Source organism: Bacillus sp. E214 (assembly GCF_008087365.1).
Taxonomy (GTDB): domain Bacteria; phylum Bacillota; class Bacilli; order Bacillales; family Pradoshiaceae; genus Pradoshia.
The window spans coordinates 1-48,644 of record NZ_VENN01000011.1 but is presented as its reverse complement, the minus strand read 5'-3'; the positions used below and the strand labels follow the sequence as shown (position 1 = coordinate 48,644).

General features: G+C 39.2%; 40 protein-coding genes, 1 rRNA gene and 1 riboswitch. Of the genes, 4 read left to right on the top strand and 37 right to left on the bottom strand.

The annotated features are described in order from the left end of the window. Positions 1-347: 347 nt before the first annotated feature. Genes FHY47_RS18640 through FHY47_RS18630 form a run of 3 tightly spaced genes read right to left on the bottom strand, consistent with a single transcriptional unit; the run spans position 348 to position 2,243 of the window. Positions 348-1,079 (bottom strand): ABC transporter permease, encoded by a 732-nt coding sequence (locus FHY47_RS18640; protein ID WP_066108426.1) that lies wholly within the window; start codon positions 1,077-1,079, stop codon positions 348-350. Then, a complete protein-coding gene (locus FHY47_RS18635) occupies positions 1,079-1,810 on the bottom strand; it encodes an ABC transporter ATP-binding protein (RefSeq protein WP_066108428.1) in 732 nt (243 codons plus the stop codon). The genes FHY47_RS18640 and FHY47_RS18635 overlap by 1 nt, the downstream gene beginning before the upstream one ends. 4 nt (positions 1,811-1,814) lie before the next feature. Further along, entirely contained in the window at positions 1,815-2,243 is a 429-nt protein-coding gene (locus tag FHY47_RS18630) for a helix-turn-helix transcriptional regulator (RefSeq protein ID WP_066108432.1), read from the bottom strand. 1,044 nt (positions 2,244-3,287) lie between these two features. On the opposite strand from FHY47_RS18630, the gene FHY47_RS19470 reads away from it, so the two are divergent. From FHY47_RS19470 to FHY47_RS18620, 3 genes are read left to right on the top strand one after another with little or no spacing between them, the layout of a single operon-like run. Then, the gene (locus tag FHY47_RS19470; RefSeq protein ID WP_316246013.1) at positions 3,288-3,491 is read left to right on the top strand and encodes a sigma factor; all 204 of its coding nucleotides are present in this window, start codon (positions 3,288-3,290) and stop codon (positions 3,489-3,491) included. Further along, complete coding sequence (locus FHY47_RS18625; RefSeq protein WP_316246014.1) at positions 3,449-3,814, top strand: sigma-70 family RNA polymerase sigma factor; 366 nt, start codon at positions 3,449-3,451, stop codon at positions 3,812-3,814. The genes FHY47_RS19470 and FHY47_RS18625 overlap by 43 nt, the downstream gene beginning before the upstream one ends. Then, positions 3,792-4,787, top strand: coding sequence for a DUF4179 domain-containing protein (locus tag FHY47_RS18620; RefSeq protein WP_140462138.1), 996 nt, complete (start codon positions 3,792-3,794; stop codon positions 4,785-4,787). Before FHY47_RS18625 ends, FHY47_RS18620 begins: the two co-directional genes overlap by 23 nt. Before the next feature lie 276 nt (positions 4,788-5,063). Here FHY47_RS18620 and FHY47_RS18615 read toward each other — a convergent pair whose 3' ends face one another. The 4 genes from FHY47_RS18615 to FHY47_RS18600 all read right to left on the bottom strand — a co-directional run bounded on the left by FHY47_RS18615 (position 5,064) and on the right by FHY47_RS18600 (position 8,604). Beyond that, a complete protein-coding gene (locus tag FHY47_RS18615) occupies positions 5,064-5,717 on the bottom strand; it encodes a TetR/AcrR family transcriptional regulator (RefSeq protein ID WP_148631372.1) in 654 nt (217 codons plus the stop codon). A gap of 40 nt (positions 5,718-5,757) precedes the next feature. Beyond that, a complete protein-coding gene (locus FHY47_RS18610; protein ID WP_148631370.1) occupies positions 5,758-6,822 on the bottom strand; it encodes an ABC transporter permease in 1,065 nt (354 codons plus the stop codon). Then, positions 6,819-7,550, bottom strand: coding sequence for an ABC transporter ATP-binding protein (locus FHY47_RS18605; protein WP_066108437.1), 732 nt, complete (start codon positions 7,548-7,550; stop codon positions 6,819-6,821). The genes FHY47_RS18610 and FHY47_RS18605 overlap by 4 nt, the downstream gene beginning before the upstream one ends. 214 nt (positions 7,551-7,764) lie before the next feature. After that, positions 7,765-8,604 carry a tyrosine-type recombinase/integrase gene (locus FHY47_RS18600; RefSeq protein ID WP_148631368.1) on the bottom strand — a complete coding sequence of 280 codons (840 nt, stop codon included), beginning with the start codon at positions 8,602-8,604 and terminating at the stop codon, positions 7,765-7,767. Between the two features lie 881 nt (positions 8,605-9,485). On the opposite strand from FHY47_RS18600, the gene FHY47_RS18595 reads away from it, so the two are divergent. Further along, a complete protein-coding gene (locus FHY47_RS18595) occupies positions 9,486-10,172 on the top strand; it encodes a hypothetical protein (protein WP_066108446.1) in 687 nt (228 codons plus the stop codon). A 74-nt stretch (positions 10,173-10,246) separates the two neighbouring features. Here FHY47_RS18595 and rlmD read toward each other — a convergent pair whose 3' ends face one another. The 30 genes from rlmD to rrf all read right to left on the bottom strand — a co-directional run bounded on the left by rlmD (position 10,247) and on the right by rrf (position 48,637). After that, complete coding sequence (gene rlmD / locus FHY47_RS18590) at positions 10,247-11,623, bottom strand: 23S rRNA (uracil(1939)-C(5))-methyltransferase RlmD (RefSeq protein WP_066108449.1); 1,377 nt, start codon at positions 11,621-11,623, stop codon at positions 10,247-10,249. Positions 11,624-11,863: 240 nt separating this feature from the next. Further along, entirely contained in the window at positions 11,864-12,844 is a 981-nt protein-coding gene (locus FHY47_RS18585; protein WP_139892753.1) for a diacylglycerol kinase, read from the bottom strand. Between the two features lie 97 nt (positions 12,845-12,941). Next, positions 12,942-15,104 carry a GDYXXLXY domain-containing protein gene (locus tag FHY47_RS18580; RefSeq protein WP_140462132.1) on the bottom strand — a complete coding sequence of 721 codons (2,163 nt, stop codon included), beginning with the start codon at positions 15,102-15,104 and terminating at the stop codon, positions 12,942-12,944. A 230-nt stretch (positions 15,105-15,334) separates the two neighbouring features. Beyond that, positions 15,335-16,765 (bottom strand): Asp-tRNA(Asn)/Glu-tRNA(Gln) amidotransferase subunit GatB, encoded by a 1,431-nt coding sequence (gene gatB, locus FHY47_RS18575; RefSeq protein WP_148631364.1) that lies wholly within the window; start codon positions 16,763-16,765, stop codon positions 15,335-15,337. A 1-nt stretch (position 16,766) separates the two neighbouring features. Further along, on the bottom strand, positions 16,767-18,236 hold the full coding sequence (gene gatA, locus FHY47_RS18570) for an Asp-tRNA(Asn)/Glu-tRNA(Gln) amidotransferase subunit GatA (RefSeq protein ID WP_066108465.1): 1,470 nt from the start codon (positions 18,234-18,236) through the stop codon (positions 16,767-16,769). Between the two features lie 16 nt (positions 18,237-18,252). Then, complete coding sequence (gene gatC / locus FHY47_RS18565; RefSeq protein WP_066108467.1) at positions 18,253-18,543, bottom strand: Asp-tRNA(Asn)/Glu-tRNA(Gln) amidotransferase subunit GatC; 291 nt, start codon at positions 18,541-18,543, stop codon at positions 18,253-18,255. A gap of 434 nt (positions 18,544-18,977) precedes the next feature. After that, positions 18,978-20,255 (bottom strand): isocitrate lyase, encoded by a 1,278-nt coding sequence (gene aceA / locus FHY47_RS18560; protein WP_139892755.1) that lies wholly within the window; start codon positions 20,253-20,255, stop codon positions 18,978-18,980. A 42-nt stretch (positions 20,256-20,297) separates the two neighbouring features. After that, positions 20,298-21,887: a malate synthase A gene (aceB, locus tag FHY47_RS18555; protein WP_066108474.1), complete on the bottom strand. Its 1,590-nt coding sequence runs from the start codon at positions 21,885-21,887 to the stop codon at positions 20,298-20,300. Positions 21,888-22,485: 598 nt separating this feature from the next. Continuing rightward, positions 22,486-24,033 carry an L-glutamate gamma-semialdehyde dehydrogenase gene (gene pruA / locus FHY47_RS18550; protein WP_066108479.1) on the bottom strand — a complete coding sequence of 516 codons (1,548 nt, stop codon included), beginning with the start codon at positions 24,031-24,033 and terminating at the stop codon, positions 22,486-22,488. A gap of 154 nt (positions 24,034-24,187) precedes the next feature. Further along, entirely contained in the window at positions 24,188-25,366 is a 1,179-nt protein-coding gene (locus tag FHY47_RS18545) for a CamS family sex pheromone protein (RefSeq protein ID WP_066108482.1), read from the bottom strand. A gap of 10 nt (positions 25,367-25,376) precedes the next feature. Next, a complete protein-coding gene (gene ligA / locus FHY47_RS18540) occupies positions 25,377-27,392 on the bottom strand; it encodes an NAD-dependent DNA ligase LigA (protein ID WP_066108485.1) in 2,016 nt (671 codons plus the stop codon). 37 nt (positions 27,393-27,429) lie between these two features. After that, positions 27,430-29,703, bottom strand: a complete 2,274-nt coding sequence (pcrA, locus tag FHY47_RS18535; RefSeq protein ID WP_148631362.1) for a DNA helicase PcrA — start codon at positions 29,701-29,703, stop codon at positions 27,430-27,432. Positions 29,704-29,767: 64 nt separating this feature from the next. Next, on the bottom strand, positions 29,768-30,460 hold the full coding sequence (gene pcrB, locus FHY47_RS18530) for a heptaprenylglyceryl phosphate synthase (protein WP_066108493.1): 693 nt from the start codon (positions 30,458-30,460) through the stop codon (positions 29,768-29,770). A 239-nt stretch (positions 30,461-30,699) separates the two neighbouring features. Further along, positions 30,700-30,999 carry a YerC/YecD family TrpR-related protein gene (locus FHY47_RS18525; protein WP_066108496.1) on the bottom strand — a complete coding sequence of 100 codons (300 nt, stop codon included), beginning with the start codon at positions 30,997-30,999 and terminating at the stop codon, positions 30,700-30,702. Between the two features lie 15 nt (positions 31,000-31,014). Then, entirely contained in the window at positions 31,015-32,046 is a 1,032-nt protein-coding gene (locus FHY47_RS18520) for a DUF3048 domain-containing protein (protein WP_148631360.1), read from the bottom strand. A 70-nt stretch (positions 32,047-32,116) separates the two neighbouring features. Then, positions 32,117-33,862 carry an adenine deaminase C-terminal domain-containing protein gene (locus FHY47_RS18515; protein ID WP_066108501.1) on the bottom strand — a complete coding sequence of 582 codons (1,746 nt, stop codon included), beginning with the start codon at positions 33,860-33,862 and terminating at the stop codon, positions 32,117-32,119. A gap of 851 nt (positions 33,863-34,713) precedes the next feature. Continuing rightward, the gene (gene purD / locus FHY47_RS18510; RefSeq protein ID WP_139892772.1) at positions 34,714-35,985 is read right to left on the bottom strand and encodes a phosphoribosylamine--glycine ligase; all 1,272 of its coding nucleotides are present in this window, start codon (positions 35,983-35,985) and stop codon (positions 34,714-34,716) included. Positions 35,986-36,004: 19 nt separating this feature from the next. Continuing rightward, positions 36,005-37,537, bottom strand: a complete 1,533-nt coding sequence (purH, locus tag FHY47_RS18505) for a bifunctional phosphoribosylaminoimidazolecarboxamide formyltransferase/IMP cyclohydrolase (protein ID WP_066108505.1) — start codon at positions 37,535-37,537, stop codon at positions 36,005-36,007. Then, positions 37,534-38,115 carry a phosphoribosylglycinamide formyltransferase gene (gene purN, locus FHY47_RS18500; protein ID WP_066108508.1) on the bottom strand — a complete coding sequence of 194 codons (582 nt, stop codon included), beginning with the start codon at positions 38,113-38,115 and terminating at the stop codon, positions 37,534-37,536. Before purN ends, purH begins: the two co-directional genes overlap by 4 nt. A gap of 68 nt (positions 38,116-38,183) precedes the next feature. Then, complete coding sequence (gene purM, locus FHY47_RS18495) at positions 38,184-39,209, bottom strand: phosphoribosylformylglycinamidine cyclo-ligase (protein WP_148631358.1); 1,026 nt, start codon at positions 39,207-39,209, stop codon at positions 38,184-38,186. A gap of 42 nt (positions 39,210-39,251) precedes the next feature. Next, positions 39,252-40,670, bottom strand: a complete 1,419-nt coding sequence (purF, locus tag FHY47_RS18490; RefSeq protein WP_139892760.1) for an amidophosphoribosyltransferase — start codon at positions 40,668-40,670, stop codon at positions 39,252-39,254. Then, entirely contained in the window at positions 40,646-42,880 is a 2,235-nt protein-coding gene (purL, locus tag FHY47_RS18485) for a phosphoribosylformylglycinamidine synthase subunit PurL (protein ID WP_140462127.1), read from the bottom strand. The genes purF and purL overlap by 25 nt, the downstream gene beginning before the upstream one ends. Further along, positions 42,864-43,547, bottom strand: a complete 684-nt coding sequence (purQ, locus tag FHY47_RS18480; RefSeq protein WP_066108516.1) for a phosphoribosylformylglycinamidine synthase subunit PurQ — start codon at positions 43,545-43,547, stop codon at positions 42,864-42,866. Before purQ ends, purL begins: the two co-directional genes overlap by 17 nt. Continuing rightward, a complete protein-coding gene (gene purS, locus FHY47_RS18475) occupies positions 43,544-43,798 on the bottom strand; it encodes a phosphoribosylformylglycinamidine synthase subunit PurS (RefSeq protein ID WP_066108519.1) in 255 nt (84 codons plus the stop codon). Before purS ends, purQ begins: the two co-directional genes overlap by 4 nt. Beyond that, entirely contained in the window at positions 43,791-44,516 is a 726-nt protein-coding gene (gene purC, locus FHY47_RS18470) for a phosphoribosylaminoimidazolesuccinocarboxamide synthase (protein ID WP_306821563.1), read from the bottom strand. Before purC ends, purS begins: the two co-directional genes overlap by 8 nt. 100 nt (positions 44,517-44,616) lie before the next feature. After that, positions 44,617-45,909 carry an adenylosuccinate lyase gene (gene purB / locus FHY47_RS18465; RefSeq protein ID WP_066108525.1) on the bottom strand — a complete coding sequence of 431 codons (1,293 nt, stop codon included), beginning with the start codon at positions 45,907-45,909 and terminating at the stop codon, positions 44,617-44,619. Continuing rightward, a complete protein-coding gene (purK, locus tag FHY47_RS18460) occupies positions 45,909-47,084 on the bottom strand; it encodes a 5-(carboxyamino)imidazole ribonucleotide synthase (RefSeq protein WP_148631355.1) in 1,176 nt (391 codons plus the stop codon). The genes purB and purK overlap by 1 nt, the downstream gene beginning before the upstream one ends. Then, the gene (gene purE, locus FHY47_RS18455; protein WP_066108529.1) at positions 47,071-47,562 is read right to left on the bottom strand and encodes a 5-(carboxyamino)imidazole ribonucleotide mutase; all 492 of its coding nucleotides are present in this window, start codon (positions 47,560-47,562) and stop codon (positions 47,071-47,073) included. Before purE ends, purK begins: the two co-directional genes overlap by 14 nt. Before the next feature lie 124 nt (positions 47,563-47,686). Beyond that, positions 47,687-47,790, bottom strand: a riboswitch (purine riboswitch). 92 nt (positions 47,791-47,882) lie between these two features. Next, a complete protein-coding gene (locus tag FHY47_RS18450) occupies positions 47,883-48,083 on the bottom strand; it encodes an NETI motif-containing protein (RefSeq protein ID WP_066108532.1) in 201 nt (66 codons plus the stop codon). A 437-nt stretch (positions 48,084-48,520) separates the two neighbouring features. After that, positions 48,521-48,637 (bottom strand): 5S ribosomal RNA (gene rrf, locus FHY47_RS18445). Between the last annotated feature and the right edge of the window lie 7 nt (positions 48,638-48,644).

Sequence of the window (48,644 nt, the reverse complement as noted above, 5' to 3'; positions counted from 1 at the left end):
TTTTCACATATCTTCAAGGAACTTCCATATCAATAAAGGAAGTTTATTTGTCATGCCTTAATTTCAGTATAACATGCTTAAATTATAAGATTGAGTGAAATGTTTGACAAACTATTAGCTGGTTTAGTTCAATAAGGAAAAGAGAAGCAATCTTATTCAACAATTGCGCCTTTTAATTGAATAACAATCAGCTTTTAAGCTCATTTTCTAATTTGTCTAAGAAAGTATTTTTTTATTTTCAGCAACGTAACGGAGGCTAGCGCTTTCTATTTCAATAATCAACTTTAACAGAGCTATTAATTTTAATAAAAAAACCTACGTTTAAGTAACGTAAGTTTGATTAACTATTAATTTTGCTGAATTTTATATTTGAAAATAAAAATCGAAAGACTAAAAAGGACAGCTGCATAAACTACCACAACATATAAATGGGGAAACATTGCGCTAAAGTCTTCTGCCACAATTGCTCGAACTAAATCAACAGCGTGGACGAATGGCAGGGCATAAGCGACTTTTTCAAAAGCTCCTCCAACTAACGATAAATCTAACCATGCGCCAGATAAAAATGCTGTTAAGTTAGTTAATAAAGCTCCGCATAAGCCTACTGCTGCCTTTTCGTTAAATAAGGAGCCACATAACAGTCCGATTCCTATGAAAATAGTAGATGTAATGAGTAAGGCAATAAATGCAAATACATGGTTGAAAGATAGCTCCAAACCTAAAAAGTAAGCGGTTATAAAACAAGTAATACTTTGAAGCACAGCAAATATCCCTAAAGGAAGCGTATATCCAATAATAAAATCACTTGCTTTCATAGGAGTAGTTAGCAATCTTATTAAATAAGAAGTAGAACGGTCTTTTCCTAACGTTTGTGCTGCAAAGAAAGCAATGAAAGAAAGGCTAAATACTGCGATGCCAGGTGTCAAATGTTCAATATTAAAAAGTGCTTCTGGAACATTGCGATTAATCGCAGTTAAAATCATAAGTAAAATGATTGGAAAGACTATACCAAAAAATAATGAAATCGGGTCACGTACAATTTCTTTCGTACAACGTCCAGCAAATGCCAATGCCCTCATTATAATTCGCCTCCTGTTACGAAATGCACAAATGCATCCTCAAAGTTTTCTTTACTTGCTGTTGTAAGGAGCTCGTCTACTGTACCTAGTGCCTTTATTTCGCCATCCCTCATAATACAAATGCGATCACACAATGCTTCCGCTTCTTCTAAATAGTGCGTCGTAAGTACAATTGTAGTCGTCTCTCTCAGTTTATTAATCATTGCCCATAGTTCCTGGCGGCTAATAATATCTAACCCTAATGTAGGTTCATCTAAAAATAAAATTTTTGGATCTGCAATGAGAGCCATTGCAATACTTAACTTTCGTTGCCAACCACCGGATAATTTTTTACCACGTTGATGTTCGTAAGGCTGTAGTGAAAACTGGCTAATTAAAGCCTCCGTTTTTTCAATGGACTCATCCTTCGAAAAGCCGTGAATGCGTGCCATTAATAATAAATTTTCGCGCACAGATAAATTTGGTGCAATGGACGTTTCCTGAGGTGAGACAGCGAGTAATCCCCGAATACTTGGCAACTCTTTACTAAGCGAATGCCCAAGTACAAGCGCATCTCCTGAAGTCGGTTTGGCAAGGCCACTTAACATATTGATAACTGTCGTTTTACCAGCACCATTTACTCCAAGGAGTCCGAATAGTTCACCTTGGTTAATCGTAAGTGTCATCGGAGAAACGGCAACTTTTTCTTTAAAGCGTTTTGATAAACCTTGAAGTTCAATTGCAGCACTCATTAATTTATTCCTCCTCTTTTTGATGATTTTTCACCATATTTAAAAACTGTTTAATCATTTTTTCAGGTGCTAACGCCAACCCACGATCCTCATCCCCTATAATAACGACTGAATCACCTGGGGTAATTTGAAAAATTTCACGGGCTTTTTTGGGAATTACAATTTGACCACGTTCCCCTACTGTTGCTGTCCCAAAAAAATGCTGGCCTTTGGGTGGAATATCTATACCCATTTCTTCTGGGTTATGGTTTACTAACGCATCTAAGGTTACTCCGAAGAAATTGGCAATATTCATACTATGGTGTAAATCTGGTGTCGATTCGCCTTTTTCCCATTTTGCAATTACTTGACGTGAAACATTTAATTCTTGGGCTAATTGCTCCTGAGTTAGATTATGACGTTTTCTCATCGAGCATAAATTCATATTAATCATACTTTTCATCCTCTCATATGTAATTATAAATACTATTTTAGTAGTAAATCTACCAACGGAGTATAACATTAATGTTATTATTCGTAGCAAAATGTAAAATGAAAATAGATGTGAATGATAAACCCCACATTCTAACAAACCGTAAAATTTTTAAGACTTTAGCTCTGTTAAAATTGAATGTTAAGAAAAAGAGGGATAGCCTCCTTTACGGCTATCTACAATTATTTAATAAGAAAATTAAATCTACTACTAATTACCACTTAAAATCTTCTCTCATTTTTCAACGTTGAAATTTAACATATCCTAATTAAAATATCTACCTGAGATGCTGACTAAACAGCATCTCAGGTAGATATTTTATAATTCCGTACTTACTTACGATACGGTCTTACCTGATGTAATGCTATACAAGTAAATATTTACTTGACAATATGGACCGATTGTTGAACATAAGTTTAATATCGATCTTCAACTAACCTGCCCCTTTAGCAGCATAGAAAAAGACTCAATCGACCAATTATATAAATTGATTGAGCCAATGAAATTAAACAAGTCATTAATCCTTTTCTTTGTTTAATGACTTGTTTAATTTTCTTATTTCTTTTGTTTGATCAATAATATTGTTATTCAAAACTCTTAAGGCATTATATATCGCAAAAATCCCAGCGAACAATAAACAAAACATCAATAAATCCAAATTCCACACCTTCTTAAATCAATGATATTTCAATGGTAATGTAAGTGGTTAAATATGTAAATAACAATGAGCATTTAAAGCTAACCTGCCCCGATACTTCTATAAGAAGTTCAACAGAAAAGAGCACCAATCCTCCTTGATCAATGCCCCTGTTAGTTTAAGTGTATTTATTAACAATAATTCAATAGAGAAACTCTCTAATCACTAAAAAACCACCTATAATTTGATATTTCATTTCCCAATCAATTTCATACTCCTAACATCTAAACCGATAAAATAGTATATTTTAAAAAAATGAAACCTTTTAACATATATCCACCTCTAATGAGTGAAAGGAGGGAAAAAAGTTGGATGAGTTGATTTTAATCAGAAAAGCGATTCAGGGTGATTCAGAAGCATTTGAACAATTGCTAATTGTACATAGCGATCGCTTATATAGAACAGCATATCTGTATGTTGGAAATCGAGATGATGCTCTAGATGTCATACAAGAGACAGCTTATAAGGCATTCTCCTCCATAAAGCAATTAAGGCACAAGAATTTTTCTTAACTTGGATAACAAGAATTCTCATTCACTGTGCGTATGATGTTCAAAAGAAAAGGCAAAATGTAGTTGCTTTAGCAGAACAATTCACCTTACCGAGAGAAAAAATTGATGAAAAGATAGACCTTACTGAAGCGATAGGGAAATTACCAGAAAAATATCGGACGAGTATTATCCTTTTCTATTATAACGATATGAGTTTGAAGGAAATTTCCAAAACCTTAGACACACCTGAGAATACCATTAAAACATATTTGAGCCGTGGAAAAAAACTGTTACGAAAGTTATTAGGAGGGGATTATTTTGATGGACAAAAACACATTCTCTAACAAAGTTAACGAAGTCGATGTACCAAAAGAAGATGTTTTACAATCAATAAAAATGGGGATTAGTCGATCGGTAGAAGAACAACGACCTAAGAAAAGGAAAAAATCTATTTTAAAGACTTGGCTTATGACAACTGCTGCTGCGGTAACCCTAATGTCTTCTAGCTTCATCGTCCCTTCTTTTTCAAGAGTGTTGGCGGATGCACCAATAATCGGAGGTTTGTATGCAACCTTTAACGATATGGTTGGGAGGAACTTAGAAAAGCAAAATCTAGTGAAGGAGCTCAATCAGACCTTTACAAGCAATGGTGTGGATGTTGCGTTAACAAGTGCATACTATGACGGATATCTAATTGGAATTACGTTTGATGTGAAAGGGAATCTCCAGGAGAAAGATGGATATTATTATGCATTATATGAATTGTTTAATGGCGACCCATTGGCGGATGAGACAAAGGAACTGACTACTTTGACAAAAACGAGAGATGGATATACTGGACATATCCGAATTGTTTATCCATATAAGGACCTGCCTAAGAATGATACCATTCCCATTTCCTTTGAAGAAATAGGGATGAACAAAGGCAATTGGCAATTTGATGTACCTGTGCAACAAAACCCAGTCGAGGAATACGTGTTTGAAAACAAAGAAAGCACGAATCCAGAGGGCGATGTGGTATTTAAAGTGGATTCTGTTATAACTGGTAAAGCTTCTACTGCCATCATTTATAGCGTAACTTATCCAAAGGGGAAATTAGATTCCTCTTTTGCAATGCTGAATGTTGACAGTAATGCTAAATTAACAGAGGAAGGAACAAGTGATGGGAAAATCGATCAACTAACAAATGGAGATGAGACAACTATTGTTAGAAAATTAGTTATTCCTAAATTGCTGCGAAATACAACTTTAACTGTTTGGCCATCATATGCTGAAACACATTCACCTGTAGAACCAATAATAATAGATATCCCTTAAACAAAAGGCGTGCATAGAATAATCTATCGCACGCTTCCTCATTTTCTTCTTTAACTAAACTGCCCCGTTTGTTCAATAAGAAATTCAACACAAAAAGGCATTAATCCTTCTTCTTGGATCAACGCCCCTGTTAGTTTAAGTACAAACATTCACAATGTTTATTATGTGAATTGGCATAATTCCATCATTTTTCTGTATAAAAAGGAAAGGCAGCTAAAATATAGCTGCCTTTAAATGAAAAGAGAGGTTATCCATAATCTTCAAAGAAAAATCCCTCTATTGAGGAGATTGTCCAAGACCATTCAGTATAAAAAATATGGCTTCCTCAATTTCATTTTCGCTAACCGAATGTTTATTTAACAATGCAAAATTAGAAATAAATAATCCACCTATTACAGTGCCTAGCATTTTTAAAATTATTTCATTCGGTATATCTCTAATTTCGCCCCGTTGTTTAAACGCTTCAATCACTTTTATTAAGTGATTGGATCCAACTTCTAAAACAAAGGGAAGGAATTCGTTTCTAAGTTCCTCTTTATAAAATATTTCCTTAATGAACACCTGAAATATTTCTCTATTTTCCGCAAGAAAAGCACTACGATTTGTTAAAAGAACTCTTAAGAATTCCTCAAAAGAACGCTTATCATTCATTAATTCCCCAATGAGTTCATCTGCCATCGTAGGAAAAAAATCTTTTAGAAAAGGAACCATTATAGATAACAATAAATTTTCCTTTGTTCCATAATGTTTGAAAATTGTTCCTTCTGCTACGCCTGCTTTTTTAGCTATTTCAGATGTTGATGTATTTGAATATCCTTTTTCCGCAAAAGAGGTGCTAGCAACCTCAATAATTTTCTTTTGCTTAACCGTTTGTTTATTGGATTTTTCAAGTATTTTAGCCATTTCATCCAGTAGATTATTATTAACCATTTAAATCACCATCTTTGCGTAAAGCTGTATCGCTTCCGTATTATAGCTTACGATACTTTTTCAAAGCAAACAAATTTAAAACGATAAATACTGCTGCAAAAGACAATAGAATATATAGATTACTACTAATTTCAGATAAACTTAAGCCCTCGTACATTACTCCTTTTAATGCATCTGCTGCATAATACAACGGCATAAAGTTTGCGAATACTTGTAGCCAATCCGCCATTCCCTCAATGGAGAAAATACCTGAGAAGAATATTTGTGGCACAATAATAATTGGTATGAACTGAATCATCTGAAACTCGGAACTTGCGAAAGAAGATAATAATATTCCAAGTGACAAGGCTACAAGGGCGATGATGACATTGATTAACATAACAGTCCAAATGGAACCAACTAAAACCATATCTAATACATTTATCGCAAACAAAACGATTATAACTGTCTGTATCAATGCCAGTAAACCATAGCCAACAAGGTATCCTGCGACAATCTCTCCTCTTTTAATAGGGGTTGCTAATAGTCGTTCCAACGTGCCAGTTGTTCTTTCGTTTAATAAGCCTATGCCAGAGATTAAGAAGACGAAGAAGAAGACAAAGAACCCGACTAAAATAGGACTAAAGGTATCAAAAAGCTCTGTTTCACTGCTGCCATAAACATAATTTGTGTTCAAGGAATCTTGTGAGAGCAATTCACTCTGTATTGCGTTAGTCCCCATCAATTTTAATTGCTTTGCTTGAGTATCAATTTGCTTTACTTTCATTTCTAAGCTTTTTGCTATTGTCGGATCATCATTCAGTAAAGTTAAGGTTGTTTGATCGCCTTCCACTTGTAAAAAACCATCTAAATCTTTATCAAGTATCATATCCTTAACATTAGAAACTTTGTTATATTCTTTTACTACAATATCTGCGTCTTCTAATTTTTCGATGATTTGCTGATTCCCATTAGCAACTCCTAAAACAGGATCAACGGTATTTCCATTAAAGACTAGGTTCATTAGTGTTAATACTAATAATGGAGCAACAAAGAGAAGAGCCAATGTACGCTTATCTCTAAGTATTTGCAATAAAATCCTCTTAATAAGTGCTACTGTTCTCATTGTACTTTCCTCCCAGCATCCAAAAATACCTCATCTAAACTATTGACATTATATTGTTCTTTCAATTGGCGAGGTGTGCCAGATGCTATGAATGAACCATCTCTAACCATTGCGATATAATCACATTTTTCGGCTTCATCCATTACGTGAGTCGTTACAATAATCGTTTTGCCTTCCTCGTTTTTCAATCTTAACAGCTCATTCCAAATACTTAATCTTAATTCAGGATCTATTCCCACAGTAGGTTCGTCTAATATCAAAACTTGGGGATCCTGAATTAAAGCGATTGCAAGAGATAATCGACGTTTCATACCACCTGAGTACGCTGACACTCTTTTATTAAGATCTGCGGTCAAGTTAACTAATTGTGCTGCATAGGCAATCCGTTTCTGTTTTTCAGTTTTGTTTAATTTAAAGAGCGATGCGAAAAACATAAGATTTTCTTTACCAGTAAGTGCTTCATATAAGGCATCTGATTGTGCCATATAGCCAATTTTTTGCAAGATGTTTAAATTAGGCATTTTTTCACCTAATAAATGGACGTAACCTTCATCAGGAAAATCCATTCCAACAATCAACTTTATCAAGGTTGTTTTTCCTGCTCCTGAAGGCCCTATAAAACCATAGATACTACCTTGTTTAATATCTAAGTTGATATCTTTTAATACCACTTTTTTGCCGAAACTTTTCGTTACTGCTTGTATTTGAATAGTATTAGTTTCATTCATTATGTAATCCTCCTTTCAAAAGTGAGCGTTTACTCACTTAGGTTGATTATAATTCCAAGTTAACTGGTTTTCAATAAAAAAAAGTGAGTAATTACTCACTTTTTTAAAGGGTTTATATATTATATTTCTTATGCAACTAACCTGCCCTTTAGCTCTATAAGAGGTTCAACATAAAAAGGCATTAATCCTTCTTGGATCAATGCCCTTGATCGTATCAGAAAAACTTTTTATATAACTCCCTTCGCAATGCCCCACTTAAATAAGCGTAAATTTTAGTCGTTTCGCTCTTTTCGTGTCCCATCAAATTTTGAATGACTTCTAAAGGTGCCCCATTATTCAATAAAGTAGTGGCATAACTATGTCTCAACTGATGGGGGTGAATACTTTTATTGATGCCAGATCTTTTCGATATCTGTTTTATGATATATCTCATTTGAGCTATGCTCATACGATGAGGAGCACGTACGGTTACAAATAAAGCTTCTTGATCATCTGTTCTCTCATCCAGGTACCTCTTCAACCAGATATCACACCTAGTATTAAAGTAAACTTCTCTTTCTTTATTTCCCTTACCTAAGACAATTACGGACTGGTTAGAAAAATTAATAGATTGTCGATTCAAATTAACGGCTTCCCCAATTCGACAACCGGTTGAATACATAAACTCGAACAATGCATTTTCTAATGTTGTATCACAAGCTTCTCTTAAATGCTCAATTTCTACTTCAGTTAAAAACTTTGGTATGCGGACATCTAGTTTCTGTTCCTTAATTTTCGCGGCTGGATTACCATTCAGGACATTTACATCTTGAGCCCATCTAAACAACGACTTTATAAAACGTATCCTATGACTCAGGCTAGCAGCCTTTAATTGATCAGCAACATTCCCAAGATAAAGCTTTAATGAATCGGTGGTTATTTCATCAAGGGATCGATCACCGAGATTCCGGATTAACAAGTTTAATTGGACATTATAGGCTTTTAAAGTCTGAAATGAATATCCTTGGATCTGTTTATCAGCTTTATATAAATCCCACGCTTCAGATAGTATCATCCTATTACTCTCCTAATCTATTTTTATCAGTATAGACAAATAGAAAGGAAGTAATACTCCAATTTTATTAAATGATTTCTTATGAAACTTTTTTATAAAAGATAAGATTTATAAGGTTTTATTTAAAAACCACGAGGGCAATTCTATTACTTAACTCCACAGGTACTACAAATTTTTGTAGAAAAATTACTTGTAAATCTAGTGAGGAAATTAGGATTAAGTATCACTTCGTAATTCCTTTGTAAGAAACGAAAAAAGGCAGTGCCCCCTATTTAGAGGGCTTACTGCCTTATTTTAAAATAAGTTGCGAGACACACTCTACGTGTGTGGAATGTATGTGGCAACACAATGGGATGTTGGTGGGTTTATGTTCAACAGCTTCTCTCTGCAGACATTAATAGTTAAAAATTAAATTACAGAGATCTGCACTTATAGTTGAGTAAGGAAAGGTACAATAACAATCGTTACAGAAGAATTTAAATATAATTAACGAAATATATTAAATATAAAAATATTTTTGTCTATTTATTCACATAAGCTTGAAATTATATTATTCTAATATAGTAAAGGTGATTAGGTTTTTTCTTTTGTTGTTCTCAATACTTCCTACTATCACTTTAATAAAGTTACTAGCTCTTCTTTTGTTCAAACATATCCATTTAATCAGAATGGCCATTAGCAGGAACCTTACAAGTAATATATAGAAATCCCTACAGTTTGAATCTACTACTTAAGTAGATAGGAAATATTTCCTTTTTTTATTCTAGCTTTCATTTCTTTTTTTCATTGTTATTTATTTTCTTCCCTTTAAGAATAAATATTTCACAACAAAATAACACCGCTCACTATAATTTAAAAACATCTATGAAAGGAAGAACATCGTGCCTAAAGTTAAATTATTTATTATTGGAGCAGCTTCTACAGCAATTCTTGTAGGATTATTTTTAGTGTTTTTCGGAGACTCTGAAGCAAAAGAAACGATTATAGCCCCACTAGGGAAAGACATCTATAAAATTACTGAATTAGAGGTTGGAGCTATACAAGATATCGTTAAAGAGACTTACATAGCAGGTAACCCAGTGACAACTACTATTAAACCTGTTGATAAACAAGGGAACTTTTTCTATAACGAGGTTATGGGAATGCAAAAGGTAGTTGAATTGAAATATAAGGCCATAGTTAGATGGGGGTATAAAGGTGAGTTTGATGAAAAAACAGTAGAATACAATGAGAAAGAGAAGATACTAACAATTAAAGAGCCTCAACTAACTGCATTTTACGCAAAAGAATTAGTTGAATCTGATGAAAATTTAGGCTGGGTACAATCCATACTCTCTCCGACTTCCTATGATGAAGCAAAAATATATGATGAACAAGCTAACACAGTTATCGAGCAGACAATTAGAGATAATATTCAAACAGGTAGAGAAAAAGTGCAAGGTCATTTAAAAGACGAAATAAACAAATTAATTGAAAATGAAACAATCAAAGTTCCTATCAGAGATATCAAGTTCGAAGAATCGGAAGAAGAGCTAGATTTAGTTAACAAAGAACTAGAAGATCTTTAAATCATTAACAAGAATCTGGATAAAAAACTGAATGAAAATAAGGATAATAAGGCAGTGCCCTGTGGGGCACTGCCTTATTTCAATACTAATTTTGCTACACACTCCACGTGCATCGTTTGCGGGAACATATCCACAGGCTGCACTTCCACCGTTTGATATCCATGCTCCTCCAAATACATTAAGTCACGTGCCAATGTTGCTGGGTTGCAGGAAACATAGACGACTTTTTTCGGCTTCATTTCTGCGATGGTGTTTAAGAGATTTTCGTCACAGCCTTTACGTGGTGGATCGACAACTAATACGTCTGCTGTGATTCCTTCTTCATACCAGGCCGGGATGACGGTTTCAGCACTGCCTACCGAAAAGTCGACATTGGTGATGCCGTTTAGTTCTGCGTTCTTTTTGGCGTCTTCGATTGCTTCTGGGACGATTTCGACTCCATATACCTTTTTGGCTTTTTGTGCTAAAAATAAGGAAATTGTACCGATTCCGCAATAAGCATCAATAACCGTTTCGTTACCTGATAGATTCGCATACTCCAGCGTCTTATCATAGAGAACCTTCGTCTGAGTAGGATTCACTTGATAGAAGGAACGCGGAGAGATGGCAAATTTAACATCACCGATATAATCATAGATCACTTCTGCTCCCCATAATACTGTTGTTTTCGACCCAAGAATAACATTTGTCTTCAAGGAATTCACATTCTGAATAATGGATTTAACCCCAGGAACTGCATCAATAATCTCTTTGATGATTTCTCTCGCATGCGGGAGCTCAGGTGTTCTTGTTACAAGGACAACCATAATTTCACCAGTCACTTGTCCATGACGTACCATAATATGACGAAGCAATCCTTTATGATTCCGTTCATCATAGGCACGGACACGGTACTTTTCGCAAATATTCTTCACTGTGCGGATCGTATCGTCGTTTTCTGAAACCTGAATCAGACATTCATCCATATTAATAATTTCATGTGAACGTTTAGCATAAAAGCCGGCAACTAAGCCGCCTTCCATTTCTCCAACAGGTACTTGGGCTTTATTACGATAGTTCCATGGCTGTTCCATACCAAGTACTGGATGGACCGGTACATCAGGCAGTTTTCCGATTCTCGCCATAATTTCCCGAACCATTTTTTCCTTTGCTTTCAGCTGGCCTTCATAGGATAAATGCTGAAGCTGGCAGCCTCCGCACTGACGATAAATTGGACAGGGAGGCTCTACTCGATCAGGACTTTCTTCCAATAGCTCCATCAAGCGGCCAAAGGCATAGCCTTTATTAATTTTGGTCACTTTAATACGGGCTTTTTCTCCCGGTAAACCAAACGGAACAAAAATAGGATACCCTTCCACTTTTGCAACTCCGGAGCCTTCATGAGTCAGATCTTCAAATACAACATCTATATAATCATTTTTTTGAATTGGCGCTTTTTTCTTTTCAGTCATTCTTTGCTAACCTCGATTTTTTATTGAGTACTCATGATTGTATCATAAAACAGGACAGACAGATAACCCATGGATTTTACCATAAAGTGAAACTTTGCTCAAACGGGTTTTCATTCATCTCCCATTGAGGAGTAATTGACTACTCAGGTTCTGCTGGCGCTTATCTTCCAATTTAACTTCTGCTTACGTTTAATATAGAGGTGTCTATGCTAGTTTGAACGGGATAAAAAAACCAACCTCTTAAAGAAGTTGGTCTAAATCTGGCTTCTCAAATACGGCATCGTCTGAAACAAGTATATGCCGATCTGTTATTTTCTGCTTTTCGTGTACGCTTTCCGGCACGAATACATCCAAATGACGATAGAGGTTAACAAATTCAGCAGGTGCCAAACCGCCAAACTCTCCATCTAAATTTAACTGCAGCTTTTCGGATGAATGTACTTTAATGCGGTTCGCCTTCACATATATCACAGACGGATCATGAATATGCTCTCCTCGTAAAGCCAACGCTGCGATCCGTACAAAATCTGGCAGGTTAATTTTCTTTAGAATTAAAAGCGTAAACATACCATCATTGAGGGAAGCATCTGGTGCTAAGCGTTCAAAACCAGCAACTGAGTTCGTGTTAGCAACAAGGAAAAGCATTGCATCACCTTCAAACAGTTTACCGTCATATTCTATTGACACCGGAGTCGCCTTAAGAGACGGAAGCAACATTTCCAACCCTTTCATATAATAGGCCAGCTGTCCCAGTCTGGTTTTCAGCTTGCTTGGCACTTCATATGAAAGCTCGGTTAAGCGGCCACCAGCTGCTATATTGATGAAATAACGATTATCCATTTTTCCAATATCAATTGGAATCGTAAGCCCTTCTGCAATAGTTTCAGCAGCTTCAAGTATCGATTTCGTTGATATACGTAAAGCGCGAGCAAAATCATTTGTGGTACCTACTGGGATAATTCCCAATTTAGGTCGGTATTCCTGTTCGGCCAATCCATTTACCACTTCATATATCGTTCCATCTCCACCCGCTGCAATAACCACGTCATAGCGCCTTTCCACAGCAATTTGTGCCGCTCTTGTCGCGTCGCCCGCTCCAGTAGTTGCATGACAGGAAGCTTCATATCCAGCCTTCTCTAAAATTTCCAAAACCTCAGGTAACTGTCTTTTAAATGCTTCTTTCCCGGAGGTAGGATTGTATATTATCCTTGCCTTTTTCATAATCAATCATCATCCTATATTACAAATTCGGAGTTAATATATCTGTCAAAAAAAATACCTCTACTATTATACATCCGTGATAAAACAATTGCTAATTTTACTTATCTTCGGGCAGATTTGATGATACACTGATCAAAATGGCATCCCCATTACTGCCGACTTTTATATTTGCATATTTAGCATTCTGTTCTACTTCTATCCCCGTGCCTTCTTCAATGAAAAAATTCTCAATGCCATAGGTAATCGTATTTCCATTTGCTTTTCCTGTAACAATCACTTGATGGTCATCTGTTCTTTCTTTTTTAGCTTCTTCTATAGTATCATATATCCCTTTCATTTGATAAATCCCTTTTGAATTCTTTTCCACAAGCACATATACACGATCATAACGTTCATCGGAATCTATCTGGCTAATATTATAGGATAATTGAACATAATCCCCCTGTATAATAGAACGCGGGTCAACCGGCTCTACTTTTAAGATAATATCTGTCCCATTCCGTAAGATCGTTTCCTTCTGAAAAATAATCACGATCAGGATGATTAGCTGAACGAATACAATTGGTACCCATTTACGCACACTCCTTAGGACAAATTCGAATCGCCCCGTGCTATTGTTTCTTTCTGTTTTCTTATCCAGATAAATTGCTATAAAGAAGAATATTGCTCCTACAATCGCAAAGGTAATCGACTTATGGAGCAGTGTCCAAAATAAATCATAGTATTTATAAGCGAGGTATCCGATCAGATAAAGAATAGCGGCATACTCTAACCAGTGATTTCTTTTATGTACAACACGGTATGTAAAATAAACCAGGAAGAAAAGATAACTGAAATTGTAAAGGTAGTAAAGCACACTGTTTTCCGAGAAAAATGTAAGAATGAGCCAAAGTGTCAGAATCGCAACCAGGTTCCATCCTTTTGTATATGGATTTTTTAGCCAAAAGTAAAGTCCAAAGGCTAATGCAATCAGTAGTATGACGACCAACTCACCTGATATTCCTGAGAATAATTCATAGAGCAGAAGTACCACTGCATAAATCGTCCCACCTAAACCCAATGGGTATATGATTCTCTCTCTTTCACGCCAGGTTGTATAGCCAATCAGGAGTAAATAGATGATTAGAACAACGCTTGAGTGATACCACAGAATCGAAGATGAAATAAGCCAGCCCGTCAACATCACTGTGTATCGAAGAATGGATTGCTCCCTGCCAATATGACTGCCAATTGGAACGAGAATGACCATACTCACCATTAACCATGCGATATCCTCACCTAATCCAATCAAATAAAGCATACCGATTAAAGAGGAGGATAAAAGTAAAACTGCCAGGAAAACAAAGACTAGCTTAATAAGTGTTGGGAGAAAGTTATTTTCATCATTTGTTTTGGAAGCAGTGAATTTAGCCAGCCATTTAGAGCCCAAAATAATGAGGGTGATTGCAATAAGTAACCCAACAAAATATGCTAAGAATCCATTTATCCATGATGAAACCATGATAAACTGCGCTATGAGATTAATTGAAATTCCTAAAGAAACAATGACAATAACTACTTTATTCTGTCTGTTATTCATATAGTCATAGAAAATCCAGCCCGAAATGAGGGCAACTGCCAGATAGACAAAGATCCCGATATAAGAAAAAGCATGCTCCTCATTAAATAAATAGATAGATGTCCACCGGATAGTCAGTTCAATAGATAATAACTGAATCCAGGCGCTTGATAAATAAGAAATAAGCCTTGGTCCTCTTTTTGAGAAGCCATACAGACAAGCAATGTTTAACATAATGACTCCCAGAAGAATTAATGTGTGCTCTGTATTACTTCTATCAATCCAGCTATTTAAAGGAAAGAAATACGTGTATACCGTTATATTCAAAAGTATGTAGGATTGAACAAAAAATATCGGATATTGGGTAAACACAGCTAACAGGACAGAGGGAATCAGCCACACTAAAAATAATGTATAGCTATCAGCGTGTGAATTATATACCTGCCCCAAAAGTGCTACCACTACTCCAAATGCGATTGATCCTCCCCAGAATATCCAGGCTCCTACGTCCTGCTGATGCTGCTTCCATTTTGAAAAGCCATAGCTTACTCCGTAAAATAAAAGCATTAAAATTACGATTAATGCTATTTTCACATAGCGGTCCATTCCTCCCCAGTTGGCCGCAAAAAAATAAATGATCGCGCTCAACCCAAAGAGCAGCCCAATCAGGTAACTTGTTTTCGTCATCTTTTCATACTTCAATCCTTTCACCCCTTTTCTCTATCATGTATATTCTTTCTACTCATCAAAAAAACCTCCACCTTACCAAAGTTGTTAACACCTAAATAACTGACTAATCTGAAAATATGTATATATCTACCATATCAAACTTTCCGACAGAGAGGAACCTAAAAAAAGCCGACAAAGACTGTTGGCTTTCCAGTGATACTTAAAAAGCCTCCCATACATATAGGGAGGCTGTCAGTTACCATTTATCTTTTTTGAAGCTCTTCCATGATCAATTTATTGACCATTTGCGGATTGGCTTGCCCTTTTGTTGCTTTCATCATTTGTCCAACAAGGAATCCAACCGCTTTTTGCTTACCATTTTTAAAGTCCTCAATGGATTGAGGATTCTTATCCAATATTTCTGTGACGATTGTACGTAAGGCTCCCTCATCAGAAATCTGTACAAGACCTTTTTCCTTTACAATCGTTTCAGGATTTCCACCATGCTCCACTAATTCTTTAAATACAGTTTTAGCAATTTTCGAAGAGATTGTACCATCCGTAATCAATTTGATTAAGCCAGCTAATCCTTCTGGAGTAAGAGCCGTGTCATGCAGTTCTTTTTGAGACGTTTTTAAGTAAGCTGAAAGCTCACCCATAATCCAGTTGGAAGCCTGCTTAGGTTCAGCACCGGCAGCCGTTGTTGCTTCAAAGAAATCGGCTGTTTCCCTTGTAACAGTTAGCACACCCGCATCATATGCCGGCAGTCCGAAATCTTCTGTATAACGCTTGATCCTTGCATCCGGCAATTCAGGAATTTCCGCACGCACACGGCTTTTCCATTCATCATCGATATATAATTCAACTAAATCTGGTTCAGGGAAATAACGATAATCATCAGAGCCCTCTTTAACACGCATCAAAAGGGTAGCACCTGTCGCTTCATCAAACCTGCGAGTTTCCTGCTGGATTTCTCCGCCTTCATTCAGTACTTCCGCTTGTCTTTGTTGTTCAAACTCAAGTCCTTTACGAACAAAGTTGAAGGAGTTTAAGTTCTTCAATTCCGTCTTCGTACCAAACTCTTCCTGACCATATGGGCGTAAGGAAATATTCGCATCACAGCGTAAGCTTCCTTCTTCCATCTTACAATCAGACACACCTGTGTATTGAATTATCGTTTTTAGTTTATCAAGGTAAGCATACGCCTCCTCAGGTGTACGAATATCCGGCTCAGAAACAATCTCGATAAGCGGTGTTCCCTGTCTGTTATAATCACACAAAGAATAGCCATCAGCAGTGTGTGTCAATTTCCCGGCATCTTCTTCTAAATGAAGACGAGTAATTCCGATTTTTTTCTTCTCACCATTTACCTCAATTTCAATCCAACCATTTTCACCAATCGGTTTATCAAACTGTGAAATTTGATAAGCTTTCGGATTATCCGGATAGAAATAGTTTTTACGATCAAATTTTGTATCAGTCGCCACTTCACAGTTCAGTGCCATTGCTGCTTTCATAGCATATTCAACTGCTTTTTTATTCAACACCGGTAAAACACCTGGATATCCTAAGTCGATAACGGATGTATTCGTATTAGGCTCCGCTCCAAATTGGTTCGGAGAGGAGGAGAATATTTTTGATTCGGTTTTTAATTCAACATGGACCTCAAGCCCAATGACTGTTTCGTATTTCAAATTACTCCACCTCCTGTAGAGACGGTTTTTGTTTATGAAAATCTGTTGCCTGTTCATAGGCATGGGCAACTTTATAAACCGTACTTTCGTCAAAATGCTTCCCAATAATTTGTAAACCAAGCGGTAAGCCTTTACTAAATCCATTAGGAACGGAAATTCCCGGCACTCCAGCAAGATTGACAGGGATAGTTAAAATATCATTCATATACATCGTCATCGGATCATTTGTGTTTTCACCCAATTTAAATGCAGGTGTCGGTGTAGTTGGTCCTACAATGACATCATACTGATCAAATACGTTTTCAAAATCCCGTTTAATTAATGTACGTACTTTTTGTGCTTTCTTGTAGTATGCATCATAGTAACCGGAGCTTAATGCAAAGGTACCAAGCATAATCCGTCTTTTTACTTCATCCCCAAAGCCCTCGGCTCTCGATTGTTTATACATTTCAAGCAAGTTCTGTGGGTTTTCCGTTCTATGTCCATAACGAACACCGTCAAAACGAGAAAGGTTTGCAGATGCTTCAGAAGAAGACAATAAATAATACGTTGATAGAGCATATTTAGAATGCGGCAGAGATACCTCTTCATATGTTGCTCCCAATTTCTCCAGAACTGCCAATGAATCGAGGACTGACTGACGTACTTCCTCAGTCACGCCTTCGCCAAGATATTCTTTCGGAACAGCAATCCTAAGCCCCTTTACATCACCAGTTAATGCCCTTGTAAAATCTGGCACCTCAATATGCGCTGAAGTTCCGTCCATTGGATCCAGTCCGGCTATGGCATTTAATAAATAAGCATTATCCTCTACATTACGTGTAATCGGCCCAATTTGGTCCAATGAAGAAGCAAATGCTACTAAACCATAACGGGATACACGTCCGTATGTCGGCTTCATCCCTACAACCCCACAGAAGGAAGCCGGTTGACGGATAGAACCGCCTGTATCTGACCCCAGGCTAAATGGGACTTCACCAGCCGCAACCGCAGCCGCTGATCCACCTGAAGAACCTCCAGGCACACGTTCTAAATCCCATGGATTAGCTGTTTTTTTGTAACCTGAATTTTCTGTGGAAGAACCCATCGCGAATTCATCCATGTTCAACTTACCAATTGTGATGGTTTGCTCTTGTTTTAACTTTTCCACAACTGTTGCGTCATAAATCGGGTTAAAATTGTCCAATATTTTGCTGGCACAGGTCGTGCGAAGATTCTTAGTTACAATATTATCTTTAATTCCAATTGGCATTCCAAATAAAGGACCGCCGATTTCTCCGGAAACTAGCTGTTCATCCAGTTTTTCAGCTTCTTTGTATGCATTTTCCTCATTTAATGTTAGAAATGCATTTACATTGTCTTCAACTTTTTTTATTTTAGAAAAGGATTCTGAAACTAGATCTGTTACTGATAATTCCTTTTTACGAAGCGACTCATGCAAGTCCGCTATTTTACGATCAAATAAAGACATGATTTTCCCTCCCTGACTACTCCATTATTCCCGGTACACGTATTTGTCCATCTTGATGGTCAGGAGCATTTTTCAGTACTTCTTCCCTAGGCAATCCTTTAGATGCCTTGTCTTCTCTCAAGACATTCTTCATATGTAAAACATGTGTAGTAGGTTCGATATTTTCAGTATCTAACTCATTCAATTGTTCAGCAAACGTAATAATTGAATCCAACTGTTTTTGTAACCTTTCAGTTTCTTCTTCTGTAATAGCTAATCTTGACAAATTAGCAACATGATTTACTTCTTCTTTTGAAATGCGAGTCATTTCATACACCTCCATTTTGCTACGTGCTCCAAATACAATTATTATGATAATACCAAACTTTCGCGCGTTAAAGCAATCGGAATTAACCACAGAAACTAGCTTATAGACAATTAAATAAAGAAAGATGGAATTATTCCCCTGATCACCGAATTATTGCCCGGGAAAAGTTTGTCGTGATTTGAAAAATCCATTAATCTCAATTGTTGATAAAATACGACATACTACACCTTTTTATAAATCAATCTTCCTTCTTTGACCAGTCACTTATACATTTCTTTCAAAGACCCGATAGATAACTCAACCTTTTTCCACCTATGACCTGTTTTTTGTCAGCAGAATAGCTCGAAAATACTTCGGTTATTCAAATAGTTTGGAGATTCATTTTCCAAATATAAAAAAAGGAATCTGAATAAGTTTCAGATTCCTTTTGTATATTAGGCTTCTTGGAATTGCTCTTCTTCCGTAGAACCTTTTAGGGCCGTTGTAGAAGAAGTTCCTCCAGTAATAACCTGTGCTACTTCATCAAAATAGCCAGTTCCTACTTCACGTTGGTGTCTTGTTGCTGTGTAGCCGTATTGTTCGCTTGCAAATTCATTCTGTTGCAGCTCAGAATAGGCAGCCATTCCGCGCTCTTTGTATCCTCTTGCTAATTCAAACATGCTATGATTCAGGGCATGGAATCCGGCAAGTGTAACGAATTGGAATTTGTAGCCCATTTTCGCGATTTCCTTTTGGAAGTTTGCAATGGTATCATCATCCAATTTTTTCTTCCAGTTGAAGGATGGTGAACAGTTATAGGCTAATATTTTATTTGGATATTTTTCATGGATGGCATCGGCAAATTTCTTCGCATCCTCAAGATTAGGCTCAGATGTTTCACACCAGATTAAATCTGCGTATGGTGCATAAGAAAGTCCCCTTGCAATTGCTTGATCAATGCCTGCCTTCGTACGATAGAATCCTTCAGGAGTTCTTTCACCTGTGATAAATTCCTTATCAGTAGGATCAATATCACTTGTGATTAAGTCAGCTGCATCCGCATCCGTGCGGGCAATCAGAATAGTTGGGACACCCATTACGTCTGCAGCAAGACGAGCTGCAATTAGGTTTCTCACTGCTGTTTGCGTTGGAAGAAGTACTTTACCGCCCAAATGGCCGCATTTCTTTTCAGAAGATAGCTGATCTTCAAAGTGAACACCTGCTGCACCTGCTTCAATCATGCCTTTCATCAGTTCAAAACAATTCAACTGACCGCCAAAGCCTGCTTCAGCATCAGCAACAATCGGTTGGAACCAATCGATATCTTCTTTACCTTCTGAGTAGTGGATTTGATCCGCACGTTGAAGCGCCTGGTTTATACGTTTTACGACAGCCGGTACGCTATTGGCTGGGTATAAAGATTGGTCAGGATACATATTTCCGGAAAGGTTCGCATCTGCAGCAACTTGCCATCCGCTTAAGTAAATCGCTTTTAATCCTGCTTTTACCTGTTGGACAGCCTGATTACCTGTTAATGCACCTAGCGCATTAATATAATCCTCTGTTTTAAGGTAATTCCAAAGCTTTTCGGAACCTCTTCTTGCTAAAGTGTGTTCAATTTGCATGGAACCACGCAGTTTTAATACATCTTCTGCTGTATAAGAACGTTCAATTCCTTCCCATCTTTCATCTTTCCACTCAGCCTCTATTTGTTTAATCAGTTCTTCTCTCATCTTTTGTACTTCCTCCTTTTATATGAAACCTAATGATTTGTTTTATAGAATTTCGTAGGCAGGTAAAGTCAAGAAGTCATAATACTCATCACTGATAATCAATTTATCAAAAAGCTCTGCTGCTTCGGTGAAACGCCCATTCTCAAAACGTTCTTCACCAAGATCCTGTTTAATCTTTTGCAGCTCTTCTTCTTTTAATGTTTTGTACATCTCCATATCAATCTTGCGTCCATCATCCAATACACCTTTAGGATGACGTAACCATTGCCACACTTGAGCTCGGGAGATTTCAGCAGTAGCTGCATCCTCCATCAGATTATTAATCGGTGCTGCACCTCTTCCATTAAGCCAGGATTCTATATATTGAATTCCAACATTAATATTAGTCCGAACACCTTGCTCTGTGATGGAGCCCTCTGGCACCTCGAGGAGATCAGTTGCTGTAACCTGAACATCGTCACGCTTTTTATCGATTTGATTCGGCTTCGGCATATAGTGGTCAAATACTTCCTTTGCCACTGGTACAAGAGCAGGATGGGCGACCCATGTTCCATCATGGCCATTTTTCGCTTCGCGTTCCTTATCAGCCTTTACCTTGGCAAAGGCCTCTTCATTTGCTTTTTCATCATTTTTAACCGGGATTTGTGCAGCCATGCCGCCAATAGCTGGTGCATTCCGTTTATGGCAGGTTTTAATGGCCAACTGGGAATAGGCAGACATGAATGGCACAGCCATTGTGACAACAGATCGATCCGGTAGAATGATAGAATCATGGTTTCTGAATTTCTTCAGATAGCTGAAAATATAATCCCATCTTCCACAGTTTAAACCGGCTGAATGATCCTTCAATTCATACAGAATTTCATCCATTTCAAATGCTGCAAGGATGGTTTCAATGAGGACAGTTGCTTTAATGGAACCTTGTGGAATACCTAGGTGATTTTGTGCATAAACGAAGACGTCATTCCATAAGCGTGCTTCCAGATGACTCTCTATTTTAGGCAAGTAAAAGTAGGGACCGCTTCCATTTTCGAGTAAGGTCTTTGCATTATGGAAGAAGTAAAGTCCAAAGTCAAAAAGTCCACCGGAGATCGGCTGTCCTTCCAACGTGACATTTTTTTCTTCCAAATGAAAACCTCTTGGTCGAATGATGGGAACAGCAGTTTCTTCATTTAATTTATATTTTTTACCGTTTGGATTTTCAAAAGTAATTGTACGGTTTACAGCATCGCGGAGATTAATATGGCCTTCAATATTGTTTTTCCATGTTGGGGAGTTGGCGTCTTCAAAATCAGCCATAAAGCATTTAGCGCCTGAATTTAAAGCATTAATCACCATTTTCCGATCTACAGGTCCTGTAATTTCAACTCTTCTATCCTGCAGGTCCTGTGGTAAAGGTGCAATTGTCCAATCACCTTCACGAACACTTTTTGTCTCCGGCAAAAAGTCTGGAAGTTTACCATTATCAATTTCTTCTTGGCGCTTGGTACGCTGCTCAAGCAATTCCTTTCGCCTTGATCCAAAGTGCCTTTCCAGATTCTCAATGAATTCAAGAGCTTCCGGAGTCAATATCTCATCAAAACCATTCTCCATTTTTCCAAGAATATTGATTCCATTCGTTTGTACTGCCATGTAAGACATTCACTTCCTTTACCTGTATGTTTTGTTATAAAACAGAAAAATTATTATATTTTGTATTATATAACAGTTTGTGGTTTTTGCAAACTATTTTGCAGTAAAATTTTGCATATTTTATAAAATAGGGTAAAACATCTCACAAACTAAGGAGAAATGTAATATTTAGAGATTACAGGTATAGTATGAATTTCATAGACAATAACCATTTTGATATTCTTAACTTTATCTTGAACACAAGACGACTGATTGATAATCTCGCTCAATCAAAGTAACAATCGCTAAAAAACTATGATTATCACTCATTAGGATCTATTTCCGCTCAATAAAAACCTATTCGCTCATAAATTTCTGTTTCCGCTCAATTCCTACCAAAATCCGCCCAATAAAGTGCTCTTTCGCTCATTTCTCCATTAAAAGTCTTAGTTTTCTTACCCAAGAAACTCAAAAGCTTATTATTTTTGATAGTTTGCTTAAAAAATTTGATTTCCCCCTCAATCAAATTTTTTATGTTAATAGACTCTTATTCCTCCTGTTAATAAAAAAGATCCCCACCGAAAACAATCGGAGAGGAGCTTTAATATAGCCATATATATTAATAGGTTTCAGATGTAGTTTTAGCTTGCATATGCAATGTTAAGTAGTCAGGACCGCCTGCTTTTGAATCCGTACCGGACATATTGAAGCCGCCAAATGGTTGGTAGCCGACTATCGCACCTGTACAGCCTCTATTAAAGTATAGGTTTCCAACATGGAAATCTTCACGGGCTTTTTCTTGGTGTGCACGATTTCTAGTAATTACAGCGCCTGTCAATCCGTAATCTGTATTATTAGCTATTTCAATTGCTTCATCAAAGTTACGGGCTTTGCTGAATGCTACAACAGGACCGAAGATTTCTTCTTTCATAATTCGAGCATCAGGTGCCAAATCGGCTATAATGGTCGGTTGAACAAAGAATCCTTTGGAATCATCCGATTCTCCGCCTGTCATGAGGCGACCCTCATTTTTGCCAATCTCAATGTACTCGGTTATTTTCTTGAATGCAGAAGCATCCACGACTGGTCCCATAAATGTAGCAGAATCGGTCGGATCTCCTACAGTCAATTCTTTTGTCAATTCAATCGCTCTGTCCAGTACTCTATCATACACATCTTCTACAATAACAGCTCTTGAACAAGCAGAGCATTTTTGTCCGGCAAATCCAAACGCTGACGCAACGATTGACTTGGCAGCCAATTCAAGATCAGCATCTGAATCTACGACAATTGTATCTTTACCGCCCATTTCAGCGATAACACGCTTCAGCCAAATTTGGCCTTCTTGTACCTTAGAAGCTCTCTCGTAAATCCTGGTTCCAACTTCACGGGAACCTGTGAAGCTGACAAAACGAGTTTGCGGATGATCAACAAGATAGTCTCCCACTTCACTTCCATTTCCAGGTACAAAGTTAATAACGCCTGCAGGAAGACCGGCCTCTTCCATAACCTCTACGAACTTAGCAGCCACGACCGGTGTTGTGGAAGCTGGTTTTAGCAATACTGTATTACCCGTAACAACAGCTGCTACGCATGTACCGGCCATAATCGCAAATGGGAAGTTCCATGGGGAAATAATAATTCCCACTCCCAGTGGTATGTAGTCATATCTATTATATTCATTAGGACGGCTTTGTACCGGCTGCCCATTCTTTAATTTCAACATTTGTCTAGCATAGTACTCAAGGAAATCAATTGCTTCAGCTGTATCCGCATCCGCTTCAACCCATGGTTTTCCCGCTTCTCTTACCATAATGGCAGAAAATTCATGCTTTCTGCGGCGAATAATGGCAGCTGCTTTAAATAAAACATCTGCACGCACTTCAGGTTTCGTTTTACTCCAAGTCTTGTAAGCTTTTAGTGCCTCCTGCATTGCCTTTTCTGCTAAATCTTTATTTGCCTTGGAAACGCGGCCTACTACTACTTTTTTATCTGATGGGCTAATGGAAACAATTTTATCATCTGTAGATACTCTTTCTCCACCGATAATCAAATCATAGTCCTTGCCAAGATAGCTATCTACTAATCCCAAAGCATCCTCAAACGCTTTTTTGTTTTCGCTTACAGAAAAATCAGTAAGTGGTTCGTGCTTATATGCTTGTACCATTTGATTCCCTCCCTATATTTCTGTAGTAACCCCTTTTTATTCTACTCTATTGGAAGCTTGTAAGTCATCTAATATAGTTTATATTCAAAATCTTCACAAGAAACTAACTACATATCTATATCCACAAAAAAGCTACCACAATGGGTAGCTCTGTTTATTCATTATATATATACACATCTGGTTCTTTGGAATTTGCCTTTTTCACAATGAGTGATTCCTGTCCATTGGAAGATGCAATTTTTGTCTCCACCGATAAATATTCAGGGAAACTCGATTTCACCAATCCAGCCACATATTGTGTAAATCCAATAACCTCTGTTTTTCCGTAAAACTGCATATCTATGGAGATGGTCAGCTTTTGCAATTCTTTATTCACATAAAAGGCTTTTCCAATTACTCCATTAAAATTAGGGAAGTATTCTTCAACATCCTGCTTAAAATTAGCAAAGGTCGTTGCATCATCACGGAAATCCTTTGTTGCTTTATTGGATGGGAACAAATAATACTCTTCTTGTACGTTTGTCCATTTGGAAATCTTATTACTTTTCTCTCCTACTTTTGTATAAGAAATAAAATTCCCAGGCACAACCGCATCCTTGCTTCCTTGTTCAAATAAAGCAACCATAATCGGAACGGTTTCTCCGCCTTCCATTGTTCTAATTCGTTTCACAACTTCAGCTGCAATTTTTTGACCTTCTTCAAGCAGTTTATCTTCTTCAATTTTTATTTCGTACGTTTCCCCATACTTTTCCTTTTGATAATAAAATACTGAATTCAAGGCAAGCCCTATCGAAATGCCGCCCAACTCAACTTTATTATCATCTGTTTTGATCAGATAATCATGCTCTAAAATATGGGCAAGATATTCTGGATTTTTCTCATATCTTTCCTCAATATCACCCTTCCCATCATCTAAAGGGTTTAAGCCGACGTTGTCCTCAGCAGTCAGTTTGTTCTCTTTCAACTGCCCTTTTGTATATTTACGATTCAGCCAGCTTTTAATCGTTTTCGTGTCCAATAACTGACCTTCTCTAAAAATATATTCCTCCGTTGAGAATGGGTCATGAGACAATCTCATCAGCCCTGTTTCAAACTCTTCCAAATCAAGTCGCGTATTAATGTTTGAAACCACAAGACCTCTGGAACTGCTTATCTGATAAGGCAGCATCGTTTGATAATAATTGTCGGAGATTTGATATTCGGGAATAATGGAAGACTCTTTCTTGGAATCTTTCTCGGTATTATCCTCTACTACCTCATCCTTATCAAATTGTGGTGCGCAGCCTACAAGCATAAGTGCCAGTACCATGGTTATTGCTATCAAACGCTTCATCCCTACACCTCTATCCCTGCTTGCCCAGTTCTTCCAGTAAATTGCTTTCATCCCATATTTCAATTCCTAAATCCTGGGCTTTTTTTAATTTTGATCCGGCATCTTCTCCGGCTATTACTAAATCTGTCTTTTTACTTACGCTACCCGTTACAGTTCCACCTAAAGCTTCAATCAACTCTTTTGCTTCAGTTCGTCCGTACTTTTCCATCTTTCCTGTAAGTACAATGGTTTTTCCAGAAAAATAACTATCTGTAGCTTCAGCGATATTTTTCTTTTTACCTTTATAGAGCATATTAACCCCAGCATTTTTTAATTCATCGATCAATTGCTGGCATTCTTCCTGATTAAAATAAGTCACAACCGCATCAGCCATTTTGTCCCCAATTTCATTAATAGCTGTCAATTCAGCTACATTTGCCGACATTAGACGATCCATGTCTTCAAATTCTTCCGCGAGGATTCTTGCAGCCTTAGCACCAACATGGCGGATTCCCAGTCCAAATAAAAGGCGCTCCAATGAGTTGCTCTTAGATGCTTCAATAGCGTTCAAAAGATTGTTCGCTGATTTATCCCCCATACGCTCCAAATTAATCAGCTGGTCATATGTCAATTTATAAATATCCGCTACATCCTTAATTAACGATTCATCGAATAATTGAATGATGACTTTTTCACCCAGACCATCAATATTCATGGCATTTCGTGAAACAAAGTGAATCATCCCCTCTTTAATCTGAGCTGGACACTTTGGATTGATGCAGCGCAAAGCTACCTCTCCTTCCAAACGAACAAGCTCACTATCGCAGTCAGGGCAATGCGTTGGCATATGGAATTCCTTTTCTTCCCCTGTCCGCTTATCAAACAGAACATTGACAACCTCCGGAATAATATCACCGGCTTTTTTGACGACAACATGGTCTCCAAGCCGAATATCTTTTTCACGGATTAGGTCCTCATTATGAAGGGAAGCCCGTTTAACTGTTGTACCTGCTACTCTTACCGGGTCCAATAAGGCGGTTGGCGTAATAACGCCTGTACGACCGACAGTCAATTCAATATCGCGAAGAATAGTGATGACTTCCTCTGCAGGGAATTTATATGCAATCGCCCATCTTGGACTTTTTGCAGTATATCCTAATTCCTCTTGTTGAGAAAGTGAATCGACTTTGATGACGATTCCATCAATATCATAATCAAGCTCAGGCCTTTTGGCTGACCATTCCTCAATATACTCTAATACATCTTCAATCGTAGCACATCTTCTGCGATGCGGATTGGTTTTCAATCCTAATTTTTGAAGAAAGTCAAGTCCTTCACCATGGGATTCAACACCTGTTTCTCCTGTTTCACCAATCCCATAAAGGAAAATATCCAAATTCCGCGAAGCAGCTATGCGTGGATCAAGCTGACGCAAGGATCCTGCTGCTGCATTTCGTGGATTGGCAAATGGCTCTTCCCCATTTTCTTCCTTCTTTGCATTTAAGGAAACAAACGATTTCTTTGGCATATATGCCTCACCGCGTACCTCAAATGTAACTGGTTCATTCAATCGGAGTGGGATGGAACGAATGGTTTTAAGATTAGCAGTAATATCCTCACCAATTGTTCCATTTCCTCTTGTAGCCCCTTTAACAAATAGCCCTTCTTCATAACGCAGGGAAACTGCCAGTCCATCTATTTTCAATTCACATATATAAGAATATCGGTCTGTACCAAGCCCTGAATTTACTCGGCGGTCAAAATCGCGCAAATCACTTTCGTTAAAGGCGTTACCAAGACTTAGCATCGGTGTAATATGTTCTACTTTTGCAAACGTATCAAGCACTTGTCCACCAACTCTTTGAGTAGGTGAATCTGGGGTTTGCAGCTCCGGATATTGACTCTCCAATTCCACCAACTCTTTATACGTCTGATCATATACAGAATCAGGAACTGATGGCTGGTCGAGAACATAGTATTCATATCCATATTGGTTTAATAGTGATTGAAGCTCAGCCACTCGTTTTTGCGCTTCTTTTATATCCATATTTTCAGCCCTCTCTACTCAATGTTTCTCTTGCGGACTATTGTTTTGTGATTGGTGCAAATTTGGCAAGGAGTCGTTTGATACCCATAGATGGGAATGCAATATCCAGCTCCAGACCGTCTCCGCTTCCTTTTACGCTGACAACTGTACCTACGCCCCATTTACCATGGGCCGCTTTATCGCCAACCTGCCAGTCGAGTTTTTCTCCGCCGGACTCATTCATCATCGATCTTCCGACAGTTTTAGGTCTTGCTGCACCATTGATTCCTGAATTGTTAAGACCGGCACCATTTATACCCGTTCTAGTTCTTGTACCTGAACCTGAATGCATAAAGGAAGGTCTTGACTGCCTTTGCTCTTCAGGCGGATTTAACAGTTCAATTAAATCCTGTGGAATTTCTTTAATAAAGCGAGATACAGGGTTCAGATTAGTACGTCCATATAATGTACGCATCTGTGCATTCGTAATAAATAATTCACGTTCAGCCCGTGTGATCCCAACATAAGCAAGCCGTCGTTCTTCTTCCATTTCCGCTTCTTCCATTAAGGCACGGCTATGCGGGAAGACACCTTCTTCAAGTCCAATCAGGAATACAGCAGGGAATTCCAGCCCTTTTGCCGAGTGAAGTGTCATTAATACAACGCCATCTGTCACGGCTTCATCCTCATCCATACGGTCAATGTCCGCAACAAGAGCAAGGTCTGTTAAGAAGGCAACCAGGCTCTTATCATCACTGCCCTTTTCAAAGTTTTTCGTAACAGATAAGAACTCATCAATATTCTCTAGGCGTGTTTCTGCTTCAATCGTCTTCTCAATTTCCAACGACTTTCGATACCCTGATTTTTCAATGACTTCTTCTATTAATTCTGTAACAGACAGGAATTCCTGCATTTGCGTATAGTTTTTAATTAGGTCCCTGAATTCAGCAGCCCCATTATAAGCTTTACCGCTAAGTCCAATAAATTCAAGCTCCATCATAGCCTGATACATAGAAATATCATGATCGGCAGCATAATTAGCAATTTTATCAACTGAGCTTGCTCCAACTCCACGCTTTGGAACATTGATGACCCTGCGCAAGCTAATATCATCGTCCGGATTGGCAATGAGTCGCAGATAAGCAAGAATATCTTTAATCTCTTTACGATCATAGAACTTAATACCGCCAACAATCGTATATGGAATATTGGATTTAAGCAGAACTTCCTCCATTACCCTTGACTGAGCATTCGTACGGTACAAAATGGCAATATCAGATAGCTTCTTCCCTTGCTGTTCTGTCAGCTCTTTAATCTTTCCAGCAACGAACTGTGCTTCACCTTGTTCACTGTCCGCACGGTAATATGCCAACTTATTCCCTTCCAGGTTTTCTGTCCACAAATTCTTTTCCTTACGATTCAGGTTGTTGTTAATTACTCCATTGGCAGCCGCTAAAATCCGTTTTGAGGAGCGATAATTCTGCTCAAGCAAAATAACATTGGCATCAGGATAATCCTTTTCAAAGGAGAGAATGTTGGCAATATCAGCACCACGCCAGCGATAGATGGACTGATCGGAATCACCAACTACACATAGGTTTTTAAAACGCTGTGCCAATTTCTTTACAAGCATATATTGTGCACGGTTCGTATCCTGATACTCATCCACGTGAATATATTGAAACTTTCTTTGATAGAATTCCAGTACTTCCGGAACCTTATCAAAAAGTTCAAATGTCTTCATAATCAAATCATCAAAGTCCAATGCCTGATTTTTACGGAGTCGCTTCTGATACTCTGTATAAAGATGAGCTACTGTTTGCTCATAGTAATTGCCTGCACTGTTCGCAAATTCCTCATAGTTGATCAATTCATTTTTGGCAGAGGAAATGGACCCAAGAATCGTCTTAGGATCGAATTTCTTCGTATCAATATTCTTCTCTTTCATTATTTGCTTAATAACCGTTTGCTGATCACCTGGGTCAAGAATTGAGAAATTGCGATTCATACCAATTCGGTCAATATCACGGCGCAGGATTCGCACGCACATTGAGTGGAAAGTAGAAATCCAAATATCCTCTGCAGCGCCGCCTAGGATTCCCTGAATTCTTTCCTTCATTTCTCTTGCTGCCTTATTGGTAAACGTAATGGCAAGAATATTCCACGGTGCTACTTCTTTTTCTACAATTAGAAAGGCAATGCGGTGGGTAAGTACCTTTGTCTTCCCACTGCCCGCTCCGGCCATAATTAGCAAAGGTCCATCCGTAGCTTGTACAGCCTCTTTTTGTTTATTATTTAATCCCGTTAACAGTCGATCTGTTAAGAATTGCATTATGACACCACCCTAACGAACATTTGTTCTTATTATACTTCATCCAATGGCTTTAACGACAATTTTATTTATTCTTTTTGGCAGAATCTACTGTCAAGAGAGCCGTTTTTAAATCCTCATAGACGAGGTTTCCGACTACAATTACATCTGACAAGCTGGACATTTCCTCAGCTTTTTCGATGCTTGTAATCCCTCCGCCGTAGAATAGCGTTGTATTCATCAATGTATTTTTAACGGTCTTGACAAGTGCTGGATCCCCATACTTTCCGCTGTATTCCAAATAAAAAATAGGCAAATTTAATACTTTTTCTGCCACAAGAGCATAGGCTGCCGCATCTTCTTCCGTCAAATCGGTATTGGCATCCGTTAAATCTGCTGCCTTACAATCAGCATTCATGATGCAATATCCTTCCACATGCATTTCGTCCCAATTAATCATGTGGCCAAATTCTTTAATTGCTTCTTTATGCAAACCAAGAATCCAATCCGGATTCCTGCTATTTAAAACAGATGGTATAAAATACAAATCAAATCCCGGGGTTATGGATTCTATATTTGATACTTCAAGCACACAAGGCAATGTATAACGCCTAACGCGGGCCATTAAGTCCAGAACATTTTCTAGTGTAACACCATCTGTTCCTCCGACAATAATAGCATCCGTACCCGATTCACAAACCTTTTCGAGTGCTTCATCTGAAATTTCCTTATTAGGATCGAGTTTAAACACATGTTTCCACTCGCGAAAATCGTACATGCAAAACAGCCCCCATTCTAATTTCCATTTAACCATTATAGCATTCCTTTTAGAGTTCCCAAAGAGTTAGAAAATTCATATGCACAACTGTTATCTAACTGGTTATAAATATGTGTTCTACTCTGGTGCGCGCCTACTTAATTGAAAATTAGAGGATACGTTCATAGACAAAGGTGTACATATAAAAAAGCAAGCAACCGATGTGCATATTCCACGCGGTCTGCTTGCTTTTATTTATTTCAGGCATTATCTTCCTTTAATCTTCCAAGTGCCATTGAGTACGCATCATTCCCGTAATTCAAACAACGTTTAACCCTTGAAATAGTTGCAGTGCTTGCTCCGGTTTCAGTTTCAATCATATGATACGTTTTACCTTCTTCAAGCATTCGGGCAACCTCGAGGCGTTGGGCAAGAGATTGTATTTCATTCACCGTACATAAATCATCAAAGAAACGATAACATTCATCGAGATCTTTCAAGGATAATATCGCGTTGAATAATTGATCCAACTCTTTCCCTTTTAGTTTGTTAATTTGCATATATCCAGGTTCCTCCTAATCATTTGAGAGTTTGACACTATTATTTAAGCCCGGTTGATCCGGAATAATATTAATCCATGTTTTTCCCTGCACCAATTTTACTTCCGTTTCACCGGATACAGGTACAATTCGACCATCTTTACTTACCCATTGAATCTCCAGGCGTTTACCTTTTTGCAGTAAGTATGCATCTCCGCCCGCAGTTAAATCAATACTCCTGCGGCCTTTATCATCAATCACCTTATGAATAGCTTCCACAATAAGGATATTATCCAGTAGAACGGGATCTTTCGTATCTTGATCTTCCGTGCGTACTCCCGCTGTATGGCGTGTATACTTTTCACTCGCCGAATCATACTTATAGGTCACATCATAATCTAGAGATCCATAAGATAGAGCAGCAACTTTATAGTCATCACCGGAAATTAATCCTGTTTCATCGTCGGAAAAAAAGCTATACGGCGGGGTATTCTCTTCCATTGAATAACCTTCTTTTTGTGCACCCTCTAAGATATTTTCATAGGTGATATAGGAATTATGCGGCGCTTTTCGATCAGAAGATCGTTTGAAGAGTGTCCCGTCATGGTTAAGTCCGTTCAAGTGGTCTATATAATCAGATTGAATCAGCTTTTTCGCATCAGGACTCCAGCCATGAAAAATATACAGGCTTTCATATCCTTTGGCAAGCTCTATATAATAATCTCTCGCACTTCTAATTGGCCCAATGTTTTCGGGAAATTCGCTTTGGTAGATAGCCAAAAACCTAGTTATATTACTTTCAGCTAAAACCTCATATACGACATCTGCTTTAGATAGGCCAGACTGTGGTCTTGCTTTGGGATGATTATTGACCATAACCGATACAGCCCTGTGGTTGACCTCTTCGTCCGTTCCCACACCCGTTAACGGATACGTATTCACCGGCTTAGCAGCTACCTCTTCTTTATCAGTTTGAGGTTTATCAATAATGGTTTCTTCCTTATTCCCTGAACACCCTGCCAGAAGGACAAAAACTAAAGCCACCATGAACCCAGCTTTCCTCAACATGCCCTACACCCCTTAAAGTGAAATTAACCCACCATGATCTACCTTTTATTTTTCTCTATTCTTTATTATTTTAACGCATTATAGTCGGAAAGAGTACAGATTTATTCATAACGTCATATAATCCTGCCTGTGTTACCCTTATATAAGGTAAATGAGTAGAGGAAAAGAACAGTAAAGAATAAATCGGATCCTCGAATGGGTATCCCTTTTCAGTCAATATTTCTCGCAATCTAGTTTCTTCTTCTATTAAAATCGGGAGTTCTTGATTAGACATCATTCCTTGCAGCTCCAGAGGCATTTCGAACAATATTTCACCTTTCTCTGCAATCACAATTCCCCCACCGATTTCTTTCATTCGGTTAAAAGCCAGTCTCATATCTTTCTTACTTTTTCCAATCAACAATATATCCCCAGAGTTAGAAAAGGATGAAGCAAATCCATACAAACGGTTGGCAAACCCCTTTAATATCGTATTGATTCTGAATTTACCATCTCTTGTTAGGTACGTAAAAAAGCTCTCATCATGGTCTTCATCCAAAACTTCTCTTGAAATATCAATATGAATCGAATATGGCTTAGTGATGACGCTATTTTCCATATTGATGCCAAATGGCATTGAGTATTGGAAGTCGTAATCTGTAAGCTCCCAATCAAGCTCCAGAGGGCTAAGGCCAAAGTCTTTCCAGGCGATCGATGTTCGATTCGTTTCAACCTGTCTTCCATCCCTTTTCACCCACTGCCCTTTTGATAAAACAGAGTGAGGAGTAGGCTGATCCTTGGCAGACAGGAAGTTAATATTGGCTACTCGTCCTGTCGCAATATTTCCGTGTAAATAATCGATATTATAATAGCGGGCTATATTTAAGGAAGCCATATTATACGCATCAATAATAGGCACACCTTTTTCAATTGCTATCGAGATTAATTGATCCGTAAATCCATCTTTATAAAATCCAGGTGTTGAACCATCTGTATTAAAAAATAATCGATCATAGGAGTTCAATTCGTATTCTTTTAAATCATCCAAAATACGGGGTAAATCCGGACGAATGGATGAATGCCTCAAGGACACATCATATCCCTGCATCAGTCTGCGAATGACTTCTTCTCCTGTCATAGCCTCATGATCACAATCCGCACCAAGCAGCATTAATTTAGATAATGTTTTTTCAGAAGCGCCCGGGAAATGTCCTTCAATTTTCTTTCTCATTCTTTTTGCTTCCTGTATCCAGTGAAGCATCATGTCATCTCCATCAAGAAGACGCGGCCATCCTGTTAGCTCTCCAGCCTGCAGGACTCCATCGTGCTCAAGCCAGCTCTTTACATTAGAATGCGAGAATACCATCTCTTCATTTCTCAGCTCAGTTTGAGAATCCAATCTGGCCCACCAATACATGCTGATTGGAAGATGACGTAATTCCTTCAGCAGTGCAAACGCTTGTCTATTGTCCAAAAGAGTAAACAAAAGCATGTTATCATTGATTAAGGTGGTTGTTCCATATTGAGCAGCATGCATGCCAAGAGTAGCCGGATTATATAATTGATATGGATGGGCATGCGGTTCAATATAACCTGGTACCAGGTATTGATCCGTACAGTCTACAATCTCATACCCGTCCTGTATAACAGGCATGTTATCCCCGACATATACAATTCGATCTTCATAGATCCATATATTCGCCTTCATCCACTTTTTAAACACCTGATTCAAATACACGGCATTCGTTAAAACAAGAGTTGGCGCTACTTTACCATCTATCACATGAACATGCTCGCGCAGTTGTTTATTTTTCCATCTATATCGTTGTCCAAGCATAAAAATACCCCCTTCGCAAAACATCATTTCTTATATTTAAAAAAACGGAAGCATCGCCCTTCCATTTTTAAAATTAAAATGTAAGCCTTTTCAATATACTAACATATTTTTATTATTTAGAGCATTAAAGAATGAAATTAATTTGTAATTCTTTACATTTCAGCATTATTAAATAACTATAAGTATTTTTGGATATATGACTTTTACGTATAATCACATTAAAAAGTTCCCTTTAATAAAGGAAAAAGATTAGACAACCCCCAAATAGACTCTTCCCTTGCCCCTTTAAACTAAACCTGTAAAGCCGCATTATTTATTTTATCGCTCTCAAGATGCAGGGATACAAAAATGTATATGGATAGGAAGTATCCTATACTTCTTCAAAAAACATCATTTCTCTTTAAAAAATGATATCTTTTTAGTAATTTTTGTCGCAAAGAACAAGTTAATGATTTTTCTAGTCTAATATTTAAGAATATTATTGTTTTTTAAAGGTATATGAGCGAATTTATTAAACTATTGAGCGATTTTAAAAATAAATGAGCGAAAACAAAGATTATTGAGCGATTTTAGAGGATTTATGAGCGAATTTCAGAGAATAGAGCGAATTATACTGTGATTGAGCGATATTAATAGATTTTACGCGAATTCCCTTCTGATTTGTTGAAGTTTGTTTGAAGCGATTTAAAATTTATCTTATTACTAAACATAAAGTGATTGGATCACTTTTTGCCAACGTTAACCATGCTCCTCTGCATACCTTTTTGGCATATGAAAAAGGCCGACCTCTTCAGGTCGACCAGTAGCCAATTTAATGTTCCTTGCATTACTAACTAGCTAATAAACAGCCTCTAACCGTTATATTTTTCAATAGCACGCTCTCCAATATCATGGCGATAATAGAGACCATTACATTGAATTCCCTCTAGCTCCCGATAAGCCTTTTTCTGGGCAATCTCCAGTGTTTTACCGAGTGCAGTTAGTAAGAGGACTCTTCCTCCATTTGTCAAAAACTCACCCAGTTCATTTTTATTTGTCCCTGCGTGATAAATATGTGTATCGATATCAACATACTTTAAGCCTTTTATAATACTGCCATTTTCATACTCACCTGGGTAGCCATTAGCTGCCATGACGACTCCAAGGGCGCTTTCTTCAGACCATTCCAAATCCATATCGACAGAATTCAGAACGTTTTCAACCACATCCATAAAATCTGACTTTAACCTTGGTAGGATGACCTGTGTTTCCGGGTCACCAAATCGGGCATTAAACTCAATCACCTTTGGACCCTCAGCAGTAGCGATTAATCCGGCATAAAGGACCCCGGTGAATGATTTACCCTCTTTCACCATTGCCTTTGCTGTCGGTATCAGAATTTTCGCTAACGCCTGGCTAACCATGTCTTGACTGATGTGCGGAACAGGAGAGTAAGCTCCCATTCCACCTGTGTTCGGACCTTTATCACCATCAAAAGCACGTTTATGATCCTGAGCAATTTCCATCGGATAGACCTTTTCTCCATTTACAAAAGCCATAAAGGAGAACTCCTCCCCAATCAAAAATTCCTCAATCACAACTTTTTTAGAAGACTCTCCAAACCTTTGATTGAGCAGCATTTCTTTCAAGGCACTGAGCGCATCCCCTTCCGTCATTGCGACGACTACACCCTTGCCTGCTGCAAGACCATCCGCCTTAATAACAATTGGTGCACCCTTTTTCTTTACATATTGGACTGCCTTTTCATAATCCGTAAATGTTTCATATTCTGCTGTAGGAATATCATATTTTTTCAGCAAATCCTTCGTAAAAGACTTACTTCCTTCTATTATGGCGGCAGCTTTGGTGGGTCCGAATACGATTAGGTCATGGTCCAGAAATTCATCTACAATTCCGTTCACTAAAGGAGTTTCCGGACCTATAAATGTTAGTTCTATTTCATTTTCTTTCGCAAAATCAACTAATCTGGTATGATCTATCTCCTGGATATCCACAATCTCAGCAACATCTGCCATTCCGGGATTGCCTGGTGCTACAAATACTTTTGTAACGCGCTTGCTCTCAGCAAATTTTCTGGCCAATGCATGTTCGCGACCTCCACGCCCTATAACAAGTACTTTCATCATCTCGTGTCTCTCCCTCTTAATGTTTGAAATGCCGTACTCCGGTAGTAACCATCGCAATACCATACTCATCTGCTTTTTTTATAGAGTCCTCATCTCGCTTTGATCCGCCTGGCTGAATGATAGCGGTAATCCCGGCTCTGGCCGCGGCTTCCACTGTGTCATCCATTGGAAAGAATGCATCTGATGCGATAATGGCGCCTCTCGCTTTTTCACCAGCCTGTTCTAAGGCAATCTTCGCAGCGCCGATACGATTCATTTGACCAGCACCTACTCCCAGTGTCATTTGCTCATCTGTTACGATGATTGCATTTGATTTAACATGCTTTACGAGTTTCCATCCAAATTGAAGAGCTTTCCATTCAGCTTCAGTAGGTTCTCTTTTTGTAACAACCTGAAGCTCTGCATCCTGTATAGTTGCCTCATCTGACTCTTGGACAAGTAAACCGCCTGTAATGGAAGATAGTTTTTTCTCCCTTTTCTCTCTTCCCTCAAATTGAATAGTAAGTAAGCGAATATTTTTCTTAGATGTTAAGACCTCTAATGCCTCGTCAGTAAATGATGGGGCAATCACAATTTCCAAGAAAATTTCATGAAGCAGTTTCGCCGTTTCAGCATCTACTTCCCGATTTAACGCAACAATACCGCCAAAGATAGATGTAGGATCCGCTTCATATGCCTTTTGGAATGCTTCATAAATAGTGTCTCCAGTTCCTGCGCCGCAAGGATTCATATGCTTCACAGCAACAGCAGCCGGCTGTTCAAATTCCTTCACGATTTGCAGGGCAGCATCTGCATCATTGATATTGTTATAGGATAATTCCTTACCATGCAGCTGCCTGGCTGCTGCAATTGAAAAAGTAGAGCCAAGTGGTTTTGCATAAAACGCAGCTTTTTGATGAGGGTTTTCACCGTAGCGAAGTGGTTGCTTTAACGTGTATGTAACAGTATAGTTTTCAGGCTGATCCTCTTCTGCCAAATTTGTCATGTATTCAGCAATCAGGGCATCATAAGCCGCTGTATGGCGAAAAACCTTTGCCGCCAGCTTTCTTCTATCCAATAAGGAAAGTTCTCCATTACGGAAACCATTAAGTACTTTTCCATAGTCAGCAGGATCCACCACAACTGCTACAGACTCATGGTTTTTAGCAGAGGCCCTCAGCATTGCAGGACCGCCAATATCAATATTCTCGATTGCCTCTTCAACTGTCACGCCTGGTTTAGCAATCGTTTCTTGGAATGGATAAAGGTTCACACAAACCAGCTGAATAGGAGCAATCCCTTGTTCTTCAAGCTGAGCCATATGGGATTCATCGTTTTGTTTTCCAAGGAGACCCCCATGAATATAGGGATGTAAAGTTTTTACGCGCCCATCCATTATTTCCGGAAAACCTGTCACGTCACTGACGCTGATAACTGGAATACCATGATCCGACAATGTTTTTTTGGTTCCACCTGTGGAAATAATCTCAAAGCCCAGCTCCGTAACTCCTTTGGCGAATTCTACAATCCCCTCTTTGTTTGATACACTGATCAATGCCCGCTTTTTCATACTTTCTCCTCCTGTTCGTTGCTTAACTGCTCTATAATGCGTGGATATAGGTTATGCTCTACCTGCTGAATTTTCCTGTGGATCTCCTCCACGCTCTCCCCTTTATGTATCGAGACGGCTCTCTGTGCAATAATCGGTCCCGTATCCATGCCTTCATCTACATAATGAACCGTAACCCCCGTCACTTCGACGCCTGCTTCTATCGCCTGCAAAACGGCATTTTTTCCTGGAAAGGCTGGCAATAAAGAAGGATGAATATTAATAATGTGATTAGGATAGGCCCTTAACAGCACTGAGCCAATTAATCGCATATAGCCTGCCAAAATAATCATCTCGACTTCTTTCGCCTGCAACTCCTGTAAAATTTGCTGTTCATAATCCTCTTTCAAAGGAAAATCCTTTGGAGAAAAGGATAATACCGGAATATTTAACTTTTCCGCCCTATCTATACAGTAAGCACCTGGATGATCACAAATCAGCAATTCTATCGAGGCATACAATTTTCCTTTTTCCACCGCTTCTGCTATCGCTTGAAAGTTACTGCCATTACCTGATGCAAATATAGCAATTTTTTTCATAGCTTCTCCCTTAGTCTTATATGATTTCAACTTAATAAGCTACTAAATTGTCTTTGCCTTTTTGTAAATCAACGGAAATGCACGCCTTCTTTTTGAATCACCCGACCGATTCTTTTTGCGTCTTCCCCCAATTGATTCAGGGTACCAATTAGCTCACTCGCTTTTTCAGCCTGTACAGCTAGAACCATGCCAATCCCCATATTAAAAATCGAATACATGTCATCCTCTTCAAGTGATCCTTTATCCTTTATAAGGTTGAAAATCGGATTAATTTCCCATGTTCCTTTTTTAATTTCCGCCCCAAATCCATCCGGAAGCATGCGCGGTATATTTTCGATAAATCCTCCTCCGGTAATGTGGGCGATTCCATGAACTGAGCCGGACTTCAAAACTTCAAGGATGGGTTTTACATAAATCTTAGTTGGACGCAGTAATTCTTCTCCAAGCATACAATCCAACTCTTTGATAAATTGATCCAATTTCATTGACGATTCATCAAGTAATACCTTTCTCACTAGCGAAAACCCATTGCTATGAATCCCACTTGAAGGCAGCCCAATTAATACATCGCCATCTCGTACAAGGCTTCCATCAATCAGCTTCCTTTTTTCTGCCGCACCAACCGTAAAACCAGCCAGATCATATTCATCTACAGAATACATTCCAGGCATTTCAGCCGTTTCACCGCCAATTAAGGCACAGCCTGCCTGCTCACATCCATCCGCTATTCCTTTTACGATTGCCTCAATTTTTATCGGTTCTGCTTTTCCGCAAGCAATATAGTCAAGAAAATATAATGGTTCTGCACCTTGGGCAATAATATCATTTACACACATGGCAACGCAGTCAACACCAATTGTATCGTGCTTATCCATCATCATAGCGAGCAACAATTTAGTCCCGACTCCATCTGTTCCCGAAACGAGTACAGGCTCCTTAAGGGACAATGCCGACAAATCAAACATACCTCCGAACCCGCCCAAAGCACCGAGTACCTCTGGTCTTTGTGTACGGCTTACATGCTTTTTCATACGTGAGACGGATTCATAGCCTGCTTCAATATCCACTCCTGCACGTTTATATGCGTTCGCCAAAGTGACCATCCTTTCATACTTCCTGTCAATAATCTATTGCCGTTACTTTATTTTTTCATATGCCTGATCATCGGTGGCATAAATTTCAGTTGGATAGTTCCCCGTAAAGCATGCCATGCATTGACCTCGATACTCGCCACCAAAAGGCCTGCCAATTGCCTCAACCGTCCCCTCCACACTTAAAAAGGTCAGAGAATCTGCTCCGATCATCTCCCTGATTTCCTCAACCGAGTTAAACCCGGCAATCAGCTCTTCTTTGGACGATGTATCAATTCCATAAAAACAGGGATTTTTGATTGGAGGAGAGCTAATGCACACATGTACCTCTTTTGCGCCGGCTTCTTTAAGCATCGTCACAATCCTCCTGCTGGTCGTTCCCCTTACAATCGAATCATCCACCATGATGACCCTTTTGCCCTCGACCACACCGCGCACTGGGGCCAGCTTCATTTTCACCCCTTGCTCACGTAGAGATTGGGATGGCTGTATAAAGGTCCGTCCCACATATCGATTTTTAATTAACCCCATCTCATATGGAATCCCGCTTACTTCGGCATAACCGATAGCTGCCGATATACTTGAATCCGGTACACCTGTGACAACATCCGCTTCAATTTGCGCTTCAATAGCCAGTTGTTTCCCCAGGTTCTTCCTGGCCGTATGAACGTTAATACCATCTATATTGCTATCGGGTCTTGAAAAATAAATATACTCCATACTGCACATGGCTCTGCCCTGTGATTCAGCAAAATACTCTGATTGGATGCCGTCATCATTAATCGTCACCAGCTCTCCGGGCCGAACATCCCGAATATAATCAGCACCTATTAAATCGAAGGCACATGTCTCAGATGCAGCTACATATCCTTCACCGATTCGTCCGATGGAGACAGGACGCAATCCATGTGGGTCCACAGCAATCATCATTTCTGTTTCTGTCATGACCAGAAATGCATAGGCCCCTTGGACGAACGATAAAGCCTGCTTTATTCGCTTCTTAAAACAAGCTGAACCAGAGCGCCTAATTAAGTGGGCCAGGACCTCTGTATCCGAGGTTGTATGAAAAATGCTCCCATCTATTTCAAGCTGATTTTTTAATTGGGTTGCGTTTACCAAATTTCCATTATGAGCGAGAGCAAAACTACCGACAGTCTGAGAATTAAACAAAAATGGCTGAACATTTGCCACTCCGCCTCCTCCTGCTGTCGCATAGCGAACATGGCCGATTGCGCTCCGTCCCTTCATATCCTCAATGATCTTTTGATTGAAAACTTCATTCACAAGTCCTTCTGCTTTATGCGATTTCAATACTTGGCCATCTGTAACGACCATTCCCGCTCCTTCCTGTCCACGATGCTGCAGACTGTGTAAACCATAATAGGTTAGTTGAGATGCTTCAGTATGTCCCCAGATTCCAAACAATCCACATTCTTCATTTAGTCCACGGATTTCAGCAAGCATGGTATGGCTCCCTTCCAGGCTATCAGTAGTTGTTTTGCTTCAATATCAATAACTGTCTCTTCCTGGCCGGCATGAATAACGTATTTTTCTGTATCTGTTACAATACCTATTTGAACCGCTTCCGGAATAATTTCTTTGAAAGGTCCGACTTGTTCAGGCGATACAGTCACAAGGAAACGGGATTGTGATTCTGCAAACAACCGGGTGGCCAAATCCCCCTCTAAATTCACTTCAAAACCAAGGTTTTCTGCGCCAAACAATCCTTCTGCAAGTGCTATGGATAATCCTCCTTCTGCCAGGTCATGAGCTGACTTTATTACACCTGCCTGAATCGCTTTCAACAGCTTTTCCTGCCGGTCTTTTTCAACCTGAAGATTCAGATGGGGCGCTTTACCAAAAATCCGTCCATCATTCATGAATTTTTGCAGCTCACTACCGCCGAATTCAGCATATGTTTCTCCTATTAAGTAGATTAAATCTCCCTTTTCTTTGAAGGATTGAGTGGTGATATGCTTGAGATTATGAACAAGTCCAACCATGCCAACGACCGGTGTCGGGTAGATCGCTTCTCCATTTGTTTCGTTATACAAGGAAACATTCCCACCAATCACCGGTGTCCCTAGTACACGACATGCTCCACTTAATCCATCTGCCGCTTTTTCGAGCTGCCAGAAAATTTCAGGCTTCTCCGGATTCCCGAAGTTCAAACAGTCTGTAATCGCCAACGGTTCACCGCCTGAACAAATAATATTACGTGCTGCTTCAGCCACCGCAATTTGACCGCCTGTTTCCGGGTCTAAATAGAGATAGCGGGAATTGCAGTCTGTTGTCATCGCCAACGCTTTTTCCGTGCCGCGAATACGAACGACGGCTGCATCAGAACCTGGCCCTACAACCGTATTCGTGCGTACCATATAATCATACTGGTCATAAACCCATTCCTTACTCGCTATAGTCGGTTGTGCCAATAACGATAGCAGAGTTTCTGTATAGTTGTTGATGACAGGTACTTCATCTTCCATCGCTTGAAACTCTTGAAAATAATTAGGCTCTTTGGACGGTTTATAGTAAACTGGCGCCTCCTCAGCTAGTGCATCTGCTGGTACATTTGCCACCACTTCGCCTCTATATGTTAAGCGAATCATTTTATCTTCCGTTACAGTGCCCACATCGACCGCTTCAAGGCCATACTTTCCAAACAGCTCTTCGATTTCTTGCTCCCGTCCTTTTTTGGTTACAATCAGCATTCTCTCCTGTGATTCAGATAACATCATTTCATAAGGTGTCATTCCTGTTTCTCGCTGAGGAATCCTATCTAAATTCATTTCAATTCCGGATCCCGCTTTGGAGGCCATTTCTGCAGAGGAACTGATTAATCCAGCTGCGCCCATATCCTGTATTCCTACAAGTGCATCCGATTTTACAAGCTCCAGGCATGCTTCAAGTAAAAGCTTTTCCATGAATGGGTCCCCTACTTGTACGGCTGGCCGTTTGGAATCAGAATCATCTGTTAATTCCTCCGAGGCGAAGGTTGCTCCATGAATGCCATCACGACCTGTTTTTGCCCCGACATACATAACTGTATTTCCAACTCCATGCGCCTGACCCTTCTTAATATCCTCATGATTGATTAAGCCGACACACATCGCATTTACAAGAGGATTCCCCTCATAGGAAGGATCAAACTGAATCTCACCACCAACAGTTGGTATTCCGATACAGTTTCCATATCCGGCAATCCCAGCTACAATTTCCTCAAACAAATACTTCATCCGTGGAGTTGTTAATTCTCCAAAACGCAAGGAGTTCAGCATGGCAATCGGTCTAGCCCCCATGGAAAAGACATCGCGGATGATTCCACCCACGCCTGTGGCTGCACCTTGATATGGTTCGATTGCGGAGGGATGGTTATGGCTTTCAATTTTAAAAACAACCGCTTGCCCGTCACCAATATCCACAATACCCGCACCTTCTCCGGGCCCTTGCAGTACACGTTTACCTGTTGTTGGGAACTTCCTTAATACAGGCTTTGAGTTTTTATAGCTGCAATGCTCAGACCACATAACTGAAAACAAACCAGTTTCTGTATAGTTTGGCAAGTGCCCAAGAATTTTTTCTATCTTGGCAAACTCATCATCCGTCAATCCCATTGTGGCATAAATTCGTTCTTCTTTAATCATGGTTGGACTTGGCTCAAGCATTAACGACATTTGTTTCCCTCCAGTATTGAACAATCGATTTGAATAACTTGATTCCATCGGCACTGCCAAGTAAGGAGGAAACAGCCCTTTCCGGATGGGGCATCATCCCAAGAACATTGCCTTGCTTATTCATAATTCCCGCGATATCCTGATGACTGCCATTTGGATTTCTATCATACGTAAACAGAATTCGATTTTGTGTCTTTAACTGTTCCAGCGTCTCCTCATCACAATAGTAATTTCCCTCGCCATGAGCAATCGGGATAGTGATTTGTTCATTTTTGGTATAGGAGCTCGTAAAAGGAGTTTCGTTGTTCACAACATTCAACTTTTGCGGTCTGCAAATAAACTTCAAATCAGCATTACGCCGCATAGCTCCCGGCAGCAATCCCGCCTCCAGTAATACCTGGAATCCATTACACACACCGAGGATCGGAATACCATCCAATGCCGCTCTTTTCACAGCCTCCATAATGGGTGAAAATTGGGCAATTGCACCGCACCGTAAATAGTCACCATACGAAAACCCTCCAGGCAGCAGGATAGCATCAAAGCCTTCGAGACTCGTTTCCGTATGCCAAACATATTCCGCATCTTCTCCAACCTCATCACGAACGGCATGATACATATCAATATCACAATTGGATCCCGGAAAGACGATTACGGCGAATTTCACTGTCCGATTACCTCCTCTATGCTGTATCGATAATCTTCAATGACCGTATTGACTAACAATTTTTCGCACATATTGCGGACCGCCTCATCAACATCAGCAGTAGATTCAGAGAGTTCCAACTCCATATACTTGCCAATTCGCACATCCCGAACCTCCGGGAAATTCATGGCATTCAATGACTTTTGTACAGCAGTTCCCTGCGGATCCAATACACTTTCACGAAGAGTGACATAAACCTTTACTTTATACATGTTGAACGTCCTCCAGCTTAGCAAGAATTTTTTTATAGGCATCTGTTAAACTGCCGAGATTCCGGCGGAATATATCCTTATCCAACTTTTCATTTGTATGCGAATCCCAAAGACGGCAAGTATCCGGTGAAATTTCATCCGCAAGCAGGACATGGTCCTTCTCATCTTTGCCAAACTCAAGCTTAAAATCTATTAATCTGATGTCCATAGAAGCAAATAAGCTTCGCAACATTTCATTGATTTGCATAGACTGTTTTTTTAATATTTCGACTTCTCCAGCTGTAGCAAGGTCCAGGACGTTAATATGATCTTCTGTTAATAGCGGATCACCAAGCTTATCGTCTTTATAATAAAATTCCACGATCGGCCTTTTAAGAGGTGTTCCTTCCTCTACACCCAATCTTTTAGAAAAACTGCCGGCAGCAACATTGCGGACTACTACTTCTAAAGGAATAATGGTGACTCGTTTAACGAGCTGTTCTGTTTCTGATATTTTTTTAATAAAATGCGATTCAATACCCTTAAGGTGAAGCCATTCGAATAGCAGGCTCGTGATTTGGTTATTCAGATGTCCCTTCCCCTCAATCATTGCTTTCTTTTCCCCATTAAATGCAGTTGCTGAGTCCTTGTATCGGATTAGGACGATTTCCGGATTATCAGTTGCATAAATTTGCTTTGCCTTGCCTTCGTAAAGAAGTTCATTCTTCGCCAATTGGATATCCTCCTATATGGTAATAATCCTGATAAGCCAAACACGGATGGAATTAATGTAAAAGGGGCACCCCTCAACCTTTATTAAGTAGTGCCCCTCGTTAAAATTACAGCCCCATACGTTCAAAAATGAAATCTACATTTTTCAAATGATAATGGTAATCGAAGCAATCATCCAATTCTTCAGTAGACAGGTAGGCCGTAATTGTTTCATCCGCTTCTAGCAATTCACGGAATTGAATCTGTGTTTCCCATGCCTCCATCGCCTTAGGCTGAACGGTATCATACGCTTTTTCACGAGACAATCCTTTATCAATTAAAGCAAGCAATACACGCTGTGAATAAATCAGACCATAAGTGCGGTCCATATTACGCTTCATATTATCAGGGAACACCGTTAAGTTTTTCACGATATTACCGAAGCGGTTTAACATATAGTTCAATAAAATGGTCGCATCCGGGAGGATAATTCTTTCAGCAGAAGAATGTGAAATGTCCCGTTCATGCCAAAGTGAAACATTTTCATAGGCCGTCATCATGTGGCCGCGAATCACACGGGCCAACCCAGTCATATTCTCCGAACCGATTGGATTGCGTTTATGCGGCATAGCGGAAGAACCCTTCTGCCCCTTCGCAAAAAATTCCTCTACTTCACGTGTCTCACTCTTTTGCAAACCACGAATTTCAGTTGCAAATTTTTCAATAGAAGTCGCAATCAATGCTAATGTAGACATGTATTGTGCATGTCGGTCGCGCTGTAGGGTTTGGGTAGAGATTGGAGAAGGTTTGATCCCAAGATTTTCACACACAAACTTTTCTACAAATGGATCAATGTTCGCATATGTTCCAACAGCACCGGAGATTTTACCATACTCTACTGTATCTGCAGCTTCTTTTAGTCTTTTTAGATTCCGCTTCATTTCTTCATACCATAATGCCATTTTCAAACCAAATGTCGTTGGTTCAGCATGGACGCCATGAGTACGTCCCATCATAACCGTATATTTATGCTCCTTCGCTTTTTCTGCCAAAATTGTAATAAACCGCTCCACATCAGCGATTAAAATATCATTGGCCTGCTTGAGCAAATAAGATAAAGCCGTATCGACTACATCTGTAGAAGTCAGACCATAATGAACCCATTTCCGTTCTTCTCCCAGCGATTCTGAAACGGCACGCGTAAAGGCAACCACATCATGTCTGGTTTCTTCTTCAATTTCTTTGATACGATTCACATCAAAGGAAGCACGCTCTCTCATTACTTTTACATCCTCTTTAGGGATTGCACCAAGCTCTGCCCAGGCTTCACAAGCCAAAATTTCTACTTCGAGCCATGCTTGAAAACGATTCTCCTCTGTCCAAATCTTTCCCATTTCCGGTCTTGTATAACGTTCAATCATTATTTCATATCCACCTTTTCTTTTTTGTCTCCTGTTTGTTCAGTCCATATATTTGATTGATTAAGCATCTCTAATATTTCCATCGGATGCTCTCCTAAGACTGTAATATGCCCCATTTTTCTATCTTTCTTCGCTTCACGCTTCCCATAAATATGTACTTTCCAATCAGGCTCATTCCCTAAAGCCTTTATAACCGGTTCTAAATGCTGACCCAAAACATTGACCATTACCGCACTGGAATGTAATTCAGTATGACCAAGCGGCCAATTACACACCGCTCTTATATGTTGCTCAAATTGAGAGGTTTCACAAGCCTCAATCGAAAAATGTCCGGAATTATGAGGTCTCGGCGCTAATTCATTCACCAAAATATCATCCTGGTCGAGCAGGAACATTTCAACGGCTAATGTACCAACCACCTGTAATGATTCTGCCAATTGTACAGCCGATCCGATTGCATGGATTTGGGTGTTTTCATTGATTCTCGCCGGGACAATCGATTGATGCAAAATATTATTGACGTGAATATTCTCTGCAACAGGAAACACCCGTATGGAACCATCCAATTTTCGAGTTACTATCACTGAAATTTCCTTTTGAAACGGTATAAAACTCTCCAAAACACAAACTCCATGGCTCAGCAATTCAGAGCCTTTGGCTAAATCTCCTTTATCCCGTATAACAAGCTGTCCTTTTCCATCATAACCACCTCGCGCTGTTTTCAAGACAGAAGGATAGCCAAGTTTAGAAATAGCTTGACGAAGATCCTCAAAACTTGCAATGACCTCGAACGGGCCAACTTTGACACCTGATTTCTCAATCGCCTGTTTTTCAAGAACCCGATCCTGCGTAATTCTTAATATATCCGTACCCTGCGGAATATATGGATTACCCGTTAGTTGATCTAACGCATCAGCATCAATATTTTCAAATTCAAATGTGAGTACATCACTTATCTTTGCCAAGCGCTGCAGAGCCTCTACATCATTAAATGGGGCCGTGATTTCCATATCCGCAATTTGGCCGCAAGGACTGTTGGGCGTTGGATCAAGCACAGCTATCTTAAAACCTAAATTTCTGGCTGCCAATGCCAGCATTCGCCCCAACTGACCGCCACCTATTATCCCAATCGTCTGGCCAGGTAAAATAACTGGTGCCTGCTTACTCAAGTTCATCACAACTTTCAATTGATTGTCTTTGAATTTTTAATCTATATTGTTCAAGTTCTTCAGCCAATTCTTGCTCGAAGGTCCCTAATATCTGTACTGCTAAAAGACCTGCATTTTTTGCACCGGCTTTGCCAATCGCCATCGTTGCTACAGGAACACCACCCGGCATTTGAACAATAGACAGCAAAGAATCCAAACCGTTTAGAGCGTGGGATTGCACAGGCACACCAATTACAGGCAAAGTGGTTTTGGCTGCTACCATCCCAGGTAAATGGGCTGCTCCGCCTGCACCGGCTATAATCACTTTTATTCCACGACTTCGCGCGCTTTGGGCATATTCAAACATTAAATCAGGCGTTCTATGAGCTGAAATTACTTTTTTCTCATAAGCCACCTTAAAATCATCCAGAATAGTACATACATGCTTCATCGTTTCCCAGTCTGATATGCTTCCCATGATTACTCCAACCTTAAGGTCATTCATCATTTTCGCCTCCAAATAAAAAAGCTGCATGAACACACTTTCAAAAAAGAGAAAGCAGTCCACACAGCTTATATGCTATGCCAAACCGAGCACTTAGGACAAGTACTATGCCCTCACATATAAGGTGAGGTCCGCTTTCTCTCATAGTCCAAAAATTTATTCGGTCTTTGGGTAGAAACTTGCAGGCCATATCCCCGCTATTATATGAGAGAATTATTTATTTTAATGCTTATTGTTCGTACCTATCTTACCAATAGGGCTAATTGTATGTCAACTAAAAACCGAACACTTCTGTTATTTAATGCAATATCGTTCGGTTTTCAATCAATTGATTTGCCTTCAAAAATAATCTGGCGTGCAACCGGAATATATTCTATCTGATCGCCATTCTTCACTTCCTTAAAAATTGGTTTCTCCATACGTCTTACGGGAAAGTATCCTTCCTTTTTCATACGCTCCAAGCATTCATCAATGCTTTCATTCTCCTGCAATTCAAACTTTTGTTTCTTTGGCTTAGCCAATCGACCCTCGTCCTTTCTGTTACTTACTCTACTAGTAGTGTATCCCATTTAGTACTCTTTTCGGAAGTTTTGTTACAGAATTTTATGTGACTGGTGTAAGCGTAGACTGGCAAAAGTTTTCTTCTTTATGGATAGGAATTTCAGTTTAACACTGTGCCGTCTCACACCTATTCTCCAGCAAAAACACATCAAAGTATGTACGGTAAGACGTATATAAGTGATGTCAGAATCTGAGCTGAAATGTGCTTAATATGAATTGTCATGGGTAGATATAACAATTTTAAAAAGCTTGGCTTTCCCTCAGATTTTACTCATCTTTGTCCCATTTTTTCAACTTATGTCTTCTTTCCAGCCTACTAATCATGCTGATAACTCAACCTCAATCCCAAAAACCGCACAAAAAAACCAGCTCATCAACTGAACTGGTTTCTTAAATTGCCCGGCAACGTCCTACTCTCACAGGGACTCGCGTCCCAACTACCATCGGCGCTGAAGAGCTTAACTTCCGTGTTCGGAATGGGAACGGGTGTGGCCTCTTCGCCATCATTACCGGACTATTTG

Excerpts from the sequence above, each read along its gene's own strand:
- FHY47_RS18605 (WP_066108437.1), bottom strand. The coding sequence starts at position 7,550 with ATGAATGAAACTAATACTATTCAAATACAAGCAGTAACGAAAAGTTTC.
- pcrB (WP_066108493.1), bottom strand. The coding sequence starts at position 30,460 with ATGTACGATTTTCGCGAGTGGAAACATGTGTTTAAACTCGATCCTAAT.
- gatC (WP_066108467.1), bottom strand. The coding sequence starts at position 18,543 with ATGACTCGCATTTCAAAAGAAGAAGTAAATCATGTTGCTAATTTGTCA.
- purN (WP_066108508.1), bottom strand. The coding sequence starts at position 38,115 with ATGAAAAAAATTGCTATATTTGCATCAGGTAATGGCAGTAACTTTCAA.
- FHY47_RS18600 (WP_148631368.1), bottom strand. The coding sequence starts at position 8,604 with ATGATACTATCTGAAGCGTGGGATTTATATAAAGCTGATAAACAGATC.
- FHY47_RS18610 (WP_148631370.1), bottom strand. The coding sequence starts at position 6,822 with ATGAGAACAGTAGCACTTATTAAGAGGATTTTATTGCAAATACTTAGA.
- ligA (WP_066108485.1), bottom strand. The coding sequence starts at position 27,392 with ATGGATATAAAAGAAGCGCAAAAACGAGTGGCTGAGCTTCAATCACTA.
- FHY47_RS18640 (WP_066108426.1), bottom strand. The coding sequence starts at position 1,079 with ATGAGGGCATTGGCATTTGCTGGACGTTGTACGAAAGAAATTGTACGT.
- purF (WP_139892760.1), bottom strand. The coding sequence starts at position 40,670 with ATGCTTGCTGAAATCCGTGGACTAAATGAAGAATGTGGATTGTTTGGA.
- purE (WP_066108529.1), bottom strand. The coding sequence starts at position 47,562 with ATGAATGACCTTAAGGTTGGAGTAATCATGGGAAGCATATCAGACTGG.
- pruA (WP_066108479.1), bottom strand. The coding sequence starts at position 24,033 with ATGGTACAAGCATATAAGCACGAACCACTTACTGATTTTTCTGTAAGC.
- FHY47_RS18520 (WP_148631360.1), bottom strand. The coding sequence starts at position 32,046 with ATGTTGAGGAAAGCTGGGTTCATGGTGGCTTTAGTTTTTGTCCTTCTG.
- FHY47_RS18615 (WP_148631372.1), bottom strand. The coding sequence starts at position 5,717 with ATGGTTAATAATAATCTACTGGATGAAATGGCTAAAATACTTGAAAAA.
- FHY47_RS18525 (WP_066108496.1), bottom strand. The coding sequence starts at position 30,999 with ATGCAAATTAACAAACTAAAAGGGAAAGAGTTGGATCAATTATTCAAC.
- FHY47_RS18545 (WP_066108482.1), bottom strand. The coding sequence starts at position 25,366 with ATGAAGCGTTTGATAGCAATAACCATGGTACTGGCACTTATGCTTGTA.
- purL (WP_140462127.1), bottom strand. The coding sequence starts at position 42,880 with ATGTCGTTAATGCTTGAGCCAAGTCCAACCATGATTAAAGAAGAACGA.
- rlmD (WP_066108449.1), bottom strand. The coding sequence starts at position 11,623 with ATGACTGAAAAGAAAAAAGCGCCAATTCAAAAAAATGATTATATAGAT.
- purD (WP_139892772.1), bottom strand. The coding sequence starts at position 35,985 with ATGAAAGTACTTGTTATAGGGCGTGGAGGTCGCGAACATGCATTGGCC.
- gatA (WP_066108465.1), bottom strand. The coding sequence starts at position 18,236 with ATGTCTTTATTTGATCGTAAAATAGCGGACTTGCATGAGTCGCTTCGT.
- purS (WP_066108519.1), bottom strand. The coding sequence starts at position 43,798 with ATGTATAAAGTAAAGGTTTATGTCACTCTTCGTGAAAGTGTATTGGAT.
- FHY47_RS18620 (WP_140462138.1), top strand. The coding sequence starts at position 3,792 with ATGGACAAAAACACATTCTCTAACAAAGTTAACGAAGTCGATGTACCA.
- purB (WP_066108525.1), bottom strand. The coding sequence starts at position 45,909 with ATGATTGAACGTTATACAAGACCGGAAATGGGAAAGATTTGGACAGAG.
- FHY47_RS18515 (WP_066108501.1), bottom strand. The coding sequence starts at position 33,862 with ATGCTTGGACAACGATATAGATGGAAAAATAAACAACTGCGCGAGCAT.
- aceB (WP_066108474.1), bottom strand. The coding sequence starts at position 21,887 with ATGGCAGTACAAACGAATGGAATCAATATTCTTGGAAAAATGGAGAAT.
- purK (WP_148631355.1), bottom strand. The coding sequence starts at position 47,084 with ATGAACTTGAGTAAGCAGGCACCAGTTATTTTACCTGGCCAGACGATT.
- FHY47_RS18585 (WP_139892753.1), bottom strand. The coding sequence starts at position 12,844 with ATGAAAAAGGCAAGGATAATATACAATCCTACCTCCGGGAAAGAAGCA.
- FHY47_RS18635 (WP_066108428.1), bottom strand. The coding sequence starts at position 1,810 with ATGAGTGCTGCAATTGAACTTCAAGGTTTATCAAAACGCTTTAAAGAA.
- FHY47_RS18630 (WP_066108432.1), bottom strand. The coding sequence starts at position 2,243 with ATGATTAATATGAATTTATGCTCGATGAGAAAACGTCATAATCTAACT.
- aceA (WP_139892755.1), bottom strand. The coding sequence starts at position 20,255 with ATGAGAGAAGAACTGATTAAACAAATAGAGGCTGAGTGGAAAGATGAA.
- purH (WP_066108505.1), bottom strand. The coding sequence starts at position 37,537 with ATGAAAAAGCGGGCATTGATCAGTGTATCAAACAAAGAGGGGATTGTA.
- pcrA (WP_148631362.1), bottom strand. The coding sequence starts at position 29,703 with ATGCAATTCTTAACAGATCGACTGTTAACGGGATTAAATAATAAACAA.